Here is a 57,671-nt window from a genome sequence, read left to right as displayed (position 1 = left end):
TTGCCTTCCAGGCGCTGGGTGAACTGCTCGCTGTCGGCACTGCGGTCATCCTTGGTGATGCCCAGCTCCTGCTGGATCAGCTTGAGCTGCTCCTTGAGGAAGAACTCGCGCTGGTGCTGGCCGATCTTGCGATTCACCTCGGCGGACAGTTCGCTTTGCAGTCGCGCCATTTCCACTTCCTTGCGCAGCAGCGGCAGCACCTTCTCCATGCGCTTGAGGATGGGCACTGTGTCCAGCACTTCCTGCAGTTCACGGGCGGGCGCCGTAGTCAGTGCGGCGGCGAAGTCCGTCAGAGGCGACGGGTCGTTCGGGCTGAAGCGGTTGAGGTAATTCTTCAATTCCTCGCTGTACAGCGGGTTGAGCGGCAGCAGTTCCTTGATCGCATTGATCAGCGCCATGCCGTAGGCCTTCACTTCATCGCGAGGGTCCTGCGGGCTCTGTGGATAATCGACTTCCACCAGATAGGGCGGGCGATGGCGCTTGAGCCAGCCGCGGATGCGCACGCGCGATAGCCCCTGGGCCACGAACTGCAGCTTGCCGCCTTCGCGGCTGGCGTGATGTACGCGCACCAGGGTTCCGTGTTCCGGCAGGGTGCTGGGGTCGAAATGACGTGGATCTTCCGGCGGGTTTTCCATGAAGAACAGCGCCAGGCAGTGATGATCTGTCTTGGATACCAGTTCGAGGGTTTCCGCCCAGGGTTCTTCGTTGACGATTACCGGCAGTACCTGGGCCGGGAAGAACGGTCGGTTGTGGATGGGGATGATGTAGACCTTGTCCGGCAGGGTCTGGCCAGGCAGTACCAGGCCTGTCCGCTGGCTGGAAGTGGCTTCTTCGACGATGTCGGCGTTGATGTCCTGATCGCTCATGGGGGCACCTGGCTATTGGCTTACCCAGGCTAGATGGGGCAAGGCGATGGCCTTTTCAACCACCCAAAGCCACGGCCTTCTGCCGTGCGGCGCTGTGCAACCCCGGTTGCACCAGCTAGAATGCGCAAATTTTGATCAAATCGCACCATGCTCGAAGCCCGCCTCCTGCGCCTGGACGATCAGGCCCATCACCACGCCCACGACCACCACCAGTTGGTGATGTCCCTTGCCGGTCGCGCCGAGTTCGAGGTGGACGGCCGCGGTGGCGAGGTCTGCCGGATGCGTGCCTGCCTGGTGCCGGGAGATGCCGGGCACGGGTTTGCAGGTGTGGGCGAGAACCGCATGCTCATCCTCGATCTGGATGAGCACGGCACTTCGGCCGAAGACCTCGAGTTGCTTGGGCGCCTTTTCGAGACGCCGCGTTATCCGGAACTGGATGCGGACTTCCAGAACCTCCTGAGCTATGCCGGCGCGGAGCTGGCGCGTTACGGCAGCGATCCGCTGCTGGCTCGCTCCCTGGGCGGCCTTCTTTTGCGTGCGCTGTACCTGCGCCTGTTCGGGGATGTGCAGCGTCGCCCGGCGGGGAGTCTCGATATCGAGCGTCTGGACGACTTTATCCAGGGCAATCTGTCGCGACGGATCAGCGTGGCGGAACTGGCCCAGGTCGCCTGCCTGAGTCCGAGTCATTTCCATGCCCAGTTCAAGGACAACCTGGGCCTGACGCCCCACCAGTACCTGCTGAAAACCCGTCTCGATCGCGCCGCACGTCTGTTGCGCGAAAGCGAACAACCCCTGGTGCGGATCGCCGAAGAGTGCGGCTTCTCCAGCCAGAGTGCGTTGACCACCGCCATGCGCCGCTACCTGGGGCTCACGCCCAAGAGACTGCGCGGCGGCAAGTAGCTCCCTCCTGTCGCGGCGGTCGCATTCATCCGAGCCCGCCATCGATCAGTTTTTCACCGGTTAGCTGCCAAGAGTTGCACCCTTGCCAGGGTGGGCTCTGTCAGGTTGTACCTTTTGGGCAACCCATTGTTTCGTGTGGACATTGGTGAAATTCGCAGGATGTCCTATTCATGGGCTTGCAGACAGGTTGCACCTTTTGGCGGAAAGTTCCCTGAATCAGAGGATCTGGCAAAGGAATCAGAGAATCCTAAAAGAAAGGCGCAGTGCCATATCTCTAAATTCCGCACTCGCCTTGCGGCTGCCCAGAGCTCGAAGCGTTCTTGCGGGCTGGAGAGGTTGTACTAGACCGAAGTAGTAGCGAATCCAGAGAGGAGGGCGTGATGTCGAAAGCGATTCACGCCTACTCGAGCGGAGCCAGGCATTCCCTTGCTCCTGCTTACCTTTGGCTGCTCGTGGCCAGTCGGCCCAGTCCTTTCGCCGGCCGCCCTTTGAGCGGCCATTGCGAGGCAACCAGGCGTTACCACTGATTCGCATGGTGGACCGAGCCTCCAGAGGCACGGTGCGCTGTCGCATTGGCAGGGCCGGACGCCCTGTGATGATTGCCCGATCGGGATTACCTCGGCCCCATGGCTGGCGTGGTCGGGAAGCAAACCGGTAGCCGTCACAAGTGGCCGCCAAATACCAACCACGGAAGCGGACTACCCGCCGCCTCCGAATAAAAACAATCGAGCAGGGGAGACCCCCATGAGTATGAGCAACCCGATGCTGATCACTTTCGTGATCTATATCGCGGCCATGGTGCTGATCGGCTTTGCCGCCTATCGCTCCACCAACAACCTTTCCGACTACATCCTCGGTGGCCGCAGCCTCGGTAGCTTCGTTACCGCACTGTCCGCCGGCGCCTCCGACATGAGTGGCTGGCTGCTGATGGGCCTGCCGGGTGCCGTCTACCTCTCCGGTCTCTCCGAAAGCTGGATCGCCATTGGCCTGATCATCGGCGCCTACCTCAACTGGCTGCTGGTTGCCGGCCGTCTGCGCGTGCAGACCGAACACAACGGCAACGCCCTGACCCTGCCGGATTACTTCACCAACCGCTTCGAAGACAACAGCCGCATCCTGCGCATCTTCTCCGCCGTGGTGATCCTGGTGTTCTTCACCATCTACTGCGCCTCTGGCGTTGTCGCCGGTGCCCGCCTGTTCGAGAGCACCTTCGGCATTTCCTACGAAACCGCCCTGTGGGCCGGTGCAGCCGCGACCATCTGCTACACCTTCGTCGGTGGCTTCCTGGCTGTGAGCTGGACTGACACTGTGCAGGCCAGCCTGATGATCTTCGCCCTGATCCTCACCCCGATCATCGTGATGATTGCCACCGGCGGCATGGACACCACCTTCGCTGCCATCGAGATGAAAGATGCCGCCCACTTCGACATGCTCAAGGGTGCCAGCTTCGTCGGCGTGATCTCCCTGCTGGCATGGGGCCTGGGCTACTTCGGTCAGCCGCACATCCTGGCGCGCTTCATGGCTGCTGACTCCGTCAAGTCCATCCCGAATGCCCGCCGCATCTCCATGGCCTGGATGATCTTCTGCCTGGCCGGCGCCGTGGCCGTGGGCTTCTTTGGTATCGCCTACTTCTCCGCTCATCCGGACCAGGCTGGTGCCGTTACTGCCAACCACGAGCGCGTGTTCATCGAGCTGGCCAAGATCCTCTTCAACCCGTGGGTCGCTGGCGTGCTGCTGTCCGCTATCCTGGCTGCCGTGATGTCCACCCTGAGCTGCCAGCTGCTGGTGTGCTCCAGTGCCCTGACCGAAGACTTCTACAAGGCCTTCTTCCGCAAGAACGCCAGCCAGACCGAGCTGGTGTGGGTAGGTCGTGCCATGGTGCTGCTGGTGGCTGTGATCGCTATCGCCATCGCCGCTGACCCGGAAAGCAAGGTGCTGGGCCTGGTGTCCTATGCCTGGGCTGGCTTCGGCGCTGCCTTCGGTCCGGTAGTGATCCTGTCCCTGGTCTGGAAGGGCATGACCCGTAACGGCGCTCTGGCCGGTATGATCCTGGGTGCTGTGACCGTTGTCCTGTGGAAGAACTTCTTCGGCTGGACCGGTCTGTACGAAATCGTTCCGGGCTTCATCCTCTGCACCCTCGGCATCCTGATCTTCAGCCGCATCGGCAACGCCCCGTCTGCCGCGATGATCAAGCGCTTCGACGAAGCCGAGAAGGAATACCAGGACGCCCACGTCTGACACTGTGCGGCACGCGGCCGGTCGTCCGTGTGTCGTGCTCCGGGTTGATCCCGGGCTCTCACCAACGACCCGATAGTGCTTCACCGGCCCATGTCCCTGGATATGGGCCGGTTTTTTTTGCCCGTGGAAAGGTGAGGGCGCTCCTGGTCGGCTCGTTCGCCAGGCCTCGGCACTACGCGATTCTCGCTGCTTCGACCATAGTCCGGGTTTGGTAAGACCATGGTCGAATGGCCCTACAGAAGGGCGGGGGATACAAAAGGCGCCATACAAAAACAACTACCCACCGAGGTAAGACCCATGAGTGCTGCTTCTCTGTATCCGGTCCGCCCTGAAGTGGCCGCCCAGTCCCTCACCGACGAAGCGACCTACAAAGCCATGTACCAGCAGTCGGTCATCAACCCCGATGGCTTCTGGCGTGAACAGGCCAAGCGCCTCGACTGGATCAAGCCCTTCACCAAGGTGAAGCAGACTTCGTTCGACGACCACCATGTCGACATCAAGTGGTTCGCTGATGGCACCCTCAACGTGTCCGCCAACTGCCTGGATCGCCACCTTGCCGAGCGTGGCGACCAGGTTGCGATCATCTGGGAGGGGGACGATCCCTCCGAGCATGAGCACATCACCTACCGCGACCTGCACGAGCGCGTCTGCAAGTTCGCCAACGCCCTGCGTGGCCAGGATGTGCATCGCGGTGACGTGGTGACCATCTACATGCCGATGATCCCGGAAGCCGTGGTCGCCATGCTGGCCTGCACCCGTATCGGTGCCATCCACTCCGTGGTGTTCGGTGGCTTCTCCCCTGAAGCCCTGGCCGGTCGCATCATAGACTGCCGTTCCAAGGTGGTGATCACTGCCGACGAAGGCTTGCGCGGCGGCAAGAAGACCCCGCTGAAAGCCAACGTCGATGACGCGCTGACCAACCCCGAAACCAGCAGCGTGCAGAAGATCATCGTGGTCAAGCGCACCGGTGGCGATATCAAGTGGAATCAGCATCGCGATGTCTGGTACGAGGATCTGATGAAGGTGGCGGGTAGCACCTGCGCGCCGAAGGAAATGGGCGCCGAGGATCCGCTGTTCATCCTCTACACCTCCGGCTCCACCGGCAAACCCAAGGGTGTACTGCACACCACCGGGGGCTACCTCACCTACGCTTCGCTGACCCATGAGCGTGTATTCGATTACCGCCCGGGCGAAGTGTTCTGGTGCACCGCCGACATCGGTTGGGTCACCGGCCACACCTATCTGGTGTACGGTCCGCTGTCCAACGGCGCAACGACTGTCATGTTCGAAGGCGTACCGAACTACCCGGACATGACCCGCGTCGCTAAAATCGTCGATAAGCATAAGGTCAACGTTCTCTACACCGCCCCCACCGCTATTCGCGCCATGATGGCCGAGGGCAAGGCTGCGGTCGAAGGCGCTGACGGCTCCAGTCTGCGTCTGTTGGGTTCGGTGGGTGAGCCGATCAACCCGGAAGCCTGGCACTGGTACTACGAGAATGTCGGCCAGGGCCGCTGCCCGATCGTCGATACCTGGTGGCAGACCGAAACCGGCGCCTGCCTGATGACCCCGCTGCCGGGCGCCCACGCCATGAAGCCGGGCTCCGCTGCGCGTCCGTTCTTCGGCGTGCAACCGGCGCTGGTGGATAACCTTGGCAACATCCTGGAAGGCGCGACCGAAGGCAACCTGGTGATCATCGATTCCTGGCCGGGTCAGGCGCGCACCCTGTACGGCGATCACGACCGCTTCGTCGACACCTACTTCAAGACCTTCAAGGGCATGTACTTCACCGGCGACGGCGCGCGTCGAGACGAGGACGGCTACTGGTGGATCACCGGTCGTGTGGATGATGTGCTCAACGTCTCTGGCCATCGCATGGGTACCGCAGAAATCGAGAGCGCGATGGTCGCCCACCCGAAAGTTGCCGAGGCTGCGGTGGTGGGTATGCCCCACGACATCAAAGGGCAGGGCATCTACGTCTATGTCACTCTGAATGCGGGAGAGGAGTCTTCCGAGCAGCTGCGTCAGGAACTGAGGAACTGGGTGCGCAAGGAGATCGGTCCGATCGCGACCCCGGACGTAATCCAGTGGGCTCCGGGCCTTCCGAAGACCCGCTCGGGCAAGATCATGCGCCGTATCCTGCGCAAGATCGCCGTTGCCGAATACGATGCCCTCGGCGACATCTCCACTCTGGCTGATCCCGGCGTGGTGCAGCACCTCATCGATACTCACCGCACCATGCAAGCTGCCTGATCGGGGCTTGTCGCAAAACCCCGCTCTGGCCACAAGCCGGGGCGGGGTTTTGCATTTTTACGATGGGGGACATGAGGGGCTGCAGAAATGCAGCGCGATAACCGATCGGCACTTCTTGGGTAGCGCATCAATCTCTCGTTGTAATTACCGATTTCTTATCGGGTTTCAGGTGGGGGCGGGGAGCTTGGGTAACAGTCCTGGTTACGAGATGCACCAAACTGGTTCCATTGGGAACGTGTCGCGCACTTTCAGGGCTTTTTTCGCGGCTCTGAAAACTATGTGAGTTTCGCCAGGTCCCGGAATAGAAGGCTTCTGCTTTTTATGGTCCGATAATTGCCTTTTAAATAGGTTCTGTGCGTTATCTTTTCGGCACTTTTCTCTGTGCCTGTCAATGCTCTTCTGAGCCCTCTCCAGTGCTTCTGTAATTTGTTGTCGCATTGAAGAAATATCGACTTCGGGGCTGTGGCTAGAATGCCGCACACCCAGTCGGAGCCTTTTGCCCACGGCATTCAGCCAGCAAAGACGACGACTCTTTCTACAATTCGTGGACCGTCTGGGCGAATCTCACGCTGCCAACAGAAGCCATATCCCTTTGAAGGAGTCATAACATGAAGAAGATTGCACTTCTCGGCGCCATGGCGCTGTCCCTGTTGTCGCCGTTGGCCGCCATTGCAGATGACGCCAAGCCGCTGCGCATTGGTATCGAAGCCGCTTACCCGCCCTTCGCCTACAAGACTCCGGAAGGAAAGATCACCGGCTTCGACTACGACATCGGCAACGCTCTGTGTGCAGAGATGAAAGTCGAGTGCAAATGGATCGAGCAGGAGTTCGACGGCCTGATCCCAGCCCTGAAAGTACGCAAGTTCGACGCCGTACTTTCCTCGATGACCATCACCGAAGAGCGCCTGAAGTCTGTGGACTTCACCAAGAAGTACTACCACACCCCCGCTCGTCTCGCGATGAAGGAAGGCACCGTCATCAATGACCCGCTGACTGACCTCAAGGGCAAGAAAGTCGGTGTGCAACGTGCTTCCATCTACGATCGCTACGCCACCGACGTTTTTGCACCGGCCGGTGTCGAAGTGGTTCGCTATAGCTCGCAGAACGAAATCTTCCTGGACATGAACGCCGGCCGCCTCGACGCCACTCTGGCGGACGTGGTGAACATCGACGACGGCTTCCTCAAGACCGACGCCGGCAAAGGCTTCGCCCTGGTAGGTCCGGCCTTCAGCGAGAAAAAGTACTTCGGTGAAGGCGCTGGCATTGCCGTGCGCAAGGGCGACACGGCCCTGGCCGAGAAGATCAACACTGCCATCGCCGCCATCCGCGCCAATGGCAAGTACAAGGAAGTGCAGGACAAGTACTTCAAGTTCGACGTCTACGGCGAGTAATCGCTTTTCCCTGAAAGTGGCACAAACTTCACATAGCGGTTTGTGCCACTTTTTCGTTGTGGCGGTGCCGCCCGGAGCATCCCGGCGCGCTGCATGAGGATCTGAATCATGCTCAACGGCTACGGCTCGACCATACTCGATGGTGCCTGGCTCACCCTGTTGCTGGCCCTGTCTTCCATAACCATGGCAGTGGTACTCGGCCTGATCGGTGCCGCCTTCCGACTGTCCCCGATCAAGTGGCTGTCCCTGCTGGGCGAGACCTACGCCACTGTGATTCGTGGCATTCCCGACCTGGTGCTGATCCTGCTGATCTTCTACGGCGGCCAGCAGATCGTGAACGTCGTCGCCCCCATGGTCGGCTATGACGACTACATCGATCTGGATCCTTTCTGGTCCGGCGTCTTCACCCTCGGCTTCATCTTTGGCGCCTACCTTTCGGAAACCTTCCGGGGCGCCTTCATGGCGATCCCGAAAGGGCAGGGCGAGGCGGGTATGGCCTATGGCATGAGCGGTGCCAAGGTGTTCTTCCGCATCCTCGTGCCGCAGATGATCCGCCTGGCGATTCCCGGCTTCACCAACAACTGGCTGGTGATGACCAAGGCCACCGCGCTGATTTCGGTGGTCGGCCTGCAGGACATGATGTTCAAGGCCAAGAGTGCAGCGGATGCGACCCGTGAACCCTTCACTTTCTATCTCGCGGTTGCCGCGCTCTATCTGGTGCTGACCAGCGTCTCGCTGTTGGCGCTGCGGTACATGGAGCGACGTTACTCGGTGGGCATCAAGGCGGCTGAACTATGATCTTCGACTACAACGTGATCTGGGAGAGCCTGCCGCTCTACTTCGGCGGTGTGCTGGTAACCCTCAAGCTCCTGGCGATTTCCCTGGCGCTGGGCCTGACCGCAGCTGTGCCGCTGGCGCTGATGCGGGTTTCCAAACAGCCCTGGGTGAACTTGCCGGCCTGGCTCTACACCTATGTGATCCGTGGCACCCCGATGCTGGTGCAGCTGTTCCTCATCTACTACGGGCTCGCCCAGTTCGAGGCCGTGCGTGAAAGCGCGCTTTGGCCCTATCTGTCCAATGCGACCTTCTGCGCCTGCTTGGCTTTCGCGATAAACACCAGCGCCTACACCGCCGAGATTCTTGCCGGCAGTATCAAGGCCACGCCGCATGGCGAGATCGAGGCAGCCAAGGCCATGGGCATGTCCCGCGGCAAGCTCTACCGCCGTATCTTGCTGCCGTCGGCCCTACGTCGTGCGCTGCCGCAATACAGCAACGAAGTCATCATGATGCTGCACACCACCAGCCTGGCGTCCATCGTCACCCTGATCGACATCACCGGTGCGGCGCGTACCGTGAACTCGCAGTACTACCTGCCGTTCGAAGCCTTCATCACTGCGGGTGCGTTCTACCTGTGCCTGACTTTCGTTCTGGTACGCCTGTTCAAGGCGGCCGAACGTCGCTACCTGGCCTATCTGGCCCCGCGCAAGGCCTGATCCATGCAACGTATCGACCATGAATTGCCCTGGGGATGCCTGGGGACCCGCCGCCAGCTGACGGTTTTCCGTTTCGGCAGCGGCGAGCGCAAGGCCTACATCCAAGCGTCCCTGCATGCTGATGAGCTGCCGGGTATGCGAGTGGCGGTGGAGCTCAAGCGCCGCCTGTGCGAGCTGGAAGAGCAGGGTCGCCTGAAGGGCCTGATCGAGTTGGTGCCGGTGGCCAACCCCGTCGGCCTTGGCCAGCTCGTCCAGGCTGCCCAGCAGGGTCGCTTCGAGCTGGGTAGCGGCAAGAACTTCAACCGTGATTTCGCGGACCTTGCCAGTCTTGTGGCAGAGCACCTGGACGGCCGTCTGGGTAGCGACGCAACTGCGAACGTGGCGCTCATCCGCGAGGCCATGGGCGAGGCGCTGGCCGCGTTGCCAGCGGCGGGTTCAGAGCTGGCAGGTATGCAGCGTCTGTTGTTGCAGCATGCCTGCGACGCCGACCTGGTGCTGGATCTGCACTGCGATTTCGAGGCAGCGGTGCATCTCTATTGCCTGCCGCAGCACTGGAGCGAACTGCGTTCGTTGGCTGCTCGCCTGGAAGCCGGCGCGGTGCTGACCGCCGAAGATTCCGGCGGCAGTTCATTCGATGAGTCCTGCTCGCTGCCCTGGTTGCGACTGGCCCAGCGTTTCCCCGAAGCGTCGATTCCTCCAGCTTGCATGGCGACGACCGTGGAGCTGGGCAGCATGGCGGATACCGACAAGCCGCTGGCCGAGGCTCGCGCCGAAGCCATCCTGGCCTTCCTTGCCGACCAGGGCCTGATCACCGGCCAGTGGCCGGTGGCCCCGCAGGATTGCTGCGAGGCGACGCCGTTCGAGGGAGCTGAATATCTCTACGCACCGCACTCAGGGGTCGTGAGTTTCCTCCAGAGCGCCGGTGCGAAGGTCAAGGCTGGCGATCCGCTGTTCGAGGTGATTGACCCGCTGGAAGACCGTCATGCGGTGGTTTGCGCGTCGGTGGACGGCGTGCTGTTTGCGCGTGAAAGGATGCGATTTGCGCAACCTGGACTTTGGCTGGCCAAGGTGGCCGGCCGTGAACCCATTCGTCAGGGACGCCTGCTGAGCGACTGAGCCAAACGAGACCGAAACCATGTACAAACTGGAAGTCCAAGATCTGCACAAGCGCTATGGCAGCCACGAAGTCCTCAAGGGCGTGTCCCTGGCGGCGAAGGCTGGCGACGTCATCAGCATCATCGGCTCGAGCGGCTCGGGCAAGAGTACCTTCCTGCGCTGCATCAACATGCTGGAGCAGCCGCACGGCGGCAAGATCCTCCTCAATGGAGAAGAGCTGAAGCTCGTGGCCAACAAGGACGGCGGCCTGAAAGCGGCCGATGCCAAGCAGCTGCAGCGCATGCGTTCGCGCCTGGCGATGGTGTTCCAGCATTTCAACCTCTGGTCGCACATGAGCGCCCTGGAAAACGTCATCGAGGCGCCTGTGCATGTACTCGGCGTGCCGAAGAAGGAAGCCATCGAGAAAGCCGAGCATTACCTGGCCAAGGTGGGTGTGGCTCATCGCAAGGACGCCTATCCGGCGCACATGTCCGGTGGTGAGCAACAGCGCGTGGCGATTGCCCGTGCCCTGGCCATGGAACCGGAAGTGATGCTGTTTGACGAGCCGACTTCGGCCCTGGACCCGGAACTGGTAGGCGAGGTGCTGAAGGTCATGAAGGACCTGGCCGTGGAAGGCCGCACCATGGTCGTGGTCACGCACGAAATGGGCTTTGCCCGTGAGGTGTCCAACCAGCTGGTGTTCCTGCACAAGGGCCTGGTGGAAGAGCGCGGTTGCCCGAAGGAAGTGCTGGCAAACCCGCAATCCGATCGCCTCAAGCAGTTCCTTTCCGGCAGTCTGAAGTGATCTCCGCTACGGCGGCCTCGGGGCCGCCGTAGCGCATTCGAATCCCTGATTCGCCTTGTCTCTTTCCTTTCTCCGGGGTCTGCTAAGCTGCCTGCCATGACTGCCCATCGAATCGCTTTTCTCCTCTGGCCTGGTACCAAGGCGCTGACCCTGGCGCTGGCCGAGGAAGCTCTGCGCGTTGCCCAGCGACTACATCCGGAAGTGGTTTACGACATGTCCTTCCTGCAGGCCGAGCCCGCCCCCGAGGGGAACTGGCGCCTGCCGGGCGACGCCTGGGTCGGCAAGCTCGATGGCCTGCATCGCCTGTTCCTGGTGGCCGACGAGCCGCCGGCACAGACTTCACCTGCACTCTCTGCTGCGCTCAAGCAGGCGGTACGTGCCGGTTGCGTGGTCGGTGGCCTCTCCGCTGGCGTCTATCCGTTGGCACAGCTGGGTCTTCTGGATGGTTACCGTGCCGCAGTGCACTGGCGTTGGCAGGACGACTTCACCGAGCGCTTCCCAAAGGTCATTGCGACCAGCCATCTGTTCGACTGGGATCGTGACCGTCTGACTGCATGTGGTGGGTTGGCGGTGCTTGACCTTTTGCTGGCGGTACTGGCCCGAGATCACGGCGCCGAGCTGGCCGGTGCGGTGTCCGAAGAGCTGGTTGTGGAGCGCATCCGTGAGGGTGGCGAACGCCAGCGCATCCCTTTGCAGAATCGACTGGGCTCCAGCCATCCGAAGCTGACCCAGGCCGTGCTGCTGATGGAAGCCAATATCGAAGAGCCGCTGACCACCGACGAAATCGCTCAGCATGTCTGTGTGTCCCGTCGCCAGTTGGAGCGCATCTTCAAGCAGTACCTGAATCGCGTACCCAGCCAGTACTACCTGGAGCTGCGCCTGAACAAGGCCCGGCAGATGCTGATGCAGACCAGCAAGTCGATCATCCAGATCGGCCTGTCCTGCGGCTTCTCTTCCGGTCCGCATTTCTCCAGCGCCTACCGCAATTTCTTCGGTGTTACCCCGCGCGAAGACCGCAACCAGCGCCGCGGCGCCAGCCCCTTCGAGACCCAGCAGCCGACTCCTGTGGCTGAGCGGACCTAAGAAAACAATTCCTTCCTTTGTGGGAGCGAATTCATTCGCGATTGCAGGACACAGTCCTGCTCATGAAGTGGCGGCGCATCTGTCGCGGTCATTTCGCGAATGAATTCGCTCCCACAATTCCTCCTGCGATCCTTTGCTCAATACCCACCAGTCACCCCGTGGAGAAATTTTCCCGTCGGGTGCGTAGCAGTGGCGATCAGCGTTTAAACTGCGCCTTCCCGACGCTTTCTGTCGCATTTCCATAAGCGCCGGTTTTAGCGGGGTTGGCGCTGTAAGAAGTTGTCGCATGGCGGCAATGCCAACCCAGAATCAGTCCCTACAATCCTTTCATCACTAGCCGTTCATGGCAGGAGAAACTGATGTCCGTTGAGCATGCGCAGGTCGAGCGCGCCGATTTCGACAAGGTGATGGTTCCCAACTACGCCCCCGCCGCTTTCATCCCGGTGCGTGGTCAGGGTTCCCGAGTCTGGGACCAATCCGGTCGCGAGCTGATCGATTTTGCCGGCGGTATCGCAGTGAACTCCCTGGGGCACGCGCACCCGGCGCTGGTCAAGGCGCTGACCGAGCAGGCCAACAAGATCTGGCACGTCTCCAACGTCTTCACCAACGAGCCGGCCCTGCGCCTGGCCAAGAAGCTGGTGGATGCCACGTTCGCCGAGCGCGTGTTCCTGGCCAACTCCGGCGCTGAAGCCAACGAAGCGGCTTTTAAACTGGCCCGTCGTTATGCCCATGACGTCTATGGCCCGCAGAAACACGAGATTATCTCCGCCACCAACAGCTTCCACGGTCGTACCCTGTTCACCGTGACCGTGGGTGGCCAGCCGAAGTATTCCGACGGCTTCGGTCCGAAGATGGAAGGCATCAGCCATGTGCCCTACAACGACCTGGAAGCCCTGAAGGCCGCCATCTCCGACAAGACCTGTGCCGTGGTCCTGGAGCCCGTGCAAGGCGAAGGTGGTGTACTGCCGGCCGACAAGGCCTACCTGGAAGGCGCCCGCAAGCTGTGCGACGAGCACAACGCGCTGCTGATCTTCGACGAAGTGCAGAGTGGCATGGGTCGTACCGGCCATCTGTTCGCCTATGAGCACTACGGCGTGATCCCGGACATCCTCTCCAGCGCCAAGAGCCTGGGCGGTGGTTTCCCTATCGGCGCCATGCTGACCACCAGCGAAATCGCCAAGCACCTGTCCGTGGGCACCCATGGCACCACCTATGGCGGCAACCCGCTGGCCAGCGCTGTTGCTGAAGCGGTGCTGGACGTGATCAACACCCCGGAAGTGCTCAGCGGCATCAATGCCAAGCATGACCGTTTCAAGGCTCGCCTCGAGGCCATCGGCACCAAGTACGGCATCTTTACCGAGGTTCGTGGCCTGGGCCTGCTGATTGGCGCCGTTCTCTCCGAAGCCTGGCAGGGCAAGGCGAAAGACGTGCTTAACGCAGCCGAGAAGGAAGCCGTGATGGTCCTCCAGGCCAGCCCGGATGTGGTGCGCTTCGCACCCAGCCTGGTAATCCCGGATGCGGACATCGATGAAGGTCTGGACCGCTTCGAACGCGCCGTCGCCAAGCTGACCCAGGCTTAAGTCTCTGCTGGACGCAGTGCAGGGAAAGCGCTGCGCTGCGATCCCAGGGATGGAACAGATTCATGTGTGAGTGCGGGCCATAGGGGCCCGTCTTTTCTCTGGATGGAACCACTGGTTCGTTCGGAGTCTTCAACAAGAAAAGGAGTGACCCCCATGTTGGTGATGCGCCCCGCGCAAATGGCCGATCTCGCTGAAGTTCAGCGCCTGGCCGCGGATAGCCCCGTGGGTGTCACTTCGTTGCCGGATGACGCCGAAGTGCTGGGCGAGAAGATTGCCGCGTCCGAGGCGTCTTTCGCCGCCGAAGTGAGCTTCAATGGCGAGGAGAGCTATTTCTTCGTCCTGGAAGACAGCAAGACCGGCCGTCTCGCCGGTTGCTCGGCGATCGTTGCCTCGGCCGGTTTCTCCGAGCCCTTCTACAGCTTCCGTAACGAGACCTTCGTCCACGCTTCTCGCTCGCTTTCGATCCACAACAAGATCCACGTCCTGTCGCTCTGCCACGACCTCACCGGCAACAGCCTGTTGACCAGCTTCTACGTCGAACGCGACCTGGTGAACACCTCCGTTGCTGAACTCAATTCGCGTGGCCGCTTGCTGTTCATGGCGAGCAACCCGGAGCGCTTCGCCGATGCCGTGGTGGTGGAAATCGTGGGTTACAGCGATGAGCACGGCGAGTCGCCGTTCTGGGACGCTGTGGGGCGCAACTTCTTCGACCTCAACTACACCGAGGCCGAACGCCTGTCGGGCCTGAAGAGCCGCACTTTCCTTGCCGAGCTGATGCCGCACTACCCGATCTATGTGCCGCTGTTGCCGGATGAAGCCCAGGAATCCATGGGCCAGGTGCACCCACGTGCGCAGATCACGTTCGACATCCTGATGCGCGAAGGCTTCGAGACCGACAACTACATCGACATTTTCGACGGTGGTCCGACCCTCCATGCCCGAACCTCGAGCATCCGTTCGATCGCCCAGAGCCGCATGGTTCCGGTGAAGCTTGGCGACCAGGGCAAGGGCGGTCGCCAGTACCTGGTTTGCAATGGCCAGCTGCAGGATTTTCGCGCGATCGTCGCCGAGCTCGACTGGGTTCCCGGCAAGCCGGTGGTGTTGGGTGAGGAAGCGGCCGAAGCGCTGGGTGTTGGTGAAGGCGCCAGCGTCCGCCTGATTGCGGTTTGAGTCTTTGACCCTCCTTCCGCCGGGAGGAGGTGGCCCTGGTTGGGCCGGATGAGGGCACTGCTCTCTCCCTGGCTCCCTTCCCGGACGGAAGGGGGCGCAATTTCTGGAGGCACTATGATCGTTCGTCCCGTACGCAGCGCCGACTTACCGGCCCTGATCGACCTGGCGCGCAGCACCGGCGCAGGCCTGACCACGCTGCCGGCCAATGAGGAGCGCCTGGCGCATCGCGTCGGCTGGGCGGAGAAGGCTTTCCGTGGAGAGGCCGAGCGTGCCGACGCGGACTACCTGTTCGTTCTCGAGGACGACGATGGCACCGTCATTGGCATTTCCGCCGTGGCAGGCGCCGTGGGTCTGCGCGAGCCCTGGTACAACTACCGGGTCGGCCTGACCGTCAGCGCCTCGCAGGAACTGCACATCCACCGGCAGATTCCCACCCTGTTCCTGGCCAACGACCTGACCGGCAACTCCGAGCTGTGCTCGCTGTTCCTCCATGCCGGTCACCGCAGCGGCCTGAACGGTCGGTTGCTGTCCAAGGCGCGCTTCCTGTTCATCGCCGAATTCCCGGAGCTGTTCGGTGACAAGGTGATCGCCGAGATGCGCGGTATGTCCGACGAACACGGCGTTTCCCCGTTCTGGGAAAGCCTCGGACGGCACTTCTTCAAGATGGAATTCTCCCGCGCCGACTACCTCACCGGCGTCGGCAACAAGGCCTTCATCGCCGAACTGATGCCCCGCTTCCCTCTGTATACCTGCTTCCTCTCCGAGGCAGCGCGCAACATCATCGGTCGCGTGCACACCGACACCGAGCCGGCACTGGCCATGCTCAAGGGCGAGGGCTTCAGCTACCAGGGCTACGTCGACATCTTCGATGCCGGTCCCGCCATCGAGTGCCAAACGTCGAAGATTCGCGCTGTGCGCGACAGCCAGAGCCTGGTGCTGGCCGTCGGTACGCCAGGTGATGACGCTACGCCTTTCCTGATCCATAACCGCAAGCGCGAAGACTGCCGCATCACCGCTGCACCGGCCCGCCTGGCCTCGGGAACGCTAGTGGTCGACGCACTGACGGCCAAGCGCCTGAAGCTCTCGGCCGGTGCCTCGGTTCGCGCTGTTCCGCTGTCGGCCAAGGAGTCCGTTTAAATGAGCACCCATTTCATTGCTGGTAACTGGCAGGCAGGGCAGGGCGAGGCTTTTGATTCGCTGAATCCGGTGACGCAGTCGGTCGTGTGGTCCGGCCAGGGCGCCAACGCCGTCCAGGTGGACGAAGCGGTCAAGGCTGCCCGTGCAGCGTTCCCGGCCTGGGCACGACGCCCGCTGGAAGAACGAATTGCCATTCTCGAACAGTTCGCCGTGGCGTTGCGCAGCCATGCCGACGAACTCGCCCGTTGCATCGGCGAAGAAACGGGTAAGCCGCTGTGGGAGTCGGTCACCGAAGTGACCAGCATGGTCAACAAGGTCGCCATTTCCATCCAGAGCTACCGTGAACGCACCGGCGAGAAAAGTGGCCCTCTGGCTGACGCTACGGCGGTGCTGCGCCACAAGCCCCACGGCGTGGTCGCGGTGTTCGGTCCCTACAACTTCCCCGGCCACCTGCCCAATGGCCACATCGTGCCTGCGCTGCTGGCCGGCAACGCGGTGATCTTCAAGCCCAGCGAGCTGACCCCGAAGGTCGCCGAGCTGACGGTGAAATGCTGGATCGAGGCTGGCCTGCCGGCCGGCGTGCTCAATCTGGTGCAGGGCGCCCGTGAAACCGGTGTTGCCCTGGCCGGCAATGCGGGGATCGACGGCCTGTTCTTTACCGGCTCCAGCCGCACCGGCAATCTGCTCCACCAGCAGTTCGCCGGCCGCCCGGACAAGATCCTCGCCCTGGAAATGGGCGGTAACAACCCGCTGGTGGTGGATCAGGTTCAGGATGTGGATGCCGCCGTCTACACCATCATTCAGTCGGCCTTCATTTCTGCCGGCCAGCGCTGCACCTGCGCCCGTCGCCTGCTGGTGCCCGAGGGTGCCTGGGGCGATGCCCTGCTGGCGCGCCTGGTGAGCGTCGCCAGTACCATCAAGGTCGGCGCATTCGATGCCCAGCCCGCACCTTTCATGGGCTCGGTGATTTCCCTGGATGCGGCGCGCCACCTGCTCAAGGCCCAGGACCACCTGATCGCGGGCGGTGCCTCGGTGCTGCTGGCCATGTCCCAGCCGCTGGAGAACGCGGCGCTGCTGACTCCGGGCATCCTCGATGTGACCGCCGTGGCTGAGCGTCCGGATGAAGAGTTCTTCGGACCGCTGCTGCAGGTGATTCGCTACAGCGACTTCGATGCGGCGATTACCGAGGCCAATGCCACCCAGTACGGCCTGGCCGCCGGCCTCCTGTCGGATTCAGCCGAGCGTTACCAGCAATTCCTGATCGAGAGCCGTGCCGGCATCGTCAACTGGAACAAGCAGCTGACCGGTGCCGCCAGCAGCGCGCCCTTCGGTGGCGTCGGCGCCTCCGGCAACCACCGCGCCAGCGCTTATTACGCCGCTGACTACTGCGCCTACCCGGTAGCCTCGCTGGAAAGCGAAACCCTTGCCCTGCCTGCAACCCTTACCCCAGGAGTCAGCCTGTGAACGCCTATGAAGTGAACTTCGACGGACTGGTCGGCCCGACCCATAACTACGGTGGCCTGTCCTACGGTAACGTCGCCTCGCAGAGCAACAGCCAGGCGGTTTCCAACCCGAAGGAAGCGGCGCTGCAGGGCCTCGGCAAGATGAAGGCGCTGATGGAAATGGGCTTCAAGCAGGGCGTGTTCGCTCCGCAGGAGCGCCAGGACGTCGCCGCCTTGCGCAGCCTCGGTTTCACCGGTACCGATGCTCAGGTCATCGCCCAGGCTGCGAAGGAGGCCATGCCATTGCTGGCCGCTTGCAGCTCCGCGTCCAGCATGTGGACCGCCAACTCCTGCACCGTCAGCCCCAGTGCCGATACCGCGGATGGCCGTGTGCACTTCACTGCTGCCAACCTGAACTGCAAGTTCCACCGTTCCATCGAGCATCCGACCACCAGTCGCGTGTTGGGCGCGATGTTCGCCAACGACAAGTACTTCGCCCACCATGCCGCGCTGCCAGCGGTAGGCCAGTTCGGCGACGAAGGCGCGGCCAACCACACGCGGTTCTGTAAGGGCTACGGTGAGGCAGGCGTTGAATTCTTCGTCTTCGGCCGCAGTGCCTTCGACACCCGTTTCCCGTCGCCGCAGCGTTATCCCGCGCGGCAGACCCTGGAAGCCTGCCATGCGGTCGCCCGGCTGCACGGGCTAGGGGCGGAAGGTGTGGTCTACGCTCAACAGAACCCGGCGGTTATCGACCAGGGCGTGTTCCATAACGACGTGATTTCTGTGGGTAACGGCGAAGTGCTGTTCTATCACGAGGATGCCTTCCTCGAGACCGACAAGGTGCTGGCCGAGCTGGATAGCAAGCTTGGCAAGCGTGGTGGTCGCTTCCAGGCGGTGCGCGTGCCGCGCAGTGCGGTGGGAGTGGAAGACGCAGTGCGTTCCTACCTGTTCAACAGCCAGCTGCTCACTCGCGCCGATGGCAGCATGCTGCTGATCGTGCCGGAGGAATGCCGTGGCAATGCCAATGTCTGGAACTACCTGAACGAGCTGACCTCGGGGCAAGGTCCGATCCGCGAAGTGAAGGTCTTCGACCTCAAACAGAGCATGCAGAACGGAGGTGGCCCGGCTTGTCTGCGCCTGCGCGTGGCACTGAAGGAAGACGAACTGGCCGCGGTGAACCAAGGGGTGATCATGACCCCGCAACTTCACGCCAGCCTGACCACCTGGGTCGAAAAACACTATCGCGACCGCCTCAGCGAGTCCGACCTGGCTGATCCGCAATTGCTGGTGGAGTGCCGGACGGCATTGGATGAACTGACGCAGATCCTTAAACTGGGCGCTGTTTATCCCTTCCAGCTCAACTGAGAAACCTGAAATGTCCGACGCCCTGCAACTCATCCTCGAAGATACCGACGGCACCCAGCTCGAAACTTCTTGCACCCGCTTCGCCGTCGTCTGGCAGGGCAAGGAAGTCTGGATCCAGCAGGCCGGCAATGGCCAGCTGCTGATTGGCGTGGACGTGGAGGAGGGCGACACCGAGTACGCCAACCTGCTGCTGCGCCCGCTGGCCACCAATCTGGTCAGCCTGCAACTGGAAATGGAACCGGCCGACGCCGACGATGATGACCATGTACATGGTCCCGACTGCGATCACGATTGAGGTAACAGGATGCTAGCCCTCGGAAAACTGCTCGAACTGACCCTCGCCGGCCGAGAGCCGACCGAGAAGATCCAGCTGACATCCGGGGGCGTGCGTCTGCACTGGCTTGGGGAGGGGGCGCTGGACGTCACCCCGCCGGCCGCCGAAGACAGTGGGCTCGACCTGCTGCTTTCGGCCGGGGTGCATGGTAATGAGACCGCTCCGATCGAATTGCTGGACCGCCTGGTCCAGGCCATCGCACGCGGCCAGTTGAAGCCGCGTACACGCATTCTCTTCCTGCTGGGCAACCCTGAAGCCATTCGTCGTGGCGAACGCTTCGTCGAGCAGGACATCAACCGTCTGTTCAACGGTCGGCACGCCGAATCCAGTGGTTTCGAAGCCATGCGCGCCGGGGAGCTGGAGCGCTACGCGGCTGCCTTCTTCAGTAAGCCCGACCGCTTGCGCCTGCATTACGACCTGCATACCGCCATTCGTGGGTCGAAGATTGAACAGTTCGCCCTCTACCCCTATGTCGAAGGTCGCGAGCATTCGCGCAGGGAACTGGCGCGCCTGCGCGCTGCCGGCATCGACGCCGTGCTGCTGCAGAACAAGACTGGCATCACCTTCAGCTCCTACACGTACGCGCGACTGGATGCCGAGGCCTTTACCCTGGAACTGGGCAAGGCACGTCCGTTCGGCAGCAACGAGGAGGTCAACCTCGACCGGCTCGAGGCGCGTCTGCATGGGCTGATCGAAGGGTGCGAGCCAGAGGCTGATGGTGAAAGCCTGGACGGCCTGCAACTGTTCTCGGTATCGCGCGAGATCATCAAGCACAGCGAGTCCTTCCGCCTGCACCTTGCGCCGGATATCGAGAACTTCAGCGAGCTACCCGTCGGTTACCTGCTGGCTGAAGACATCGCCGGTACCCGCTGGGTGGTGGAAGAGCAGGGGGCGCGAATCATCTTCCCCAATCCCAAGGTGAAGAACGGCCTGCGTGCCGGCATCCTGATAGTTCCGGCCGACGTCTGAGAACCTGTCCACGATCTGCTGCGCGTCGGTTCGTGAACAGGTGCTGCGCCTTTCTTTCTTTCTTTCTGTACCTGTACCCGCCTGGTGCCGGCATTTAGGATCGGGTCCTTTGCCCATCCAAGGAGCCCGGCATGAGCCTGATCGATCTGCGTAGCGACACCGTCACCCAACCCACGCCCGGGATGCGCGAGGCCATGCAGCGTGCCGAACTGGGCGACGACGTCTATGGCGAAGACCCGACTGTCAACCGCCTGGAAGCTACGCTGGCCGAACGCCTGGGCTTCGAAGCAGCGCTCTTCGTGCCGACGGGAACCATGAGCAACTTGCTGGGCCTGATGGCCCATTGCGAGCGCGGCGACGAGTACATCGTCGGCCAGCAGGCGCATACCTATAAGTACGAAGGCGGTGGCGCCGCCGTATTGGGTTCTATCCAGCCCCAGCCCATCGACGGCGAGGCTGACGGCAGCCTGGACCTCTCCAGGGTCGAAGCTGCCATCAAGCAGGACGATTTCCACTTCGCACGCACCCGCCTGCTGGCGCTGGAAAACACCATGCAAGGCAAGGTGCTGCCACTTGATTACCTGGCCGCTGCCCGCGAGTTGACTCGTCGTCGTGGTCTGGGCCTGCATCTGGACGGCGCCCGGTTGTACAACGCTGCGGTGAAGCTGGGAGTGGACGCCCGCGAGATTACCCAGCACTTCGACTCGGTATCCGTTTGCCTGTCCAAGGGCCTCGGGGCACCGGTGGGTTCGGTGCTCTGTGGTGGCGCGGCGCTGATCGCCAAGGCTCGACGCCTGCGCAAGATGGTTGGTGGTGGCATGCGCCAGGCCGGTCTGCTGGCTGCGGCCGGTATTTATGCACTGGATCAGCAGGTGGAACGTCTGGCGGAAGATCACGCCAATGCTGAGCGCTTGGGGGCGGGCCTGCGTGATCTGGGTTACAGCATCGAGCCGGTGCAAACCAACATGGTCTACGTGCAGATCGGTGATCAGGCACGCGCCCTGGGCGACTTCCTCGCTGCTCGCGGCATTCGCGTCAGCCCTGCCGCGCGCTTGCGTCTGGTGACTCATCTGGACGTGCAAGCCGCCGATGTTCCCCGTGTGATCGAGGCTTTTGCCACTTTCCGGCAAGGCTGATCGGATGGCGCGCATAAATAGCCGCCATCTATCGCACAAAGAGACTATCCCGCTGGCGCAGGGCCGATATAATGCGGCCCTTTGCCGGTGATTCGTATGCCCGTCGCCAGACGGCTTCGAGTTTCGCGCGCAATGTGGGAAACAGGCGTTAAATGCCGGGATATTCTTGAGAACCTGCTGCTTTTTCGCCGATTTCCGCTTGCCGCCCTTCGCCGATAACGATTAGCACCCGCCGTCGTGGCCGCAGTTTCCGTGGAAGAACCTATGAAAAGCGCAGAAATCCGTGAAGCCTTCCTGAGCTTCTTCGAAGAGAAGGGGCATACCCGTGTCGCTTCCAGCTCCCTGATTCCGGGCAACGACCCGACCCTGCTGTTCACTAACGCGGGGATGAACCAGTTCAAGGACTGCTTCCTTGGCCTGGAAAAGCGCGCCTACACCCGTGCCACCACCAGCCAGAAATGCGTACGTGCCGGCGGCAAGCACAACGACCTGGAAAACGTCGGCTACACCGCGCGTCACCATACTTTCTTCGAAATGCTGGGTAACTTCAGCTTCGGTGACTATTTCAAGCGCGACGCCATTCACTACGCGTGGGAATTCCTCACCGGCGACAATTGGCTGAAGCTGCCGAAGGACAAACTCTGGGTCACCGTCTACGCCACTGACGACGAGGCCTACGAAATCTGGACCAAGGAAGTCGGTGTGCCGGAAGAGCGCATGGTGCGCATTGGCGACAACAAGGGCGCCCCGTACGCCTCCGATAACTTCTGGGCCATGGGCGACACCGGTCCTTGCGGTCCGTGCACCGAGATCTTCTTCGACCACGGCCCGGAAATCTGGGGCGGCCCGCCCGGCTCCCCGGAAGAAGACGGCGACCGCTACATCGAGATCTGGAACAACGTGTTCATGCAGTTCAACCGCACCGCGGACGGCGTGATGCACCCGCTGCCGGCGCCGAGCGTGGATACTGGCATGGGCCTGGAGCGTATCAGCGCCGTGCTGCAGCACGTGCACTCGAACTACGAGATCGACCTGTTCCAGAGCCTGCTGAAGGCTTCCGCTGAAGCTATCGGTTGCGCCAACGATGACGCGCCCTCGCTGAAAGTCGTGGCCGACCACATCCGTTCCTGCTCCTTCCTCATCGCCGACGGCGTGCTGCCTTCCAACGAAGGCCGTGGTTATGTACTGCGCCGCATCATTCGCCGCGCCTGCCGTCACGGTAACAAGCTGGGCGCCACCGGAGCCTTCTTCCACAAGATCGTCGCAGCTCTGGTGGGCGAGATGGGCGAAGCCTTCCCTGAGCTCAAGCAGCAGCAAGCGCATATCGAGCGCGTGCTGAAGACCGAGGAAGAGCAGTTCGCCAAGACCCTGGAGCAGGGCTTGCGCATCCTCGAACAGGACCTGTCCGGTCTTTCCGGCACCGTGATCCCGGGTGATGTGGTGTTCAAGCTGTACGACACCTACGGCTTCCCCATGGACCTGACCGGTGACATCGCCCGTGAGCGCGGCCTGACCCTCGATGAGGAAGGCTTCGAGCGCGAGATGGAGAAACAGCGCGAGATGTCCCGCGCCTCCAGCGCCTTCGGCATGGATTACAACTCCCTGGTCAAGGTGGACGCCGATACCGATTTCACCGGTTACGTGTGCACCCATGGCGACGCCAAGGTGGTTGCCTTGTTCAAGGAGGGCCAGGCAGTCGAGCTGCTCGCCGAAGGCGAAGAGGGCGTGCTGGTCCTGGATCGCACTCCGTTCTATGCCGAGTCCGGCGGTCAGGTGGGCGATTGCGGTTTCATTGCCGCCGCCGGCCTGCGATTCGACGTGCGCGATACCACCAAGGCTGGTGGCGCCTTCCTGCACCACGGCGTGGTCGACCATGGCGCCCTGCGCGTCGGTTCTGCCGTCACTGCTCAGGTGGATGCCACCGTTCGTCAGGCGACTGCACTCAACCACTCCGCTACTCACCTGCTGCACGCTGCGCTGCGCCAGGTGCTGGGTGATCATGTCCAGCAGAAGGGCTCGCTGGTCGACAGCCAGCGCCTGCGCTTCGACTTCAGCCATTTCGAGGCTATCAAGCCCGAGCAGCTGAAGGCTCTGGAAGACATCGTCAACTCCGAAATCCGCAAGAACAGTGAAGTCGAGACCGAAGAGACCGACATCGACACTGCCAAGGCCAAAGGCGCCATGGCCCTGTTTGGTGAAAAGTATGGCGATCAGGTGCGCGTACTGACCATGGGTGGCGATTTCTCCGTCGAGCTCTGCGGTGGTACTCACGTATCCCGTACCGGCGACATCGGCCTGTTCAAGATCACCAGCGAAGGCGGTGTGGCTGCTGGCGTGCGTCGTATCGAAGCCGTGACCGGCGCTGCTGCCCTGGCCTACCTCAACGGTGCCGAAGAACAACTCAAGGAAGCCGCGGGCCTGGTGAAAGGCAGTCGCGACAACCTGCTGGACAAACTGTCCGCCTTGCTGGAGCGCAACCGTCAGCTGGAAAAAGAGCTGGAGCAGCTCAAAGCCAAGGCGGCCAGTGCTGCCGGCGACGATCTGGCTTCTTCGGCCATCGACGTCAAAGGTGTGAAGGTCCTGGCGGCGCGCCTGGACGGACTGGACGGCGACGCGCTTTTGGCGCTGGTCGACCAACTCAAGAACAAGCTCGGCCGCGCGGTGATCCTGCTCGGCAGTGCGCTGGAGGGCAAGGTGACACTGGTCGCCGGTGTCACCCAGGACCTGACCGGCCAACTCAAAGCCGGCGATCTGATGAAGCAGGCCGCGGCGGCGGTCGGTGGCAAGGGTGGTGGCCGCCCTGACATGGCGCGTGGCGGCGGTACCGACGCTGCGGCCCTTGAGCAGGCACTGGCCCTGGCTGCACCGTTCGTCGAACAGGGCCTCTAAGGCCCGCCACCAACGGTCCGCCCCACGCCCGGCGGGCCTTGGCAGTGTTCTGCGTTGATTGTTTAATGGGCGCCCTTCACGGGATTAGGCGGCTTTTGAAATGGCTTTGATCGTACAGAAGTTTGGGGGGACCTCGGTCGGCACTGTCGAGCGCATCGAGCAGGTGGCCGAGAAGGTGAAGAAGTTCCGCGAAGGCGGCGATGACATCGTGGTCGTGGTTTCCGCCATGAGCGGCGAAACCAACCGTCTGATCGATCTGGCCAAACAGATCAGCGAGCAGCCGGTACCGCGCGAATTGGACGTAATGGTCTCCACCGGCGAGCAGGTGACCATCGCCCTGCTGGCCATGGCGCTGATCAAGCGCGGCGTGCCGGCGGTTTCCTACACCGGTAACCAGGTGCGCATCCTTACCGACAGCGCCCACAACAAGGCGCGCATCCTGCAGATCGACGACCAGAAGATCCGTGCCGACCTCAAAGCAGGTCGCGTCGTCGTGGTTGCGGGCTTCCAGGGTGTGGATGAGCACGGCAACATCACCACTCTCGGCCGTGGCGGTTCCGACACTACCGGCGTAGCCCTGGCAGCGGCCCTGAAGGCCGACGAGTGCCAGATCTACACCGACGTGGATGGCGTCTACACCACTGATCCGCGCGTGGTGCCCCAGGCCCAGCGCCTGGACAAGATCACCTTTGAGGAGATGCTGGAAATGGCCAGCCTCGGCTCCAAGGTGCTGCAGATCCGCTCGGTGGAGTTCGCCGGCAAATACAATGTCCCGCTGCGCGTGCTGCACAGCTTCCAGGAGGGTCCGGGCACCCTCATTACCCTTGATGAAGAGGAATCCATGGAACAGCCGATCATCTCCGGCATCGCCTTCAATCGCGACGAAGCCAAGCTGACCATCCGTGGCGTGCCGGACATCCCCGGCGTGGCCTTCAAGATCCTGGGCCCGATCAGTGCCGCAAATATCGAAGTGGATATGATCGTGCAGAACGTGGCGCACGATAACACCACCGACTTCACCTTCACTGTGCACCGCAACGACTATCAGAACGCCCAACGCGTGCTGGAGCAGACCGCCAGCGAACTCGGCGCCCGTGAAGTGATCGGCGACACCAAGATTGCCAAGGTCTCCATCGTGGGTGTTGGCATGCGCTCCCATGCCGGCGTAGCCAGCCGCATGTTCGAAGCCCTGGCCAAGGAAACCATCAACATCCAGATGATCTCTACCTCGGAAATCAAAGTGTCCGTGGTCATCGAAGAGAAGTACCTCGAGCTGGCGGTGCGTGCACTGCACACTGCGTTCGAGCTAGACGCCCCGAACCGACAGGGCGAATAAGGCAATTTTCAAAAGGCGCGGCTCACCCCGCGCCTTTTGTCGTTTTTGGCTGCTACGGTGGAACTTTCCTTTTGCCGGGGCTGGTCAATACTTGGGTGTAAGCTCCAGCCGTAGTCCGTGCCGGGGCCGTAACCATTTCTTTTTTGCAGACTGTTGTCCCGAAACGAATCCGTAAGGAGAAAGGAATGCTGATTCTGACTCGCCGGGTCGGAGAGACCCTGATGGTGGGTGACGATGTCACTGTGACCGTGCTTGGGGTGAAAGGTAATCAGGTGCGCATTGGTGTCAATGCTCCCAAAGAGGTTGCCGTGCACCGTGAGGAAATTTACCAGCGCATACAGAAAGAGAAAGACCAAGAACCAAGCCACTAATTTTTCTGCAATTTTTGGCTTTGCAAACGGGGAAAACATGGTTATCATGCGCCCCGTGTTGCGGAGAGGTGGCCGAGTGGCCGAAGGCGCTCCCCTGCTAAGGGAGTACACCTCAAAAGGGTGTCGGGGGTTCGAATCCCCCCTTCTCCGCCATATTTCGTGTTGTAGGGTGGTTGGTTGCTAGATCGTTAAGTTATTGAAACTTCTCGAAAAAGCAGTTGACCAAAGCAAGAAAATCCCTATAATGCGCGCCCACAACGCACTCATAGCTCAGCTGGATAGAGTACCCGGCTACGAACCGGGCGGTCGGAGGTTCGAATCCTCCTGAGTGCGCCATTTTCAAGACTCGTGGCGTAGCCAGAGTCGTGAAAAAACCAGCGGTGATCTGGTCTAAAAACACCAACTGCGCACTCATAGCTCAGCTGGATAGAGTACCCGGCTACGAACCGGGCGGTCGGAGGTTCGAATCCTCCTGAGTGCGCCATACCGAAAGGGCCTGCAGAAATGCAGGCCCTTTTCTTTTGCGCTTCTACTTCCCCGCTATCACGCATCCCTCGGCATTGAACGCAACGTGGTAGCTGACGCCCTTCTTAGGCTTGTAGTGGTAGCGCAACTTGCCACTGCTTCCGCTAATTCGGTCCGGCTTGCCCAAGGCCCTCTCGACATCTGAGCGGGTCATGCCGCTGCGAATCTGCTTGCGGATAATCGCCCTGCGCCGATCCTGCGGCGAAATCGCGTTGCCGCATACCTCCTCCCGCTCACCGACCACTACTATTTCCTGAGGAAGTTCGGGGTTATCCCATTTCTGAATCGGAAAGTACGACTCACCCAGTTCGCCCGGTATCAGTTCGCTACTCAAGATGTTTGGCGTCCTGGTGCGATGTTGCTCGGCATGGCTGCCCACTGGACAGCCATGCTGGTTGAAGCTGACGTTGCCCTCGGCATCGCTGCAGCGGAAGACAGATGCCGCGTTCAATGGGGGCTGTGGCCAGCAGGGCAGGGCGGTGACGATGAGGATCGAGAGTCGTTTCATGGCGCCTTCTCCTTGGCATGGGCTCTCGAGGGTATCCGCTGAATCTCCACGCGTGCGCGTGTCCTACAGATGCGTGCCGACGTCGCAGGAGGGTGAAGGCAATCCCAGCTTTGCGATGCAAGCGATTGTTCTTTCCATGATTTTGTAACGCGTGAGTCTAACGGCGGTGTTATCATTGCGCGGTCAGCCCCGCCGGGGCATTCGGACAACCATCATGGACTTACCCAGTAGTTACTCAGAATCCCGATTGCACAATCGCGAAATGACTGTTTGACCCCTTCTGGCGTGCTCTGCCACTGGGGGTGGAGCGCGCTATATGACTGAAGTAGAAGCCAAAAAGCCGCAAGAGAGCCTGCAGGACCGTCTGGCCCAGGTTATCGAACTGCTGCATCGCCACAAGCTGGTGGAAGACCTGACGCATCGTCAGGAAGGCCAGCATCGCGACCTCGTTGAAAATCTCGTCCACCGCCAGAACCTCGCGGAACTGCAGCGCAAGCTGGACGAGTTGCACCCTGCCGACATCGCCCACATCCTCGAAGCCCTGCCGCTCCAGGACCGTCTGACGGTCTGGCAGCTGGTCAAGGCTGAGCGCGACGGCGACATCCTCCTTGAAGTGTCCGATGCGGTCCGCGAAACGCTTATCGCGGACATGGACAATCACGAGCTGCTCGCGGCTGCCAAGGAGATGGACGCCGACGAGCTGGCGGACCTTGCGCCCGAGCTGCCGCGGGATGTGATCCATGAGCTGATGGAGTCCCTCGATGCGCAGCAGCGCGAGCGTGTTCGCTCCGTGCTGTCGTACGAGGAAGACCAGGTCGGCGCGCTGATGGATTTCGAGATGGTCACCATCCGCGATGATGTGGCCCTCGAAGTGGTGTTGCGTTACCTGCGCCGTCTCAAGGAGCTGCCCGGCCACACCGACAAGCTCTTCGTGGTGGACTACGATGGCGTCCTCAAGGGCGTTCTTCCCATCAAGCGTCTGCTGGTGAATGACCCGGACAAGGAAGTGGCCGAAGTCATGGCCACCGACCCGGTGAGCTTCCACCCGGATGAGGATGCTTACGATGCTGCCCAGGCGTTCGAGCGCTATGACTTGGTATCGGCACCGGTAGTGGACAAGAACGGCAAGCTGATCGGTCGTTTGACCATCGACGAAATGGTCGACCTGATCCGGGAAGAAAGTGAGACCGAAGTGCTCAACATGGCCGGTCTGCGCGAAGAGGAAGACATCTTCGCCTCGGTCTGGAAGTCGGTCGGTAACCGCTGGGCCTGGTTGGCGGTCAACCTGGTCACTGCGTTCATCGCGTCCCGTGTGATCGGTTTGTTCGAGGGCTCCATCGAGAAGCTGGTAGCACTCGCGGCACTGATGCCGATCGTTGCTGGCATCGGCGGCAACTCGGGCAACCAGACCATCACCATGATCGTCCGCGCCATGGCCCTGGACCAGATGGGCCCCGGCAATACTTCGCGCCTGTTGCGCAAGGAGCTGGGTGTAGCCCTGATCAATGGCCTGATCTGGGGTGGGGTAATTGGGGCGGTTGCCTACTATCTATATGGCAACTGGTCGCTGGGCGTGGTGATGACGGGGGCGATGACCCTCAACCTGCTGCTGGCGGCGCTGATGGGGGTGCTGATTCCCATGACCCTGACGCGCATGGGGCGCGACCCGGCGATGGGTTCCAGTGTGATGATCACGGCCATGACTGATAGCGGCGGCTTCTTCATCTTCCTTGGCCTGGCCACCCTGTTCCTGCTCTGAGATCGAATGAACGAAGAAGCCGCCTCCGCAGGGCGGCTTTTTCGTTAGTGCGACTGTCCCAGACGGGGCCCTTCCGAATCGAAGGCATGAAAAAACCGGCAATAGCCGGTTTTTTCATTCAATGCGGGGAGCTTCAGGATTCCTCAGCCGCCAGTTCCGCATCGTGGGCAATCAGGGCAACCAGGGCATTCTGCTGGCGCCGCGACAGCTGACGGAAGCGCTGCAGCAGCTCGCGCTCATGCAGGGTCAGCTCTGGGCTGTCCAGGCGCATGGAAACGCCTTCGTCCAGCGCGCCTTCCTGGAGCATGCTCTGCTCGAGGCGGGCGATGATCTCGGAGTTCATGCTGCGATGGTGGTTGCGGGCCACGACAGCAATGCGCTCTCGCATACCCTCGGGGAGACGAACGACGAATTTGTCAGCCGTGCGACTGGAATAGATAGCCTGTTTCATAGGGCGCATACATTCAACCGGTTAGTTCAGGAAAGCGATGCTGGCAATGAGCTGCAAGATTGTCACCGGTTTGACTGTCCTTAGCAGCAATTGTTCAACCAGTTTCGCGATTCGAATCGGTATGACCCTAAGGTCAGCAAAACGTTTCCTTGACGTCAATTTGGTGTCGGATTGTGATCATTATAGCGGCTTTTGGCCAGCACCAATTGTCCGAATTGCGAGTGGCTGAACAATTTCCAGACAATTCCAGGATGCCTCTTCCAGCGCTCTAGAACCTTCATTGACCACGGTCCGACAGCCGCATTGCCCCTCGAAGCCCCATTCAAGGTCCATGAAGGCATCATGATGCTGTCTGGCCATCATGCTAAAGGGTAGCTGCAGTTGTCAGACCACGCCCTATGCAAAAGAATCCTTTGCGCTGTCATAAAAGCGGTTCAAAATTTTCGCGGTGAATTTCTTCGAATCCCGGCTGTGATCCTTGGCCACTAGCATTCCTCCAGGTGTTCCCATGAAAGGCAGGCTCATCTACCTGATAGGCCCTTCCGGTTCCGGCAAAGACAGCCTGCTCGATGCCGTGCGTGAGCGCTCGGACGCGCAGGGCTGCCGCGTAGCGCGCCGGGTCATCACCCGTTCTGCAGAAGCCAAGGGGGAACTCGCCGAGGCGGTCAGTCCCGAGGCCTTCGCCGAGCGTGAGGAGCGTGGCGAGTTCGCCATGAGCTGGTACGCCAATGGCCTGTCCTACGGGATTCCCCGGTTGATCGACGACTGGCTGGAAACAGGCGACGACGTGCTGGTCAACGGTTCCCGTGGCTACCTTCCCGAAGCCCGTCGGCGCTACCCGCACCTTCTGGCTGTGCTGTTGACGGTCGAGGACGATGTACTGCGTCGACGCCTGCATACCCGTGGTCGTGAATCGGCGGAGGAGATCGAAGCTCGCCTGGCCCGCAACACCGGGTTCGCCGACACCCTGCTCGCTGGCGAAAACGCCGACCTCTGCCTGCTGGATAACTCCGGCTCCATCGCCGAGACCTGCCAGCGCCTGCTGCAGCTCATCGAAGAACACCGCCCCGTCGCCTGGCCTGATTCGGCCTGATCCTCAATCCAGCGGCAGCTCCGTTGTGCGCTTGACCTCGCTCATGGCGATGTTCGAGTGCGCCTCCAGCACATGGGGCCGCTGCAGTAGCTGGTCCCGCAGGAAGCGCTCGTAGCTGGCGATGTCCTTGGCCACCACCTTCAACAGGTAGTCCGAGCCACCGGCCATGGTGTAGCACTCCAGCACTTCCGGATAGCCGACGATGGCCTCCTCGAACTCCGTGAGGTTGTTGCGGCCGTGGGCGGAGAGCTTGATGTTGACGAACACCGTGATCGAGAAACCCAGCAATTTGGGATTGAGCAGGGCCACCTTGCGTTCGATCAACCCGTCTTCCTGCATGCGATGAATTCGTCGCCAGCATGGTGACTGCGACAGCTCCACCCTTTCGGCCACTTCGGCGGCGGAAAGGTCGGCGTCATGCTGCAGTAGGCGCAAGATCTTGCGGTCAATGGGACTCAGAGGGTTCTGCATGAATCAGTCCGAAAACGTGTTTTTGTTGGAAGGATCATGCGCAAGTCTGGCGTTGAAACCCGAAAATAGAAAGAAAAAATCAGCACCGTCCGGTCATAGTTTTGGCATGCGTCCGACGCAGCGATCCTGCTTCGGGCTGAACAAAGGATGGCACCCACCGTTGCCATCAAGGTCGCCATAAAAATAAAAGGAGCGCCCACATGTCTCTGGCCGAGATCCGCCTGGATGACAAATACCGCCTCGAAACCGGTCACCTCTACCTCACCGGCACCCAGGCGCTTACCCGCCTGCCGATGCTGCAGAAGCAGCGGGACAAGGCTCACGGCCTGAACACCGCCTGCTTCATTTCCGGCTACCGCGGTTCGCCGCTCGGCAACCTCGACAAGAGCCTCTGGGAAGCCAAGTCCTTCCTCAAGGAAAACCACGTTCACTTCCAGCCCGGCGTCAACGAAGAACTGGCGGCTACCGCCTGTTGGGGCAGCCAGCAGACCAGCCTGTTCCCCGGCGCCCGCTACGACGGCGTGTTCGCCATGTGGTACGGCAAGGGCCCGGGTGTGGATCGCTGCGGCGACGTCTTCAAGCACGGCAACTCCGCCGGCGTCTCGGCTCATGGCGGTGTCCTGCTGCTGGCTGGTGACGACCACGGCTGCAAGTCCTCCAGCATCGCCAACCAGAGCGAGCATGCCTTCATCGGCGCCTCCATCCCGGTACTGAATCCGGCCAACGTCCAGGAAATCCTCGACTACGGAATCATCGGCTGGGAACTCTCGCGCTACAGCGGTTGCTGGGTGGCGCTGAAGACCATTGCAGAGAACGTCGATTCCTCCGCGGTGGTGGAAGTCGACCCGTTGCGCGTGGAAGTGAAGATTCCGCAAGACTTCGTCCTGCCGGAAGATGGCGTGCATATCCGCTGGCCGGATCCGCCCCTGGCGCAGGAAAAGCGCCTGAACATGTACAAGATCTACGCCGCCCGCGCCTTCGCCCGCGCCAACAACCTCAACCAGGTGATGCTCGACTCGCCGACCCCGCGCCTCGGCATCATCACCACCGGCAAGTCCTACCTCGACGTGCGCCAGGCCCTGAATGACCTGGGCCTGGACGAAGAACTCTGCGCCAAGGTCGGCCTGCGGGTGCTCAAGGTCGGCATGAGCTGGCCGCTGGAGCCTGTCTCCGTCCACGAGTTCGCCCAAGGCCTGGATGAGATCCTGGTGGTGGAAGAGAAGCGCAGCGTCATCGAAGACCAGGTCACCGGCCAGCTCTACAACTGGCCAGTGGACAAGCGCCCGCGCGTGGTGGGCGAGTTCGACGAGGAGGGCACTTCGCTGCTGCCCAACCTCAGTGAACTGACGCCGGCCATGATCGCCCGCGTCATCGCCAAGCGGCTGGCGCCGATCTACTCCAGTGAGCAGATCGAGTCCCGCCTGGCCTTCCTCGCCGCGAAGGAAAAGGCCCTCGCCGAGCCTAAGCACACGACCACGCGCACCCCGCATTTTTGCTCCGGCTGCCCGCACAACAGTTCCACCAAGTTGCCGGAAGGCAGTCGCGCCCAGGGCGGCATCGGTTGCCACTACATGACCCAGTGGATGGACCGCAACACCGATACCTTCACCCAGATGGGCGGGGAGGGCGCCACCTGGATCGGCCAGGCCCCCTTCACCGACACCCCGCACATCTTCCAGAACCTGGGTGACGGCACCTACTTCCACTCCGGTCAACTGGCCCTGCGCGCGGCCGTCGCCGCCGGGGTCAACATCACCTACAAGATCCTCTACAACGACGCCGTGGCCATGACTGGTGGCCAGCCCATCGACGGCGAACTGCGCGTCGACCAACTCAGCCAGCAGGTCTTCGCCGAGGGTGTGAAGCGCATTGCCCTGGTCAGCGACGAGCCAGAGAAGTATCCGACCCGCGCCACCTTCGCGCCCATCGTCACCTTCCACCATCGTCGCGAGCTGGATGCCGTGCAGCGCGAGCTGCGTGAGTTCAAGGGCGTTTCGGTGCTGATCTACGACCAGACCTGCGCCACCGAGAAGCGCCGCCGCCGCAAGCGCGGCAAACTGGTCGACCCGGCCAAGCGCGCCTTCATCAACCCGGCCGTATGCGAAGGCTGCGGCGACTGCAGCGTCAAATCCAATTGCCTGTCCGTGCTGCCCCTGGAAACCGAACTGGGGCGCAAGCGCCAGATCGACCAGAACGCCTGCAACAAGGACTTCTCCTGCGTCGAAGGCTTCTGCCCGAGCTTCGTCACCGTGCATGGCGGTAGCCTGCGCAAGCCGGAAGCCGCGGGTGCCAAGGCGCTCTTCGTGGCCCTCCCGGAACCGCGTCAGCCGAGCCTGGACCGTCCCTGGAACATCCTCCTGCCGGGCGTCGGCGGCAGCGGCGTGACCACTGTCGGCGCGCTGCTGGGCATGGCTGCGCACATCGAAGGCAAGGGTTGCACCGTCCTCGACCAGGCCGGCCTTGCTCAGAAGTTCGGTCCGGTGGTTACCCATATCCGGATCGCCGCCAAGCAAGACGACATCTATGCCGTGCGCATCGCCGCCGGCGAGACCGACCTGCTTCTGGGTTGCGACCTGGTGGTGGCCGCCAGCGAGGAAGCCCTGGCCAAGCTCAACGACCGCATCGCCCACGCGGTGGTCAACAGCCATGAAGCCGCGACCGCCGAGTTCACCCGCAACCCGGATGCCCAGGTGCCGGGCGCTGCCATGCGCGAGGCCCTGGTGGAAGCGGTAGGTGTGGCCAAGACCCACTTTGTCGACGCCACCCGCCTGGCTACCCGCCTGCTGGGTGACAGCATCGCCACCAACCTGTTCATGCTCGGCTACGCCTACCAGCGCGGCCTGGTCCCGATTTCCGCCGAAGCCATCGACAAGGCCATCGAACTCAACGGCGTATCGGTCAACCTCAACCAACAGGCCTTCCTATGGGGACGCCGTGCCGCCCATGACTTGGCGGCAGTGGAGAAGCTGGCCAAGCCAGCCGAAGTAGAAGCCCCGCGCTGCGAGACGCTTGAAGAGATCGTCCAGTACCGCGCCGACCACCTTCGTGCCTACCAGAATGCCGCCTACGCCGAGCGCTACCGTGCCCTGGTGGAACGCGTGCGCAAGGCCGACATCGGCGAAGACAAGGCGCTGACCCTCAGCGTTGCGCGCTACTACGCCAAGCTGCTGGCCTACAAGGACGAATACGAAGTGGCGCGTCTCTACAGCGATGCCACCTTCCGCAAGCAACTGGACGCCCAGTTCCAGGGTGACTACCACCTGGAGTTCCACCTGGCGCCGTCCTGGCTGGCCAAGGCTGACCCGGTGACTGGCGAACCGCGCAAGCGTCGTTTCGGGCCCTGGATGCTCAAGGCCTTCGGCGTGCTCGCCGGCTTCAAGTTCCTTCGAGGCAGTGCGTTCGACCCCTTCGGCTACAGCGAAGAGCGCAAGCTCGAGCGCGACCTGATCGCGGAATACGAAGCCACGGTTGACCTGCTTATCAAGGAGCTGAAGCCGAGCAACTACGCCGCCGCTGTCGCCCTCGCCGAACTGCCGGAGCAGATCCGTGGCTACGGCCCGGTCAAGGAGCGCGCCCTGGCCAAGGTCCGCGAGCAGGAGAAGCAGCTCCGCGCCCGCCTCACCGCCAGCGAGATCCAGGTGCTGCACCTGTTCGACCCGGCTGCCTGAAAAAGCCCCTCTCCTTCCGGGAGAGGGGTTGGGGTGAGGGAAGCTCGAGTTGTCTCGCGTTCCCCTCATCCGTCACTTCGGGCCACCTTCTTCCAGAGGGAGAAGGGATTGATCAATCCCCCTACGTTGCCAACAAGAATTCAGAGGAACCCCCATGTCCGTCTTCACCCATGTCGAGTTCGATGATCACGAGCAGGTGGTCTATGGCCACGACAAGGCTACCGGTCTCAAGGCGATCATCGCCATCCACAACAGCAACCTCGGCCCGGCCCTGGGCGGCTGCCGCATGTGGCCCTACCTGAACGACGAGCAGGCGCTGCGCGACGTACTGCGGCTGTCCCGCGGCATGACTTACAAGTCCGCCCTGGCCAACCTGCCGCTGGGCGGTGGTAAAGCCGTGATCATTGGCGACCCGCACCGCGACAAGAGCGAAGCGCTGTTCCAGGCCATGGGCGATTTCGTCGACAGTCTGGGCGGCCGCTATATCACCGCCGCAGACTCCGGCACCGGTGTCACCGAGATGCGCATCATGGCCGAGCGCAGCCGCCACGTGGCGGGTTCCGGCACCCGCGAAGCCCTGGGCGGCGGTGTGCGCGACGGCAACCCGTCTCCGTCCACCGCTTACGGCACCTTCGTCGGTATCCGCGTAGCGGCGAAGCACCGCCTCGGTCGCGACGACCTGACCGGCCTGCGCGTAGCCATCCAGGGCGTCGGCCAGGTGGGCTTCAGCTTGGCGCAGTACCTCAAGGAGGCCGGTGCCCAGCTCTGGGTCTGTGATATCCACGAAGCCAACGCCCGTCGCGCCGCCGAGCAACTGGGTGCTCAGGTGGTAGGACAGAATGAAATCTACGGCCTCGATGTGGATGTCTTCGCCCCTTGTGCCATGGGCGGCATCATCAACCTGCAAACCCTCGAAGCCCTGCGCGCGCCGATCATCGCCGGTGCCGCCAATAACCAGTTGGCCGACGCGGGCCTCGCCGAGGAGCTCCGTCGTCGCGGCACCCTCTACGCACCGGACTACGCCATCAACGCCGGTGGCATCATCGACGTCTGGTACGAGCGCAGCAACGGCAGCGAAGCGGCGCTGCGCCAGCATGTCGAAGGCATTGGCGAGACCCTGCGGGAAATCTTCGTGCGTGCCGACAGCGAAGGCCGCACCACCACCGCGGTGGCCGACCGCCTGGCCGAAGAGCGCTTCGGTCGCTGAGCTGAATGCCTCGCGGGATACTGGTCCCGCGAGGCATGACAAATGGCGCGGACGTCGCTAACATGCCGCCCGTCCTCCGGACCTCGCCAGCAACTGGCGAGCCCCGCGTCCCAGTAGCTCAATTGGATAGAGCATCCCCCTCCTAAGGGGAAGGTTGGTGGTTCGAACCCACTCTGGGACGCCATTTTTCCCGCCTGATCGTAGCTTTCCGACCGTTCTCGACCGCTGGCCGCCTGCGCTTGCGACCCTCCGTGCGCCACGCTTGACTGAATGTTGGGGGCTCACCTCACGGGAGAACTCAGATGCTCAGACGCTTGATCCCCTTGGTAATGGTGGCGCTGTTCATCGCGATCAGTGGCTCGTCCTGTAACGGCGGCGGCGATGGCGGTGGTGGTTCGCAGCAGAGCGAGCCAATGGGCAGCGGCGGCTACTAACACGAACAGGCCCCGCTGACCTGCGGGGCTTCTTCGTCGTCGCGCCATCAGCGCGTCAGGGGCAGGGCCGCGCCGATCAGTGCGAACAGCGTCCCGCAGCCACGGTTGAAGCCCTTGCCACCACGCTCCAGCCACGGTCGGATCCTGAACGCCAGGCGCGCCAGGAGGTATTCCACCAGGAACTCCACCGCCGCGAAGGTCGCCGCCATGACGATGAACTGGCTGACTAGCGAGCGCTGCAGATCGATGAACTGTGGCAGGAAAGCACCGTAGAAGAGCAGCACCTTGGGATTGGCCAGCGCCGACAGGAACCCCTGGCGGAACAGGTTCGACAGCGGCGGTGTGCCGGTTCCGGTCAGCGGATTCAGGTGCAGGGCGGGGGCTCGCCAGAGCTGGAAGCCCAGCCACACCAGATAGGCGCCGCCAACCCACTTGAGCACCGTCAGCGCGGCCGACGAGGCCTCCAGGAGAGCGCCCAGCCCGAACATTGCCAAGGCGATCAGTACGCTGAAGCCGGAGACGCTGCCGGTGATGGTGAACAGTGTGCGTTTCGAGCCGTGCAGTGCCCCGTGAGTCAGGGCAAGCAAGCTGTTCGGGCCGGGGGTGAGCGCCAGGCCGATGGTGGCGATGAAGTAGATCAGCCAGGTGTCCGGAGCCATGTGCCAGTCCTCGTGAAAACCTGCGGCCAGTCTAGGGGCGGCTCGTCTCGGAGTGAGGTATTTTCTAGACATTGTTTAGCAGTTTCTGGACATGCCCTCATGCACGCAGACGCCAGCCAACCGGATGTTCGCTTCCTCCTGCTGCCCCTTCCCGAATTCAGCCTGCTGCCATTCGGTGGCTTCCTGGACAAGCTGCGCTTCACTGGCGACGACGAAGATTACAGCCGGCAGCGCTACTGCAGCTGGACGATTCTCGGCCTCGAGCACGGGCACGTGGTTTCCAGTAGCGGGGCGGCCGTTCAGGTGGAGGCCAGTCCGGAGCAGGTCGCGCTGGCCGACTACGACTACCTGGTCGTGTTCGGGGGGCGACGTGCCGGCGCGACCGAGGCCCTCGCGCCAATTTACCGGCCATTCCTGCGCAAGGCCGCCGCACAGGGCGTGAAGCTGGTGTGTATCGATAACGCTTGTTTCCTCTTAGCTGCCTGCGGTCTGCTGGCCGGCCATAAGGTGGTGGTGCACTGGCGGCATGAAGCCGAGTTCCGCGCCTCCTATCCTCGCATCCAGCTACAGCACGAGCAGCTCTACTGCCTCGATGGCGATCGCATCTCCTGTGCAGGTGGTGCTGCGGCCATCGACCTGGCGGTGGAACTGCTGTCGCGCGGCTGCGGCCGAATCAAGGCGCTCAAGGGACTGGCCGACATGCTGGTGGATGAAAGCCGCAGCAGCGAACACCTGTTGCGCTCGCGAGAGGCCGCGACGGTACATGGGCGGCACGTCGATCGTGCCATCGCACTGATGCGGCAATGGATGGCGTCCGCAACCGGTGCCGACGCGCTGTCGGAAGTGGTGGGAGTCAGTCGCCGTCAGCTGGATCGATTGTTCCAGGCCAGCCACGGCGTGACGGTAAAGGCCTACTGGACCGAGATGCGCCTGAACCATGTGAAATGGCGGCTGCTGAATTCCGATCACAGCCTGGCGCTGATCGCCGACGAAATCGGCGCGGTGGATACCAGCCACCTGGCCAGGTTGTTTCGTACGCGCTTTGGCATTTCACCTGCCGCTTTCCGGAGGCAGGAAAGGGCAGTGGAGCGCCTGTCGTCTGATCGCTGAACCGAGGATCAATGCCATATTTGCGCCCCCAGGAGCCGTTGGAGTCCGGAGCGTATTGCTGCGCTATCGCGATCACTTCCTGATCCTTCTCCGTTGAAACCGCAAGCACTGACCGCTGCAACGGCTGTGCAGCCCACCCGGCGGCAGGCAGAATGCCCGCATTCCACCGCTCCGAGGTCCACCCCCCATGCTCAGCGCCGAGCTCAAGGCCTTCTACATGGTTGCCCGCCTGGGCAGCATTACCCAGGCGGCGAAGAAGCTCGGTCTCAGCCAGCCCACGGTGACCACGCAGATCCGCAACCTGGAAGGCCAGTACGGCGTCGAGCTGTTCCATCGTGGCGGGCGCCGCCTGACGGTGAGCGAGGAGGGGGCGAAACTGTTGCCCATGGTCAAGGTGCTGTTGCAGCAGGAAGCCGATATCGAGTTCTTCCTGCGCAATTGCGGACAGATGCAGGGCACCCTGCGCATCGGCGCCACTGCGCCTTACTACATCCTCGACCTGGTGCGCAGCTTCCGCGAACGCTTCCCGCAGATCGATGTTTCCCTGGATATCGGCAATTCCCAGCAGGTGATCGAAGCCCTGGAGGAGTACCGCGTCGATCTTGCCGCGTCTTCCCAGAAGCTGGATGACGCCAGACTGACGCGCATGGTGCTGGGCAGCGATCCGCTGGTACTGGCGGTTCACCGGGAGCATTCCCTGGCACGGCGCAAGTCGGTCGGCCTCGAAGATCTCCGGGGCCATTGCCTGTTGATGCGTGAGCCAGGCTCGACCACTCGCCAGCTCACCGAAGACATGCTCAGGGATGCCGGCATTTCCATCGGCCCGCTGCTGGAGATCGGCAGCCGCGAATCCATCCGCGAAGCGGTGATCCGAAACCTCGGCATCAGCATCATCGCCCGCCACGAAGTGCCGGATAACCCCGAACTGCGGGTGATCGCGCTCAAGGGCGCACCGCAGATAGACGAATACCTCTACTGCCTCAAGGAACGCCGCCAGGCGCGCTTGCCCGCAGCGTTCCTTGCCGTAGCGCGGGATACGGCTGACCAGTCATAGGCTGCCCTGTAGGAGCGAATTCATTCGCGAAGCGGGCCGAAGGAGCGTCCTGCGTGCCTGGAAGACACGGGCAACGGAGCTGCCCTTCGCGATTGAAATCGCTCCCACGAGGATTGCGCAATCGCCGATCCGGGGCCTATCCCAAATCCACCAATGCCACTATCGGCGTAATTTGCCCAATCGCCATCTGACGTTCGCATTGCCTCCCTAGCATCCACCTCGTCGAGCCGTGCACCCGTGCACGCCAACTGCTTAACGAGGTACCGCCATGACCCCAGCCGATCACCACGCCACCCATATGCGGGTGCGAGATATCCACAAGCGCTTCGGCCATTTCACTGCGTTGGGCGGTGTTTCCCTGGATATCGCTGCAGGCGAACTCGTGTGCCTGCTGGGACCGTCCGGCTGTGGCAAGACGACACTGCTGCGCTGCATTGCCGGCTTGGAGCAGCAGGACAGCGGCACGCTCCACATCGGCACACGGGATATCTCACGCCTGCCGCCCCAGGCCCGTGACTACGGCATCCTGTTCCAGTCCTATGCGCTGTTCCCGAACCTGACGGTGGAGCAGAACATCGCCTATGGCCTGTCCGGCAGCGGCCGCGAGCAGGTGCGTGCCCGCGTTGCCGAGATGCTGGAGCTGGTGGGCCTTGCCGGCAGCGAGAAGAAGTTCCCCGGCCAGCTCTCCGGTGGCCAGCAGCAGCGCGTGGCCCTGGCCCGAGCCCTGGCTCCGGCGCCGTCCCTGCTGCTGCTGGATGAGCCGATGTCGGCGCTGGACGCCCGCGTCCGCGAGCATCTGTGCACCGAGCTGCGCCAACTGCAGAAGCGCTTGGGCATCACCACGCTGATGGTTACCCACAACCAGGACGAGGCCATGCTGATGGCCGACCGAATTGCGGTGATGAACCAGGGCCGCGTTGAACAATACGGCACGCCCCAGGATATCTATCGCCAGCCCGCCACACCCTTCGTTGCCGAGTTCGTCGGCCAGGGCAACTGGCTGCCCTTCGACTCGCGCCAGGGCGGTCACGCCCGTGTCGGCAACATGCACCTGCGCCTTCCTGAAACCGCCGGCAGTGTCGCGCGCGGCCGCCTGTTCTGTCGCCCCGAGGCCATCGCTATCAATCCCGCCGAGCAGCAGGACAATCGCTTCCGTGCCCAGGTGCGGGAGATCACCTTCCTCGGCAACCGTTGCCGCATGAGCTTCGAGCTGGAGCAACTGCCTGGCCATCCGCTGCTGGCCGAGCTGGGCCCTGAAAGCCTGCCGCGCCTCGGCACCCCGGATATCTGGGTGGCGCTTCCGGCGCACAGCCTGCAGGTGTTCGCCTGAGATGGATGCCGTGATCAAGCTGGACAAGATTCCGGCCAGGGCCACCGCGCGTGGTGACCTGCTCGACCGCCTCTTCGTGATCGGTGGTAAATACCTGTTCCTCGGCCTGCTGATTCTCGCTGTGCTGCTGCCGCTGCTGGCGATCTTCTGGCGGGGCTTCAGCGCAGGGGCGGGGCAGGGGGGTGGTCTGTTGGCGGCGAAGGAACTGCTGGCCAGCGCCAACTTCCATTGGCTGCTGGGAAACAGCCTGAAGGTGTCTCTGAGCGTGGCTGCCATCGTGGTGCCCGCCGCCTATCTGTTCGCCTATGCCCTGCAACGCACGTTGATTCCGGCCAAGGGCCTCTGGCGGGGAATCTCCCTGCTGCCGTTGCTGGCACCGTCAATGCTGCCGGGCATCGCGCTGATCTACCTGTTCGGCAACCAGGGACTGCTGCGTGACTGGCTACCGGACAACATCTACGGCTTCTGGGGCATCGTCCTCGGTGAGGCCATCTACACCTTCCCACATGCGTTGATGGTGTTGCTCTCGGCGCTGTCGATGGCCGATGCGCGCCTGTTCGACGCCGCCGCCAGCATGGGCGCCGGTCCATGGAAGGCCTTTCGCAGCATCACCTGGCCGGCGACGCGCCAGGCTGCGTTCGCCGCCTTCTGCCTGGTGTTCACCCTGAGCATCACCGACTTCGGCGTGCCCGTGGTCGTCGGTGGCGACTACCAGGTGCTGGCGCTGGAAGCCTACAAGGCCGTGGTCGGCCAGCAGCAGTTCGGCCGTGGCGCTCTGATCGGCATGGTGTTGCTGCTGCCGGCACTGCTCAGCTTTGGTGTCGACGCCTGGTTGCGTCGTCGCCAGGGCGAGGCCATGAGCGGCCGGGCCCAGGTCTTCCACCCGACACCGTCGAAGGTCCGCGATGCCTGCTTCCTCGCCCTGGTGCTGGCGGTCTGCGCAATCCTCCTGCTGGTGCTGGGCATGGCGGTGTATTCGTCGCTGGTGAAGTTCTGGCCCTACAACCTGTCGCTGTCGCTGCGTCATTACGCATTCGAGGAAACCGCCGGTGGCGGCTGGCTGGCCTACCGCAACAGCCTGACCCTGGCCAGCTGCACCGCGATCTTCGGCAGTGCGCTGATCTTCACCGGCGCCTACCTGATGGAGAAGACCCGTGGCCAGCAGTGGCTCAACCAGGCGCTGCGCCTGCTCAGCTTCGTGCCCATGGCCGTACCCGGCCTCGTGCTCGGCCTTGGCTACGTGTTCTTCTTCAACCTGCCAGGCAACCCGCTGCACGCCCTCTACGGCAGCATGACCCTGCTGGTGATCTGCTCCATCGCGCACTTCCTGACGACTGCGCAGATGACCGCCACCACCGCGCTGCGCCAGCTGGATGGCGAGTTCGAGGCCGCCGCGCTGTCGCTCAAGGCTCCGCTCTGGCGCCACTACCTGCGGGTGACGGTGCCGATCTGCCTGCCGGCGCTGCTGGACATCATCCGCTACCTGTTCGTTTCGGCCATGACCACGGTGTCCGCCGCCATCTTCCTCTACAGCCCCGACAGCATCCTCGCCGCCGTGGCTGTGCTGAACATGGACGACGCGGGCAACGTCGGCGGCGCGGCCGCCATGTCCACCCTGATCCTGCTGACCTCCGCCACGGTTTCCCTGCTGCTGGCCTGGGCTTCGCGCGGCCTGCTGCGCCGCTCCCAGGCTTGGCGCCAGGGCACGCCGGGCACCCACTGAACAACCACAACCCCAAGCAATCCCGACAAGGAGCTTTCCATGTTCAAACGCCTCGCTCTCGCCGCCGCCGTAATGGCCGGCTTCAGCCTCCAGGCCCAGGCCGCCACCGAGCTGACTGTCTACACCGCCCTGGAAGCCGAGCAGCTGTCGGCCTACAAGAAGGCCTTCGAAGCGCAGAACCCGGATATCGAGATCAAGTGGGTACGTGACTCCACCGGCATCATCACCGCCAAGCTGCTGGCCGAGAAGGATCGTCCGCAGGCCGACGCCGTGTGGGGCCTGGCTGCTTCCAGCCTGGCCATCCTCGATGCACAGGGCATGTTGCAGAAGTACGCGCCCAAGCATCTGGAGACCATCGGCGCCAACTATCGCGACGCCGCCAATCCGCCGGCCTGGGTGGGCATGGACGTATGGGCCGCCACCATCTGCTTCAACACCGTGGAAGCCGAGAAGCAGGGCCTGAGCAAGCCCAATAGCTGGGAAGACCTGACCAAGCCGGAGTACAAGGGCAAGATCGTGATGCCGAACCCTGCGTCCTCCGGCACTGGATTCCTCGACGTCAGCGCCTGGCTGCAGACCTTTGGCGAGAAGCAGGGCTGGACCTACATGGATGGCCTGCACCAGAACATCGGCCAGTACGTCCATTCCGGCTCCAAGCCGTGCAAGCTGGCCGCCGCCGGCGAGTTCCCCATCGGTATCTCTTTCGAATACCCGGCCGTGCAGCTCAAGCGCCAGGGCGCACCGCTGGACATCGTCCTGCCGAAAGAAGGCCTGGGCTGGGAAATTGAAGCCACCGGTATCGTGAAAGGCACCGACCAGCTTGAAGCGGCCAAGAAACTCGCCGACTTCTCCGCCAGCCCGGCGGCCATGGAGCTGTACAAGGAAAACTTCGCCGTACTCGCCGCCCCCGGTATCGCCAAGCCGCAGACCGAACTGCCCGCCGATTACGAGCAGCGCCTGATCAAGAACGACTTCGCCTGGGCTTCGCAGAACCGCGACCAGATTCTGGCCGAATGGCGCAAGCGCTACGACGGCAAGTCCGAGAAGCTGCCGCAGTAACTCCGCAATCATCCCCTCGCTCGAACCTTCCCCTCTCCCTCGCTGCTTTTCTCCCTCTGGGAGAGGGCTGGGGTGAGGGGGCGGGAAGGCACGGGCTTTCAAGGAGAACCCCATGCCCCTGCAAGACACCGATATCGCCATCGTCGGCGCCGGCATCCTCGGTCTATCCCACGCCTATGCCGCCGCCCGCCGCGGACTGCGCGTCAGCGTCTTCGAACGCAGCGCCACCCCGCTGGGCGCGTCGGTGCGCAACTTCGGCCAGGCGCTGGTCACAGGCCAGCCGCCGGGCCCCATGCATGCGCTTGCCCGCGACAGTCGCGAAATCTGGGCCGGTTGGGCCGAGGCCGCCGGCTTCCAGATCCGCCGCAATGGCTCCCTGCTGTTCGCCCGTACCCGCGCCGAGGAAGAGTTGCTGGACGCCTTCTGCGAAGTGCGTGCGCCCGAGCACGGCTATCACGTGGAACTGCTGCGTGGCGAACGTCTGCACGACCTGTACCGGGGCCAGTTCAGCCACCATCGCGCTGCGCTGCTGGGCCTGGACGACCAGCAGATCTACTCCCGCGAGGCTGTTCCCGCGCTGGTGGATTACCTGCGCCGCGAGCACGGCGTCGAGTTCCATTTCTCCACCCTGGTGCGCGATGTCGAACCCGGGGTTATCCACAGCACGAAAGGCAGCTGCCGCGCGGAGCAGATCGTCGTCTGCTCGGGGCATGACTACCAGACCCTGCTGGCCGAGCAGATCGCTTCACTGCAACCCCAGGTGTGCCGCCTGCAGATGCTGCGTGTTCGCCCGGAACAGGATTTTGGCTTGAATCAGGCGGTGCTCACGGGCCTCAGCTGCGTGCACTACGGCGCGTTCGCCGACCTGCCGGAAGCCGAGGCCATTCGCGAGCAGATCCAGAGCGAGCAGCCGGAGCTGGAAGAGCACGGTATTCACCTTTTGGTCAGCCCGACGCCCCATGGCGAGCTGATCGTCGGCGATTCCCACCACTACGGCACAGATGCTTCGCCCTTCAACGCCGAAGCGGTGGACGAAATCATGCTGGAACTGGCCGAACACACCCTGGGTACCCGCCTGACCGTGGTGGAGCGTTGGCAGGGCGTCTACGGCGCACGTGGGCCGGGGCCCTTCTCGGTGCTCAAGGCCGCGCCGGGAGTGACTGCCGTGCTGATGCACAGTGGCGTGGGCATGAGCGTCGGCCCGGCACTGGGCGAGCGGACCATGGCGGGGTTGCTGGCTTGAACCTGTGGGAGCGAATTCATTCGCGAAGGAGGCCGTAGGCCTCCCGTAGGTTGGTCCGAGGAACGAGGCCCAACGAAAAGGGGCAAGGTTGTGAATCTGAATTCCCGGGAAACCTTGTAGGGGCGAATTCATTCGCCAAGGGCGGCGCAGCTGCTCCCTGATTGATCTCTGGGCAGACCTTCGGCCTGCTTGGCGAATGAATTCGCCCCTACAGATAGGTATCCACTCCGAGGTGGGCTCTTCTCAATCCAGCCGCTTGTGCACCCGCATTACTGCGAAGGTGAGCATCACCAGGGTGAACACCAGCAGCACCACCAGTTCCAGCCAGAGATCGGCAAGGCCTGCGCCGCGCAGCATGATGCCGCGGGTCAGACGCAAGAAGTGCGTCAACGGCAGGATTTCGGCGATCCACTGCGCCGCCTGCGGCATGCCGGCGAAGGGGAACATGAAACCCGACAGCAGGATCTGCGGCAGGAAGGTGAAGAAGGCCATTTGCATGGCCTGGAACTGGCTGCGCGCCAGGGTGGAAATGAATACCCCCAGGGTCAGGCTGGCGAAGATGAACACCAGGGACGCGCCATAGAGTTCCAGCAGCGAGCCACGCACCGGTACCTCGAATAGCCACAGCCCCACCAGCAGGATCACTGTCACCTGCACCAGGCCGATGCCGACGAAGGGCAGGACCTTGCCCAGGGTCAGCTCCCAGGGCGAGAGCGGTGTGGTGATCAGCAGTTCCATGTTGCCGCGTTCCCGTTCGCGCACCAGGGCGATGGCGGTGAACAGCACCATGGTCATGGTGAGGATCACTCCGATCAGCCCCGGCACCGTATTCAGGGGCGCCAGGCGTTCGGGGTTATAGAAGTTCACCACCTGCACGCCGGTCAGGTTAGGCCAGCCGGGCAGAGGGTAGGCCGCCAGTTGGCGGGCCGAGGCCTGCACGACCTGGTCCGAACCATCCACCACCAGCTGCAGTGGCGGGCGGTCCTTGCGTTGCAGACGTGCTTCGAAGTCCGGCGGCACCACCAGGGCAGCACTGATGCTGCCTTCGCGCAGCAGCTTGTCCAGCTCTTGCGGCGTGGCGAGCTGGTAGCGGAAATCCAGCACCTGGCTGGCGCCGAGTTCGGCGATCACTTCGCGGGAGCGGGCGGTGTCGGCCTGATCCAGCACGGCGGCGTGCAAGCCGCGCACGTCCATGTTGATGGCGTAGCCGAAGAGCACCAGTTGCATGATCGGGATGCCGACGATCATGGCGAAGGTCAGGCGGTCGCGGCGCAGCTGGCGCAGTTCCTTGAGGACGATAGCCCCCAGGCGGCGCAGGTTCATGACGAGGCTCCGGCCCGTTCCAGCGGGCGGTGGGTGACGGCAACGAAAACATCTTCGAGGTTGGCGTCGGTGGGCTTCACCTCGGCCTCGACGCCCTGGTCGACAAGGCGTTGGGCGATGCGTTCGCGAGCATCATCGACGGCGCTGAGCACGCGCAGCGTGGCACCGATCTGGGCCATGGCGATGACTTCTTCGGCACCTTGCAGGGCGCGTTGGGCCTGGCGTGGCTGTGCGCATTCCACCAGCAACGGGCGTCCTGGCAGGGCAGCCATCAGATCGGCGGGGCTGCCGTCGGCCACCAGGCGTCCGGCATCGAGGATGCCCAGACGGGTGCAGCGTTCGGCTTCATCCATATAGTGGGTGGACACCAGCAGGGTGGTGCCGGCTTCGGCCAGTTCGAAGAGCGAATCCCAGAATTCCCGGCGTGATTGCGGGTCCACGGCGCTGGTGGGTTCGTCGAGGAGCAGCAGGTCGGGCTTGTGCAGCACTGCGCCGGCCAGGGCCAGGCGCTGTTTCTGGCCGCCGCTCATGGTGCCGGCGAGCTGCTTGCGGCGATCCGCCAGCCAATAGCGCTCCAGCAGTTCATCGATGCGCTGGCGGGCTTCGCGGCGATCCAGGCCCTGGACGGTAGCGAGGAACTCCAGGTTCTCGCCCACCGTCAGGTCTTCGTACAGAGAGAACTTTTGGGTCATGTAGCCGATGCGGCGTTTCAGTTCCTCGGCGTCCTGCGGGATGCGGCAGCCGAGCACTTCGATCTCGCCGGCGCTGGGCAGAAGCAGGCCACAGAGCATGCGGATGGTGGTGGATTTGCCACAGCCATTGGGACCGAGGAAACCGAACACTTCGGCGCGGTTGACGTGCAGGTTCAGCCCATCGACGGCAGTGAGCTGGCCGAAGCGCTTGGTCAGGCCGCTGGCGCGGATTACCGCTTCATCACTGCTCATGGCTCACTCGCTCCGCCTGCACCGGCAAGCCCGCGGGCAGCTTGCGCGCAGCCTCGCCTTGCAGCACCAGTTCGGCGCGGTAGACCAGGCGGCTGGCGTCGTCGCCGGTCAGGGCGAAGTAGGGGGTGAAGCTGGATTCGCTGGCGATGCTGCGCACGGTGGCGTCGAAAGGTTCGGCCACGCCTTCGACCTTCACCTTGAGCGCATCGCCGATGGCGATCTGCGTACGTACCGAGGCAGGCACGTAGACCCGCGCGTAGGGCGCCTCACCCACCAGCAGGCTGACCAGCTCGGCGTTCAGTGGCGGTTGGTCGCCAGGCTTGAAGGGGAGGGTATCCACCCGGCCCTCGCGGGGGGCGCGCAGGCTAAGGTGCTCGCGGGTGACCTGCAATTGCGCCAGCCGGCCTTGGGCGGCCTGGAGCAGGGCGGTGGCCTGTTCGATCTGTTCCGGACGGGTGCCGTTGGTGAGTTCGCGCAGCTGGGCGTCAGCATTGTTCACGGCAGCATCGGCCTGGTCGCGGGCGGCGCGGGCGCGGTCGAGCTCGGCAATGGCGACCTGGCGGCGCTGATAGAGAGCGGCGATGCGCTGGAAGTTTCGGTCGGCGTCGGTCAGCTCCGCGCGATTGCGGGTGAGGGTGGCGCGGGCGGCGTCCACGGTCTCGCTACGGGCGCCATTGCTGAGTTCGTCAAGCCGCGCCTTTGCCTGGGCGACGTCGCCTTGCGCTTCCTTGAGACGGGCATCGAGACGACGCGGGTCCAGTTCCAGCAGCAGTTGGCCCTGCTGCACCTGATCACCCTCGGCCACACGCCAGGCGAGGATGGTTTCCGAGGCTTCTGCGGGCAGCCCGATGCGGTCCCATTCAAGGGTGCCGAGCAGCGGCTGTTGAGCGGGGTCTTCGCAGCCACTGAGCAGGGCGAACGCCAACAGACAGGGAAGCAAGTGTTTCATGGCTTCACCTCCAGGCCGCGCTCGAGCAGGGCCATGATGTGTTTCACCATGGCTTCGTCGCCCAGTTCCGGCGTGGCGAAAATGCCGCGCCAGATCTGTCCGGCGGCGTAGGGCAGCATCACCAGGCCGACCAGCGAAACCACCAGCAGGCGAGGGTCGACGTCCGGGTTGAGACGACCGCCCGCTTGCGCCGCAGCGAAGCGCTGGGCCAGCAGCAGGGGCACCATCGGGGCGAAGCGGGACGTGAGCATTTCGCGCAGCGCACCGCCTTCGCAGAGCACTTCACGGACCCAGAGCGGCGGCAGCCAGGGATTCCTGCTGAGGTTGGCGCTCATGCCGCGAACGAAGGCGCCGACCAGTTCCATAGGATCGTCACCGACCTGTTGCAGGCGTTCGCCCATGCCCTGGAACAGGGGCAGCAGGCGCTCCTCGACCACGGCTTCCACCAGGCGCTCCTTGTTGCCGAAGTAGTAGTTCACCAGGGCGGGCGTCACGCCAGCCTGCTGGGCAATGCCCCGCAGGCTGGCAGCATGGACGCCGACATGGGCGAACGCATCGGTGGCGGCGTCCAGCAGGCGTTCGCGCTGGAGCTGGGAATCGCCCGTGGGGCGGCCGGGGGAGCGAGGGCGGGTCACGGTAAGTATCTCCGGACGAGAAGGGATGGGTTTATTTAAATATGCATTTAATTAATTAACAACGAGCAGCCGACGAACGCGAAGCGCCCACTGGACGAGATTTTGTTAGCAAACTATCAATATTCGCGGTTATGGCCTGCCGATTCTGGCGGGCTATCTTCAGTTTCTACGGATCATCCTTGGACCTAGCCCGTGCGCGATTCCCTGCGTGCCTTCCTGGCGCCTGACATTCCGGCGCTGCAATTCGCAATCAAGACTTTGCTGGGAGGCGGCATTGCCCTCTGGTGCGCCTTTCGCTTCGATCTTCAGCAGCCGCAATGGGCGCTGATGACGGCGTTTATCGTGGCTCAGCCGTTGTCCGGGATGGTGGTGCAGAAGGGCTTGGCGCGGCTGCTCGGCACTTTGGTCGGCACGTTCATGTCAGTGGCCATCGTCGGCCTCTTCGCGCAGACACCCTGGTTATTCCTGCTGGCCCTGGCCGCCTGGTTGGGCATCTGCACCGCCGCCTCGACCATGATGCGCAGTGCCTGGTCCTATTCCTTCGTGCTGGCCGGTTACACGGTCGCCATCATTGGCCTGCCCGCCATTAGCCACCCGCTGGCGGTGTTCGACCAGGCCGTGGCGCGCTCCACGGAAATCTGCCTCGGCATCATCTGCGCGACCCTTACCAGCGCACTGCTCTGGCCGCAGCGGGTGGAACGCCAGCTGGCGCGCCAGGCACGGGACGCCTGGCAATGCGGCATCCAGGCGTCGATCTCCGCCTTGAAGGGCGAGCGACAGGAGCGCCAGGGCTTGCTGGGTGTGCTGGGGCGTATCGTTGCGGTGGATGCGCAGCGCGAGCACGCCTGGTTTGAAGGCAGTCTTGGTCGCCAGCGTGCGCTGGCCTTGCAGGTGCTCAGTCGCGACTTGCTCAGTCTGCTACGTCTGGCTCGCGGTGTAGCGCGCCAGTGGCGTCAGTTGGACGAGGACGAGGCCGATGGCCTGCGGCCCTGGGTGGAAGAGGTCGAACAGACCCTGGCCGAACCTGATGTGGCGCGTCTGGATGCGTTGCGCGAGCGGCTGCTGTTGGCGTCTGAGGACGAGACCCTGACCACTGTCCAGCAATACTGTCTGGGTCGCATGGCGGTGGTCATGCGCCAGGCCTCGGAGGCGGTTGGTGCCATGCATGCAGTGGAACGCGGCGAAGCGCCCGCGGACGCACCACCGCCGCTGTCTACTCACCGGGATGTTCAGACAGCCGCCATCTATGGCCTGCGCAGCGCCCTGGCCTTCCTCGGCCTGTCGGCTTTCTGGCTGGCCACCGCCTGGACCTCCGCGGTCGGCGCGCTGACCCTGACTTGCGTGATCTGTGGCCTGTTCGCCAGTCGCGAGAACGCGGAGCAGATCGGCATGATGTTCCTGCACGGCATCGTCTATGCGCTGCCCGTGGCCTTTATCGTTGGACAGGTGTTCCTGCCCCAACTCAGCGGCTTTGCGATGCTCTGCATGGCGCTCGGTGTACCGCTGTTCTTCGGTGCGCTGGGTATGGCCAAGCCTGCGCTGGGTGCCACGGCTACCTCCTTCTGCCTGCATTTCATCGTGCTCTGTGCACCACAGAACCTCATGCGTTTCGATGTCGGGTTGTTCTTCAATGAGGCGATTTCCATGCTGCTCGGAGTCGGCTTCGCGGTGTTCACCTTCCGCCTGATTCCACTGCGCAATCCGGTGTGGCACGGCCGGCGGCTGCTCAAGGCGAGCCTGAGTGATCTGGCACGCCTGACCGGAGTGCGCCTGGCCGGGGCGGAGAACTGGTTCGGCGGACGCATGGCCGACCGCTTGCTTCAACTGGCGCGGCTCTACCCGGTGCTGCCGGAACAGAGCCGCAGCCGCTGGGACGATGGTATCGCCAGCCTGGACCTGGGCGACGAACTGCTGCACCTGCGGCGCTGCCTGGCCGCGGCTGACAGGCCGCTGGGCGCATCGGAGGACCGCTTCATGCGGCAACTCGAGCACGTCGTGCTGCAAGGCCCGGCACCGGGCCGCGCCCAGGCCCTCGACGAGCCCGTTGGAGAGTTGCTGGAGGCTCTGCGGGGGGCCGGGAGGAGTATCGACCGTCGCCTGGCCCAGGCGGCATTGTTGCAGCTGCAGCAGAGTTGGCGGCAATGGTGTGAACAACAGGAGGCGAGCCATGGGCTTGCGTGAATGGTCCCTGGGGGGCGTGCTGCTCAGCCCCTTTCTGCTTTATGCGCTGCTGGCCCTGCTGGTAACCGGCGCACTGCGAATCGGTCTGGCTCGAGCCGGGTTGGCGCGCTGGATCTGGCACGAAGCGCTGTTCGACTGTGCCTTGTATGTCTGTGTGCTGGCGGCGCTGGTAGCGCTGACCGGGCACTCGTGAAGGAGATGAAGATGCGTTCCACGCTGCGCGTAATGGTAACCCTGGCCCTGGTCGTGGTGGCCATCGTGGCCGGCTATGGCCTCTGGCAGCACTACATGCTCGCACCCTGGACCCGCGACGCGCGCGTGCGCGCCGACGTGGTGGTGATATCGCCCGATGTGTCCGGCTGGGTGATGGAGCTGAAGGTCCAGGACAACCAGCAGGTCAAGGCCGGCGACCTGTTGCTCAGTATTGACCGAGAGCGCTACCAGGCGGCGCTGGAGAAGGCCCGCGCGGTGGCCGAGACCCGCCAGCACCAGCTGCGCCTGCGCGAGCACGAGGCCTCCCGTCGTGAGCACCTGGGACCCCAGGCGATCAGTGCGGAGCTCAAGGAGAACGCCCTGATCACTGCGGAAGTGGCCCGTGCCGAATTCCGCGAAGCCCAGGCGGAGGTGAGAGTGGCCGAGCTCAACCTCACGCGCAGCGAGTTGCGTGCGCCACGTAGTGGGCAAGTGACCAATCTGCGCCTGGCCCAGGGCAACTACGCGAGCGCCGGGCAGCCAGTGATGGCGCTGGTGGATGACGGTTCGTTCTACGTCCAGGCCTATTTCGAAGAAACCAAGCTGCCGCGCATCAAGGTAGGCGCTCCAGTGAAGGTCTGGTTGATGAGTGCAGGGGAGCCGCTGACCGGTAAGGTGGAAAGCATCAGCCGTGGCATCACCGACCGCAATGCCATTCCCGATACCCAGTTGCTGGCGAACGTCGAACCCACCTTCAACTGGGTGCGCCTGGCCCAGCGGATTCCGGTTCGGATCAAGCTGGACAAGGTGCCGGATGATGTGACACTGAGCGCCGGGATGACGGCCAGCGTGACGGTGGCTGAGTAGGGCAGGGCTGGCACAGACCACCCCCTCTCCCTCTGGGAGAGGGTTGGGGTGAGGGCAGCGTCAGGCCAGCTCGGTGCCTACCCCTTTCGCGAATGAATTCGCTCCCACAGGGACAGTGCCCAAAAAAAGCCCGGAGTCATCCGGGCTTTTTCATGGCAGCTGCATCTTCAGCCGATGGTGATCGGCGGCAGTTCCGGCAGTTCCACCGACAGCTGCTGCTTCGGCGCGAGCACCTCGGCTTCGCCGTCCACGACCTGGTCCGAGTTCTGGTTGAACACGCGAGTGGCGATGCGTACGCGGTTCTTAGGCAGCTTCTCCAGGATTTCCAGCTCGACGGTCAGGGTGTCGCCCAGTTTTACCGGACGGGTGAACTTGAGCTGCTGGCCGAGGTAGATGCTGCCCGGGCCAGGCATTTCGCAGGCGATGGCGGCGCTGATCAGGGCACCGGTGAACATGCCGTGGGCGATGCGCTCCTTGAACATGGTGCCGGCAGCGTACTCGGCGTCCAGGTGCACCGGGTTGCGGTCGCCGGAGACGGCAGCGAACAACTGGATATGACGCTCTTCGACGGTGGTGGAGAAGGTGGCTTTCTGGCCGACTTCCAGGGCGTCGTAGGTGAAGTTGGTTACCTGGCTCATGCGGACTCCTTGGCTTGCGTTTTGTGGTGCCGACTGTGGGCAAGGGTCTGCTCCAGCCAGTCGATCAAGTCTTCGATCACTTCGTCGCGGTTGCTCTCATTGAGCAGCTCATGACGGGCGTCAGGGTAGATGTTCAGCTGCACGTCCCTGATGCCGGCCCGGCGCAATGCCGCGGCAAGATCCTGCAGGCGCCGGCCCTCGCTGACCGGATCGCGTTCGCCGCCGATCACCAGCAGCGGCAGATCGGGGTCGATCTGCGCCAGGTGTTTCGGCGGGGTGATGTTCTGAAGCCCGCCAAGCAGGTCGAGCCACAACTGGTTGGTGCAGCGGAAACCGCAGAGCGGGTCCTCGACGTACTTGTCCACTTCAGCCGGGTCGCGGCTGAGCCAGTCGAAGGCCGTGCGGTTGGGTTTGAAGGCCTTGTTGAAGGAGCCGAAGGAGAGGAACTCGATCAGCGCGCTACGGCCTTCCTTGCCCTGGCGCCAGCGCTCGAAACGGGCCACCAGTGCAGCCACCTTGTACAGCGCGACGGGCTGGTAGTTGGAGCCGGAAAGAATGGCGCCCTGCAGACTGCAGCTGTGCTGCATCAGGTAGGCCTGGCCGATATAGCTGCCCATGCTGTGGCCAAGGAGGAAGATCGGCACTTGCGGGTGCTGTTGGCGGATGTGGTGATTGAGGCTCGCCAGGTCGCCAATGACCTTGCTCCAGCCTTCATCCGCCGCGTACTGGCCGAGAACGCCATGCTCGGCGCTGCGTCCATGACCGCGCTGGTCGAGGGCGTAGAGCTCGAAACCGACGGCTACCAGCGCCGCACCCAGACGGGCATAGCGGCCGCCGTGCTCGGCCATGCCGTGGGAGAGCATGACTACCGCCCTGGGCGGGGTCTCGCCGGACCAGTGATTGACGTACAGGGGCGCGCTATCGCTCGCGTCTAGCCAGAAGGCGTCGTGGCGCATGGCCGATCCTTTTGCCGGGGATTCGGCGCATTGTGCACGGGGGCGAAGGTGGCGCAAAGCCTGCTCAATTGGGCGGGACGTTGTGGCGTTCGAGGATGCGCATGTATTCGCCGCTGGCCAGCAGTGCCCTGAGGCCGCGCTCATAGATTTGCGCCCAGTCCGGTTGTCCGGCACGCGGCGCGTTGAATCCCGCCAGCAGAGGGATGCGTTCCAGGGCCGGCGGCTGCCATTGGAGCTTGCCGCGCAGGTGCTCGTCCGTGGCGATCAGGTACTGGCCGACGGCTCGCTCCAGCAGAACCAGGTCGAAACGTCGGGCATCCAGCTTGCGCAGGTTGGAGATGTCGTCCACCGCCTCTTCAGCACTGAATCCCGAGCGCAGCACACGGGTCGGGTAGCCGTAGCCCCTGACCACGCCCACCTTGCGTCCCTTGAGTTCGGAGAGGCTCTTGAAGCTGACAGGCGTGTCCTTGCGTACGAAGAATCCCAGTTCGCTGTAGAACAGCGGGCGCGAAGCATGGAGGTTCTCCTCCACCACTTCACGCGGCCAGAGGGCCAGGGCGCCCTGGTAGTGGCCGCTGTGCAGGGCTGCACGTACGCGGGCCCAGGGCATGAAATCCACCTGGACCTTGTAGCCCTGGGTGGCGAAGGCGCGGGTTGTGAGCTCGATGATACTGCCGCCTTGCGGCAGGGACTGTGAGCAGTAGGGCGGATATTCCAGGGTCGCCAGACGGAGGTCGGCCCGCACGCCGCAGCTGAGGAACAGGCAGGACAGCAGCGCACACAGGGCCAGAGGGAAACGCATGGGTGATATGTAATCCGGATGTCATGTTCTTGTTCTGATGCTAGGCGAATCTAACTGGACTATCGGTAAGATTCACGCGGTCAATGACACCCCGTCGCATATTTGCGCTGCGCTTCGGAGCTGCTAAGTTCCCGGCAGCCCCGCAGTGCGGGCCAGACTATTTCAGGGCTTCGAGGATAAGAACAATGCAACCTGATTTCTGGAGCGACAAACGCCCGGCCGGCGTGCCCAACCAAATCGATCTGGCCGCCTACAAGTCGGTGATCGAGGTCTTCGAACGATCCTGCAAGAAGTTCGCTGACCGCCCGGCCTTCAGCAATCTGGGCGTGACCCTGACCTACGCCGAGCTGGATCGCCTGTCCGCAGCCTTCGCCGCCTACCTCCAGAAGAACACAGACCTTGCACCCGGCGACCGCATCGCCGTGCAGATGCCCAACGTGCTGCAGTACCCCATTGCCGTGTTCGGCGCCCTGCGCGCCGGCCTGATCGTGGTCAACACCAACCCGCTCTATACCGCCCGTGAGATGCGTCACCAGTTCAAGGACGCCGGGGTGCGTGCGCTGGTCTACATCAACCTGTTCGGCAAGCTGGTCGAGGAAGTCCTGCCCGACACCGAGATCGAGTACCTGATCGAGGCGCGCATGGGTGACATGCTGCCAAGCCTCAAGGGCTGGCTCGTCAACACCGTGGTGAAGAAGCTGAAGAAGATGGTCCCCGACTATCACCTGCCCCAGGCCGTCTCCTTCAAGGACGTGCTGAAGCAGGGCCAGGGTCATGGCTTGAAGCCGGTGCGGGTCGGCCTGGAAGACATCGCCGTGCTGCAGTACACCGGCGGCACCACGGGCGTGGCCAAGGGCGCGATGCTGACCCACGGCAACCTGGTGGCCAACATGCAGCAGGTCGACGCCTGCCTGTCACAGCACGGCCCGGATGGCGCGCCGCTCATGAAGCAGGGCCAGGAAATCATGATTGCGCCGCTGCCGCTGTACCACATCTATGCCTTCACCGCGAACTGCATGTGCATGATGGTCAACGGCAACCACAACATCCTCATCACCAACCCGCGCGATATCGGCGGCTTCATCAAGGAGCTGCAGAAGTGGCGTTTCTCTGCGCTGCTGGGCCTGAACACCCTGTTCGTTGCGCTGATGGACCACCCCGAGTTCAAGAACCTCGACTTCTCCAACCTCAAAGTCACCAATTCCGGCGGCACCGCCCTGGTCAAGGCTACTGCCGAGCGCTGGCAGGCCATGACCGGCTGTTCCGTGGTGGAGGGCTATGGCCTGACCGAAACCTCCCCCGTGGCCAGCACCAATCCCTACGGCAGCCTGGCTCGCCTGGGGACCGTGGGCATTCCGGTACCGGGCACCGCGTTCAAGACCATTGACGATGCGGGCAACGAACTGCCCTTGGGGGAACGTGGCGAGCTGTGCATCAAGGGGCCGCAGGTGATGAAAGGCTACTGGCAGCGTCCCGAGGCCAGCGCCGAGGTGCTGGATGCCGAAGGCTGGCTGAAGACTGGCGACATCGCGGTGATCGATCCGGACGGCTATGTGCGTATCGTCGATCGCAAAAAGGACCTGATCATCGTTTCTGGCTTCAACGTCTATCCAAACGAGATCGAGGACGTGGTGATGGCCCACCCGAAGGTGGCCAACTGCGCGGCCATCGGCGTACCCGACGACAAGTCCGGTGAGGCGGTAAAGCTCTTCGTGGTGCCGCGCGAGGGCGGCGTCAGCGTCGAGGAGCTGAAGGCCTACTGCAAGGAAAACTTCACGGGTTACAAAGTGCCCAAGCACATCGTGCTGAAAGAAGCCCTGCCGATGACTCCGGTGGGCAAGATCCTGCGTCGCGAACTGCGCGATATCGCCTGACCGAAAGGGCAGGGCGGGTCTTCCGTCCTGCCCTTGTTCTTCCCGCCTCCTCTTCACCCCGCATTTCAGCACGAACCGCCTGTCCGCCCGGTCAATCTCCCCCCTCAGAACCCGTGAAAGCCCCGAAATACGCCGTTTGTCGGCTAATTAGAGTTCAGACTCCAAAAATGACCAGATGCACTGAATTTGGTCATTTTTATTACTGGTAAGGGCTGGTTTGGTGCTGGTGAGGCTCTGGCAAAGCTGTTAATCTCGGCGCGTTTTTTTGCCCGGACGGGCGCACAATCGCACAGAACACAACAAACAACTGTCCCTCGAGGACAGTGAAATCAGCTGTTGCTTAGGAGTGGGCCTCCATGACCGAAAACTTCTGGAAGGACAAATATCCGGCGGGTGTTCCTGCCGAGATCAACGCCGACCAATACCCCAACGTCCAGGCGGTATTGAAGCAGTCCTGCCAACGCTTTGCCGACAAGCCCGCATTCAGCAACCTGGGCAAGACCCTCACTTACGGTGAGCTCTACGAACTTTCCGGCGCCTTCGCCGCCTACCTGCAGAGTCACACCGATCTCAAGCCCGGCGACCGCATCGCCGTGCAACTGCCGAACATCCTGCAATACCCGGTAGTCGTCTTTGGCGCCATGCGTGCCGGCCTGATCGTGGTCAACACCAACCCGCTGTACACCGCACGGGAAATGGAGCACCAGTTCAACGACTCTGGCGCCAAGGCCCTTATCTGCCTGGCCAACATGGCTCACCTGGCTGAAGAAGTGCTGCCCAGGACCGGCGTGAAGCACGTCGTCGTCACTGAAGTCGGCGACCTGCTGCCGACCTTCAAGCGTCTCTTGGTCAATGCCGTGATCAAGCACGTGAAGAAGATGGTGCCGCCGTTCAGCCTGCCGCAGGCGGTCAAGCTCAACGATGCCCTGGCCAAGGGCCGCGGCCGTGCCGTCAACGAAGCCAGCCCGCAGGGCAGCGACATCGCCGTGCTGCAGTACACCGGCGGCACCACCGGCGTGGCCAAGGGCGCGATGCTGACCCACCGCAACCTGATCGCCAACATGCTGCAATGCAAGGCGCTGATGGGCGCCAACCTGAACGAAGGTTGCGAGATCCTCATCACCCCGCTGCCGCTCTATCACATCTACGCCTTCACATTCCATTGCATGGCGATGATGCTGACCGGCAACCACAACATCCTCATTTCCAACCCGCGCGACCTGCCGTCCATGACCAAGGAGCTGGCGAAGTACAAGTTCACCGGCTTCGTGGGCCTGAACACCCTGTTCGTTGCCCTGTGCAACAACGAGGACTTCCGCAAGCTGGACTTCTCCGCGCTGAAGCTGACCCTGTCTGGCGGCATGGCCCTGCAACTGGCCGCCGCCGAGCGCTGGAAACAGGTCACCGGCTGCGCCATCTGCGAAGGCTATGGCATGACTGAGACCAGCCCGGTGGTATCGGTGAACCCCTTCCAGAGCATCCAGATCGGCACCATCGGCATTCCGGTGCCCTCTACCCTGTGCAAGGTGGTGGACGACGAAGGCAACGACGTTGGCCTGGGCGCGCCCGGCGAGCTGTGCGTGAAGGGCCCGCAGGTGATGAAGGGCTACTGGCAGCGCCAGGAAGCCACCGACGAAATCCTCGATGCCGACGGCTGGCTGAAGACCGGCGACGTTGCGGTGATCCAGGAAGACGGCTTCATGCGCATCGTCGACCGCAAGAAGGACATGATCCTGGTGTCCGGCTTCAACGTGTACCCGAACGAACTGGAAGACGTGCTGGCGACCCTGCCGGGCGTGCTGCAGTGCGCCGCCATCGGCGTGCCGGACGAGAAGTCCGGCGAGGCGATCAAGATGTTCGTGGTCGCCAAGCCCGGCGTCAGCCTGACCAAGGAACAGGTGATGGAGCACATGCGCAGCAACGTCACCGGTTACAAGGTGCCGCGCGCCATCGAGTTCCGCGACGCGCTGCCGACCACCAACGTTGGCAAGATCCTGCGCCGCGAACTGCGTGACGAAGAGCTGAAGAAGCTCAAGGCGAAGCAGGAGAAGGCCCAGGCCTGATCCCCATCGCTCCTGACAAGGCCCCGCACTCGCGGGGCCTTGTCGTTCATGGCGTCCCATCGACGGCATTCGGGCCGGTCGCTACATTGGCGATCTCTCT

Annotated in this window: 48 protein-coding genes and 4 tRNA genes (1 of these 52 running past the window's edge); 40 read left to right on the top strand and 12 right to left on the bottom strand. The window is 62.9% G+C overall.

The genetic code is table 11. From position 1 onward, the window contains the following. Nucleotides 1-866, bottom strand: the start of a protein-coding gene (gene lon, locus E8E75_RS22475; RefSeq protein ID WP_153917030.1) for an endopeptidase La. Its footprint begins 1,534 nt before the window's first position; only the first 866 of its 2,400 coding nucleotides appear in the window; the start codon lies at nt 864-866; its stop codon lies beyond the left edge, outside the window. Nucleotides 867-1,013: 147 nt separating this feature from the next. Between lon and E8E75_RS22470 the strand changes: the two genes are divergently transcribed. The 23 genes from E8E75_RS22470 (at nt 1,014) to E8E75_RS22360 (ending at nt 26,337) form a co-directional block, all read left to right on the top strand. Next, nucleotides 1,014-1,766 carry an AraC family transcriptional regulator gene (locus tag E8E75_RS22470; protein ID WP_120652481.1) on the top strand — a complete coding sequence of 251 codons (753 nt, stop codon included), beginning with the start codon at nt 1,014-1,016 and terminating at the stop codon, nt 1,764-1,766. Nucleotides 1,767-2,510: 744 nt separating this feature from the next. Then, nucleotides 2,511-4,004: a sodium/proline symporter PutP gene (putP, locus tag E8E75_RS22465; protein WP_120652479.1), complete on the top strand. Its 1,494-nt coding sequence runs from the start codon at nt 2,511-2,513 to the stop codon at nt 4,002-4,004. Between the two features lie 297 nt (nt 4,005-4,301). Beyond that, nucleotides 4,302-6,257: an acetate--CoA ligase gene (acs, locus tag E8E75_RS22460; RefSeq protein ID WP_120652478.1), complete on the top strand. Its 1,956-nt coding sequence runs from the start codon at nt 4,302-4,304 to the stop codon at nt 6,255-6,257. Nucleotides 6,258-6,865: 608 nt separating this feature from the next. Continuing rightward, complete coding sequence (locus E8E75_RS22455) at nt 6,866-7,648, top strand: ABC transporter substrate-binding protein (RefSeq protein ID WP_120652476.1); 783 nt, start codon at nt 6,866-6,868, stop codon at nt 7,646-7,648. 108 nt (nt 7,649-7,756) lie between these two features. Next, nucleotides 7,757-8,446: an ABC transporter permease gene (locus tag E8E75_RS22450; RefSeq protein WP_120652475.1), complete on the top strand. Its 690-nt coding sequence runs from the start codon at nt 7,757-7,759 to the stop codon at nt 8,444-8,446. Further along, on the top strand, nt 8,443-9,141 hold the full coding sequence (locus tag E8E75_RS22445) for an ABC transporter permease (RefSeq protein WP_120652473.1): 699 nt from the start codon (nt 8,443-8,445) through the stop codon (nt 9,139-9,141). The genes E8E75_RS22450 and E8E75_RS22445 overlap by 4 nt, the downstream gene beginning before the upstream one ends. Nucleotides 9,142-9,144: 3 nt before the next feature. Further along, a complete protein-coding gene (locus tag E8E75_RS22440) occupies nt 9,145-10,257 on the top strand; it encodes a succinylglutamate desuccinylase/aspartoacylase family protein (RefSeq protein WP_120652471.1) in 1,113 nt (370 codons plus the stop codon). Between the two features lie 19 nt (nt 10,258-10,276). Further along, nucleotides 10,277-11,041: an arginine/ornithine transport ATP-binding protein AotP gene (aotP, locus tag E8E75_RS22435; RefSeq protein WP_028626373.1), complete on the top strand. Its 765-nt coding sequence runs from the start codon at nt 10,277-10,279 to the stop codon at nt 11,039-11,041. Nucleotides 11,042-11,137: 96 nt separating this feature from the next. Further along, the gene (argR, locus tag E8E75_RS22430; protein ID WP_120652469.1) at nt 11,138-12,124 is read left to right on the top strand and encodes a transcriptional regulator ArgR; all 987 of its coding nucleotides are present in this window, start codon (nt 11,138-11,140) and stop codon (nt 12,122-12,124) included. 359 nt (nt 12,125-12,483) lie between these two features. Continuing rightward, nucleotides 12,484-13,704: an aspartate aminotransferase family protein gene (locus tag E8E75_RS22425; protein WP_120652468.1), complete on the top strand. Its 1,221-nt coding sequence runs from the start codon at nt 12,484-12,486 to the stop codon at nt 13,702-13,704. A gap of 153 nt (nt 13,705-13,857) precedes the next feature. Next, on the top strand, nt 13,858-14,874 hold the full coding sequence (gene aruF, locus E8E75_RS22420; protein WP_120652466.1) for an arginine/ornithine succinyltransferase subunit alpha: 1,017 nt from the start codon (nt 13,858-13,860) through the stop codon (nt 14,872-14,874). 114 nt (nt 14,875-14,988) lie between these two features. Further along, complete coding sequence (gene astA, locus E8E75_RS22415) at nt 14,989-16,011, top strand: arginine N-succinyltransferase (protein ID WP_120652464.1); 1,023 nt, start codon at nt 14,989-14,991, stop codon at nt 16,009-16,011. After that, nucleotides 16,012-17,475 (top strand): succinylglutamate-semialdehyde dehydrogenase, encoded by a 1,464-nt coding sequence (astD, locus tag E8E75_RS22410; RefSeq protein WP_153918821.1) that lies wholly within the window; start codon nt 16,012-16,014, stop codon nt 17,473-17,475. It begins immediately after the preceding gene. Further along, the gene (gene astB / locus E8E75_RS22405; protein WP_280359794.1) at nt 17,472-18,818 is read left to right on the top strand and encodes an N-succinylarginine dihydrolase; all 1,347 of its coding nucleotides are present in this window, start codon (nt 17,472-17,474) and stop codon (nt 18,816-18,818) included. The genes astD and astB overlap by 4 nt, the downstream gene beginning before the upstream one ends. A gap of 10 nt (nt 18,819-18,828) precedes the next feature. Then, the gene (locus tag E8E75_RS22400; RefSeq protein WP_120652459.1) at nt 18,829-19,113 is read left to right on the top strand and encodes a topoisomerase II; all 285 of its coding nucleotides are present in this window, start codon (nt 18,829-18,831) and stop codon (nt 19,111-19,113) included. Between the two features lie 9 nt (nt 19,114-19,122). After that, entirely contained in the window at nt 19,123-20,121 is a 999-nt protein-coding gene (gene astE / locus E8E75_RS22395) for a succinylglutamate desuccinylase (RefSeq protein ID WP_120652457.1), read from the top strand. A 131-nt stretch (nt 20,122-20,252) separates the two neighbouring features. After that, the gene (ltaE, locus tag E8E75_RS22390; RefSeq protein ID WP_120652455.1) at nt 20,253-21,257 is read left to right on the top strand and encodes a low-specificity L-threonine aldolase; all 1,005 of its coding nucleotides are present in this window, start codon (nt 20,253-20,255) and stop codon (nt 21,255-21,257) included. A 264-nt stretch (nt 21,258-21,521) separates the two neighbouring features. Further along, entirely contained in the window at nt 21,522-24,146 is a 2,625-nt protein-coding gene (alaS, locus tag E8E75_RS22385) for an alanine--tRNA ligase (RefSeq protein WP_153918818.1), read from the top strand. 100 nt (nt 24,147-24,246) lie between these two features. Next, nucleotides 24,247-25,482, top strand: a complete 1,236-nt coding sequence (locus E8E75_RS22380) for an aspartate kinase (protein ID WP_120652451.1) — start codon at nt 24,247-24,249, stop codon at nt 25,480-25,482. A gap of 185 nt (nt 25,483-25,667) precedes the next feature. After that, nucleotides 25,668-25,853 carry a carbon storage regulator CsrA gene (gene csrA, locus E8E75_RS22375; RefSeq protein WP_003283978.1) on the top strand — a complete coding sequence of 62 codons (186 nt, stop codon included), beginning with the start codon at nt 25,668-25,670 and terminating at the stop codon, nt 25,851-25,853. Between the two features lie 62 nt (nt 25,854-25,915). Then, a tRNA-Ser gene (locus tag E8E75_RS22370) sits at nt 25,916-26,006 on the top strand. A 106-nt stretch (nt 26,007-26,112) separates the two neighbouring features. Beyond that, a tRNA-Arg gene (locus tag E8E75_RS22365) sits at nt 26,113-26,189 on the top strand. 71 nt (nt 26,190-26,260) lie between these two features. Then, a tRNA-Arg gene (locus E8E75_RS22360) sits at nt 26,261-26,337 on the top strand. Between the two features lie 45 nt (nt 26,338-26,382). On the opposite strand, the gene E8E75_RS22355 is transcribed toward E8E75_RS22360, so the two are convergent. After that, nucleotides 26,383-26,886 carry a DUF4124 domain-containing protein gene (locus tag E8E75_RS22355; protein WP_153918815.1) on the bottom strand — a complete coding sequence of 168 codons (504 nt, stop codon included), beginning with the start codon at nt 26,884-26,886 and terminating at the stop codon, nt 26,383-26,385. A 316-nt stretch (nt 26,887-27,202) separates the two neighbouring features. On the opposite strand from E8E75_RS22355, the gene mgtE reads away from it, so the two are divergent. Next, nucleotides 27,203-28,645 (top strand): magnesium transporter, encoded by a 1,443-nt coding sequence (gene mgtE, locus E8E75_RS22350; protein WP_120652447.1) that lies wholly within the window; start codon nt 27,203-27,205, stop codon nt 28,643-28,645. Between the two features lie 133 nt (nt 28,646-28,778). On the opposite strand, the gene E8E75_RS22345 is transcribed toward mgtE, so the two are convergent. Beyond that, nucleotides 28,779-29,105, bottom strand: coding sequence for an Arc family DNA-binding protein (locus E8E75_RS22345; RefSeq protein ID WP_041770386.1), 327 nt, complete (start codon nt 29,103-29,105; stop codon nt 28,779-28,781). Between the two features lie 499 nt (nt 29,106-29,604). Here E8E75_RS22345 and phnN point away from each other — a divergent pair, with 499 nt between their 5' ends. Beyond that, nucleotides 29,605-30,189 (top strand): phosphonate metabolism protein/1,5-bisphosphokinase (PRPP-forming) PhnN, encoded by a 585-nt coding sequence (gene phnN / locus E8E75_RS22340; RefSeq protein WP_120652445.1) that lies wholly within the window; start codon nt 29,605-29,607, stop codon nt 30,187-30,189. Between the two features lie 3 nt (nt 30,190-30,192). On the opposite strand, the gene E8E75_RS22335 is transcribed toward phnN, so the two are convergent. Next, nucleotides 30,193-30,660 carry an Lrp/AsnC family transcriptional regulator gene (locus tag E8E75_RS22335; protein WP_120652443.1) on the bottom strand — a complete coding sequence of 156 codons (468 nt, stop codon included), beginning with the start codon at nt 30,658-30,660 and terminating at the stop codon, nt 30,193-30,195. Nucleotides 30,661-30,860: 200 nt separating this feature from the next. Here E8E75_RS22335 and E8E75_RS22330 point away from each other — a divergent pair, with 200 nt between their 5' ends. The 4 genes from E8E75_RS22330 to E8E75_RS22315 all read left to right on the top strand — a co-directional run bounded on the left by E8E75_RS22330 (nt 30,861) and on the right by E8E75_RS22315 (nt 35,969). Continuing rightward, on the top strand, nt 30,861-34,328 hold the full coding sequence (locus E8E75_RS22330) for an indolepyruvate ferredoxin oxidoreductase family protein (protein WP_153918812.1): 3,468 nt from the start codon (nt 30,861-30,863) through the stop codon (nt 34,326-34,328). 154 nt (nt 34,329-34,482) lie between these two features. Further along, entirely contained in the window at nt 34,483-35,535 is a 1,053-nt protein-coding gene (locus tag E8E75_RS22325) for a Glu/Leu/Phe/Val dehydrogenase dimerization domain-containing protein (RefSeq protein WP_120652439.1), read from the top strand. A 107-nt stretch (nt 35,536-35,642) separates the two neighbouring features. Next, nucleotides 35,643-35,719: transfer RNA gene (locus E8E75_RS22320), tRNA-Arg, on the top strand. Between the two features lie 118 nt (nt 35,720-35,837). Further along, complete coding sequence (locus tag E8E75_RS22315) at nt 35,838-35,969, top strand: hypothetical protein (protein ID WP_256672939.1); 132 nt, start codon at nt 35,838-35,840, stop codon at nt 35,967-35,969. A gap of 47 nt (nt 35,970-36,016) precedes the next feature. Here the strand turns inward: E8E75_RS22315 and E8E75_RS22310 are convergent, their stop codons facing one another. Next, nucleotides 36,017-36,628 (bottom strand): LysE family transporter, encoded by a 612-nt coding sequence (locus tag E8E75_RS22310; RefSeq protein ID WP_120652438.1) that lies wholly within the window; start codon nt 36,626-36,628, stop codon nt 36,017-36,019. 99 nt (nt 36,629-36,727) lie between these two features. Between E8E75_RS22310 and E8E75_RS22305 the strand changes: the two genes are divergently transcribed. The 6 genes from E8E75_RS22305 to E8E75_RS22280 all read left to right on the top strand — a co-directional run bounded on the left by E8E75_RS22305 (nt 36,728) and on the right by E8E75_RS22280 (nt 44,147). Then, complete coding sequence (locus E8E75_RS22305; protein WP_153918809.1) at nt 36,728-37,738, top strand: helix-turn-helix domain-containing protein; 1,011 nt, start codon at nt 36,728-36,730, stop codon at nt 37,736-37,738. A gap of 187 nt (nt 37,739-37,925) precedes the next feature. Then, entirely contained in the window at nt 37,926-38,792 is an 867-nt protein-coding gene (locus E8E75_RS22300) for a LysR family transcriptional regulator (RefSeq protein ID WP_120652434.1), read from the top strand. A 268-nt stretch (nt 38,793-39,060) separates the two neighbouring features. Beyond that, a complete protein-coding gene (locus E8E75_RS22295) occupies nt 39,061-40,122 on the top strand; it encodes a putative 2-aminoethylphosphonate ABC transporter ATP-binding protein (protein WP_120652432.1) in 1,062 nt (353 codons plus the stop codon). Nucleotide 40,123: 1 nt separating this feature from the next. Continuing rightward, nucleotides 40,124-41,845: a putative 2-aminoethylphosphonate ABC transporter permease subunit gene (locus E8E75_RS22290; RefSeq protein ID WP_153918806.1), complete on the top strand. Its 1,722-nt coding sequence runs from the start codon at nt 40,124-40,126 to the stop codon at nt 41,843-41,845. A gap of 39 nt (nt 41,846-41,884) precedes the next feature. Further along, entirely contained in the window at nt 41,885-42,904 is a 1,020-nt protein-coding gene (locus tag E8E75_RS22285) for a putative 2-aminoethylphosphonate ABC transporter substrate-binding protein (RefSeq protein ID WP_120652428.1), read from the top strand. Between the two features lie 112 nt (nt 42,905-43,016). Next, complete coding sequence (locus E8E75_RS22280; protein WP_153918803.1) at nt 43,017-44,147, top strand: TIGR03364 family FAD-dependent oxidoreductase; 1,131 nt, start codon at nt 43,017-43,019, stop codon at nt 44,145-44,147. Between the two features lie 243 nt (nt 44,148-44,390). Here E8E75_RS22280 and E8E75_RS22275 read toward each other — a convergent pair whose 3' ends face one another. The 4 genes from E8E75_RS22275 to E8E75_RS22260 are packed head-to-tail and all read right to left on the bottom strand — an operon-like array spanning nt 44,391 to nt 47,998. Then, a complete protein-coding gene (locus E8E75_RS22275; RefSeq protein WP_153918800.1) occupies nt 44,391-45,470 on the bottom strand; it encodes an ABC transporter permease in 1,080 nt (359 codons plus the stop codon). After that, nucleotides 45,467-46,414, bottom strand: a complete 948-nt coding sequence (locus E8E75_RS22270; protein WP_153918798.1) for an ABC transporter ATP-binding protein — start codon at nt 46,412-46,414, stop codon at nt 45,467-45,469. The genes E8E75_RS22275 and E8E75_RS22270 overlap by 4 nt, the downstream gene beginning before the upstream one ends. After that, entirely contained in the window at nt 46,404-47,363 is a 960-nt protein-coding gene (locus E8E75_RS22265; protein WP_153918796.1) for a biotin/lipoyl-binding protein, read from the bottom strand. The genes E8E75_RS22270 and E8E75_RS22265 overlap by 11 nt, the downstream gene beginning before the upstream one ends. Then, a complete protein-coding gene (locus E8E75_RS22260; protein WP_280359793.1) occupies nt 47,360-47,998 on the bottom strand; it encodes a TetR/AcrR family transcriptional regulator in 639 nt (212 codons plus the stop codon). The genes E8E75_RS22265 and E8E75_RS22260 overlap by 4 nt, the downstream gene beginning before the upstream one ends. A 192-nt stretch (nt 47,999-48,190) precedes the next feature. Between E8E75_RS22260 and E8E75_RS22255 the strand changes: the two genes are divergently transcribed. From E8E75_RS22255 to E8E75_RS22245, 3 genes are read left to right on the top strand one after another with little or no spacing between them, the layout of a single operon-like run. Further along, nucleotides 48,191-50,179, top strand: coding sequence for an FUSC family protein (locus E8E75_RS22255; protein ID WP_120652418.1), 1,989 nt, complete (start codon nt 48,191-48,193; stop codon nt 50,177-50,179). Beyond that, on the top strand, nt 50,166-50,372 hold the full coding sequence (locus tag E8E75_RS22250) for a DUF1656 domain-containing protein (RefSeq protein ID WP_120652416.1): 207 nt from the start codon (nt 50,166-50,168) through the stop codon (nt 50,370-50,372). Before E8E75_RS22255 ends, E8E75_RS22250 begins: the two co-directional genes overlap by 14 nt. Before the next feature lie 11 nt (nt 50,373-50,383). Next, on the top strand, nt 50,384-51,238 hold the full coding sequence (locus E8E75_RS22245; RefSeq protein ID WP_120652415.1) for an HlyD family secretion protein: 855 nt from the start codon (nt 50,384-50,386) through the stop codon (nt 51,236-51,238). A gap of 167 nt (nt 51,239-51,405) precedes the next feature. Here the strand turns inward: E8E75_RS22245 and E8E75_RS22240 are convergent, their stop codons facing one another. From E8E75_RS22240 to E8E75_RS22230, 3 genes are all read right to left on the bottom strand, one after another. Then, complete coding sequence (locus E8E75_RS22240) at nt 51,406-51,876, bottom strand: MaoC family dehydratase (protein WP_120652413.1); 471 nt, start codon at nt 51,874-51,876, stop codon at nt 51,406-51,408. After that, the gene (locus E8E75_RS22235; protein ID WP_153917559.1) at nt 51,873-52,832 is read right to left on the bottom strand and encodes an alpha/beta hydrolase; all 960 of its coding nucleotides are present in this window, start codon (nt 52,830-52,832) and stop codon (nt 51,873-51,875) included. Before E8E75_RS22235 ends, E8E75_RS22240 begins: the two co-directional genes overlap by 4 nt. 64 nt (nt 52,833-52,896) lie before the next feature. Further along, nucleotides 52,897-53,634, bottom strand: a complete 738-nt coding sequence (locus E8E75_RS22230; protein WP_120652409.1) for a transporter substrate-binding domain-containing protein — start codon at nt 53,632-53,634, stop codon at nt 52,897-52,899. A 185-nt stretch (nt 53,635-53,819) separates the two neighbouring features. On the opposite strand from E8E75_RS22230, the gene fadD2 reads away from it, so the two are divergent. After that, nucleotides 53,820-55,508 (top strand): long-chain-fatty-acid--CoA ligase FadD2, encoded by a 1,689-nt coding sequence (gene fadD2 / locus E8E75_RS22225; protein ID WP_120652407.1) that lies wholly within the window; start codon nt 53,820-53,822, stop codon nt 55,506-55,508. A gap of 356 nt (nt 55,509-55,864) precedes the next feature. After that, nucleotides 55,865-57,571 (top strand): long-chain-fatty-acid--CoA ligase FadD1, encoded by a 1,707-nt coding sequence (fadD1, locus tag E8E75_RS22220; protein WP_120652405.1) that lies wholly within the window; start codon nt 55,865-55,867, stop codon nt 57,569-57,571. Nucleotides 57,572-57,671 lie beyond the last annotated feature (100 nt).

It is taken from the genome of Pseudomonas sp. BN606 (genome assembly GCF_029873115.1).
Taxonomy (GTDB): domain Bacteria; phylum Pseudomonadota; class Gammaproteobacteria; order Pseudomonadales; family Pseudomonadaceae; genus Metapseudomonas.
This window is presented reverse-complemented; position numbering and strand designations above follow the sequence as displayed.

Coding starts and splice junctions, on each gene's coding strand:
- E8E75_RS22470 (WP_120652481.1), top strand. CDS start 1,014: ATGCTCGAAGCCCGCCTCCTGCGCCTGGACGATCAGGCCCATCACCAC.
- putP (WP_120652479.1), top strand. CDS start 2,511: ATGAGTATGAGCAACCCGATGCTGATCACTTTCGTGATCTATATCGCG.
- acs (WP_120652478.1), top strand. CDS start 4,302: ATGAGTGCTGCTTCTCTGTATCCGGTCCGCCCTGAAGTGGCCGCCCAG.
- E8E75_RS22455 (WP_120652476.1), top strand. CDS start 6,866: ATGAAGAAGATTGCACTTCTCGGCGCCATGGCGCTGTCCCTGTTGTCG.
- E8E75_RS22450 (WP_120652475.1), top strand. CDS start 7,757: ATGCTCAACGGCTACGGCTCGACCATACTCGATGGTGCCTGGCTCACC.
- E8E75_RS22445 (WP_120652473.1), top strand. CDS start 8,443: ATGATCTTCGACTACAACGTGATCTGGGAGAGCCTGCCGCTCTACTTC.
- E8E75_RS22440 (WP_120652471.1), top strand. CDS start 9,145: ATGCAACGTATCGACCATGAATTGCCCTGGGGATGCCTGGGGACCCGC.
- aotP (WP_028626373.1), top strand. CDS start 10,277: ATGTACAAACTGGAAGTCCAAGATCTGCACAAGCGCTATGGCAGCCAC.
- argR (WP_120652469.1), top strand. CDS start 11,138: ATGACTGCCCATCGAATCGCTTTTCTCCTCTGGCCTGGTACCAAGGCG.
- E8E75_RS22425 (WP_120652468.1), top strand. CDS start 12,484: ATGTCCGTTGAGCATGCGCAGGTCGAGCGCGCCGATTTCGACAAGGTG.
- aruF (WP_120652466.1), top strand. CDS start 13,858: ATGTTGGTGATGCGCCCCGCGCAAATGGCCGATCTCGCTGAAGTTCAG.
- astA (WP_120652464.1), top strand. CDS start 14,989: ATGATCGTTCGTCCCGTACGCAGCGCCGACTTACCGGCCCTGATCGAC.
- astD (WP_153918821.1), top strand. CDS start 16,012: ATGAGCACCCATTTCATTGCTGGTAACTGGCAGGCAGGGCAGGGCGAG.
- E8E75_RS22400 (WP_120652459.1), top strand. CDS start 18,829: ATGTCCGACGCCCTGCAACTCATCCTCGAAGATACCGACGGCACCCAG.
- astE (WP_120652457.1), top strand. CDS start 19,123: ATGCTAGCCCTCGGAAAACTGCTCGAACTGACCCTCGCCGGCCGAGAG.
- ltaE (WP_120652455.1), top strand. CDS start 20,253: ATGAGCCTGATCGATCTGCGTAGCGACACCGTCACCCAACCCACGCCC.
- alaS (WP_153918818.1), top strand. CDS start 21,522: ATGAAAAGCGCAGAAATCCGTGAAGCCTTCCTGAGCTTCTTCGAAGAG.
- E8E75_RS22380 (WP_120652451.1), top strand. CDS start 24,247: ATGGCTTTGATCGTACAGAAGTTTGGGGGGACCTCGGTCGGCACTGTC.
- csrA (WP_003283978.1), top strand. CDS start 25,668: ATGCTGATTCTGACTCGCCGGGTCGGAGAGACCCTGATGGTGGGTGAC.
- E8E75_RS22355 (WP_153918815.1), bottom strand. CDS start 26,886: ATGAAACGACTCTCGATCCTCATCGTCACCGCCCTGCCCTGCTGGCCA.
- mgtE (WP_120652447.1), top strand. CDS start 27,203: ATGACTGAAGTAGAAGCCAAAAAGCCGCAAGAGAGCCTGCAGGACCGT.
- E8E75_RS22345 (WP_041770386.1), bottom strand. CDS start 29,105: ATGCGCCCTATGAAACAGGCTATCTATTCCAGTCGCACGGCTGACAAA.
- phnN (WP_120652445.1), top strand. CDS start 29,605: ATGAAAGGCAGGCTCATCTACCTGATAGGCCCTTCCGGTTCCGGCAAA.
- E8E75_RS22335 (WP_120652443.1), bottom strand. CDS start 30,660: ATGCAGAACCCTCTGAGTCCCATTGACCGCAAGATCTTGCGCCTACTG.
- E8E75_RS22330 (WP_153918812.1), top strand. CDS start 30,861: ATGTCTCTGGCCGAGATCCGCCTGGATGACAAATACCGCCTCGAAACC.
- E8E75_RS22325 (WP_120652439.1), top strand. CDS start 34,483: ATGTCCGTCTTCACCCATGTCGAGTTCGATGATCACGAGCAGGTGGTC.
- E8E75_RS22315 (WP_256672939.1), top strand. CDS start 35,838: ATGCTCAGACGCTTGATCCCCTTGGTAATGGTGGCGCTGTTCATCGCG.
- E8E75_RS22310 (WP_120652438.1), bottom strand. CDS start 36,628: ATGGCTCCGGACACCTGGCTGATCTACTTCATCGCCACCATCGGCCTG.
- E8E75_RS22305 (WP_153918809.1), top strand. CDS start 36,728: ATGCACGCAGACGCCAGCCAACCGGATGTTCGCTTCCTCCTGCTGCCC.
- E8E75_RS22300 (WP_120652434.1), top strand. CDS start 37,926: ATGCTCAGCGCCGAGCTCAAGGCCTTCTACATGGTTGCCCGCCTGGGC.
- E8E75_RS22295 (WP_120652432.1), top strand. CDS start 39,061: ATGACCCCAGCCGATCACCACGCCACCCATATGCGGGTGCGAGATATC.
- E8E75_RS22290 (WP_153918806.1), top strand. CDS start 40,124: ATGGATGCCGTGATCAAGCTGGACAAGATTCCGGCCAGGGCCACCGCG.
- E8E75_RS22285 (WP_120652428.1), top strand. CDS start 41,885: ATGTTCAAACGCCTCGCTCTCGCCGCCGCCGTAATGGCCGGCTTCAGC.
- E8E75_RS22280 (WP_153918803.1), top strand. CDS start 43,017: ATGCCCCTGCAAGACACCGATATCGCCATCGTCGGCGCCGGCATCCTC.
- E8E75_RS22275 (WP_153918800.1), bottom strand. CDS start 45,470: ATGAACCTGCGCCGCCTGGGGGCTATCGTCCTCAAGGAACTGCGCCAG.
- E8E75_RS22270 (WP_153918798.1), bottom strand. CDS start 46,414: ATGAGCAGTGATGAAGCGGTAATCCGCGCCAGCGGCCTGACCAAGCGC.
- E8E75_RS22265 (WP_153918796.1), bottom strand. CDS start 47,363: ATGAAACACTTGCTTCCCTGTCTGTTGGCGTTCGCCCTGCTCAGTGGC.
- E8E75_RS22250 (WP_120652416.1), top strand. CDS start 50,166: ATGGGCTTGCGTGAATGGTCCCTGGGGGGCGTGCTGCTCAGCCCCTTT.
- E8E75_RS22245 (WP_120652415.1), top strand. CDS start 50,384: ATGCGTTCCACGCTGCGCGTAATGGTAACCCTGGCCCTGGTCGTGGTG.
- E8E75_RS22240 (WP_120652413.1), bottom strand. CDS start 51,876: ATGAGCCAGGTAACCAACTTCACCTACGACGCCCTGGAAGTCGGCCAG.
- E8E75_RS22235 (WP_153917559.1), bottom strand. CDS start 52,832: ATGCGCCACGACGCCTTCTGGCTAGACGCGAGCGATAGCGCGCCCCTG.
- E8E75_RS22230 (WP_120652409.1), bottom strand. CDS start 53,634: ATGCGTTTCCCTCTGGCCCTGTGTGCGCTGCTGTCCTGCCTGTTCCTC.
- fadD2 (WP_120652407.1), top strand. CDS start 53,820: ATGCAACCTGATTTCTGGAGCGACAAACGCCCGGCCGGCGTGCCCAAC.
- fadD1 (WP_120652405.1), top strand. CDS start 55,865: ATGACCGAAAACTTCTGGAAGGACAAATATCCGGCGGGTGTTCCTGCC.